The following is a 46,504-nucleotide window of genomic DNA, read 5'->3' as shown; positions in this document are numbered from 1 at the left end:
TTCTAAATTTAAGGTAATATTTAATTGAGCCATAATAATCTTCCTTTCAATGTTTGTCTGTCAACTACATTGTACCAAAGAGATTATTATGGTTTTTTACTTTTACACAATTATATGGGCTTTATCGAATGGGATGGTGGTTTGGCTTGAGTTGAAGCAACTTGAGACAAATGGGATGGTGGTTTGGCTTGAGTTGAAGCAACTTGAGACAAATGGGATGGTGGTTTGGCTTGAGTTGAAGTAACTTGAGACGAATGGGATGGTGGTTTGGCTTGAGTTGAAGCAACTTGAGACAAATGGGATGGTGGTTTGGCTTGAGTTGAAGCAACTTGAGACAAATGGGATGGTGGTTTGGCTTGAGTTGGGGTAACTTGTGACAAATGGGATGGTGGTTTGGCTTGAGTTGAGGTTACTTGAGACGAATTGAATTGGAGTCTGTCTTTAGCCAACAAAAAAGAACCTAATCACATTTCTGATTAGGTTCTTCTATTGCATTTTGCTTACTTACGATTTCTCGGATGATCCGGATGATGTGGGTCGCCACCATAGGTTTGTTCACGAGACTCTTCAAGCTTTTCTTCCTCTTGCTTATCTGAGCTATCTTTATCACGGTTACGTGGATGGTCTGGGTGATGCGGGTCGTTATAAACTTTGCGTTTCACTTCTTTTTCAGAATCTTTTTCAAAAGCCATTTATATTTCACCTCCAGGCGAGTAATTAATTTGTTACCCAATTTTCAACAGTATACTTACCATCAACTTCTTCTACCTCTTCAGTCATAAACAAACTTTCGCCGTCGAAGACATATAAGACAGAGTCATTAATTAACATCGCGTATTGAGCTTCCGAGTCATCGTTAAGTTGAACACTTTCAGGGTCAATCAATTCAACTTCGGTATCCTGTGGAAAACTTGTGTTAGTTCTTAGATGCATGGCTAGGACAAGTTGCATAAATTCATTCTCAGATTGGTAAGCCATCTTGAAATCATTATGCTCTATTAAATCATTATCAAAACTCTCTTGAAGTAATTCATATGTGTGGCTTTCTACTAAGAATTCATCTTCATGCCCTTCTTCAACCGATGAAAACTGCGTCATAATCTGCTCTTCACTATCTAGTCCGATTAAATGATTCACATCTACAGCAACCACATCATCAGCTAAGTATAGGCCAACATTTTGGTATACACGTGCGTTCTGGGGATTCTCTCTCAAATCAAAAGCTAAATTCATGTAGGGATATAAACGGTCTGCTTCTCCGTTCTCATCTAAAAGAACGACCGGTGAGATAGTTTTACCAATTAAGCCTGAACCCAGACCTCCTTCGCCCTCGCGTAAAGCACCAGTAAGAATGATTAAATCTTGATACATTGCTTCAGTGCTTTCAACTTCGCCCTCTTCGTTTGCAAAAAATCTAATACCTCGCTGTTCTGGGGTATTCACAAAATAATAGGATAAGTTAAATAAACCATCTTCACTAATTGATAAAATCAATTCTAAATCAGTATCCAAATCTTCAACTCTAGCTTGGGCAGTATAAAGACCAACGTAATCATCAGTAGCTTCTGGTGCTTTATAGACGCTATCGTCTGGATTTAGTATATTAGTTGGTATGAAATTGGCACAATTCGTTCCATGTTCATGATGATGGTCTGCTGCTAAAGTTCCAGTCGCATCATGGTCATGATCTTCTTCTGCCAAAATCATCACTGGATTCAGTGATAGCAATAAAGTAGTAGTTAAAAGTAGCGTCAAACATTTTTTCAATGGCTTCTTATCCTTTCAATTATTAATTAATTTGGCGTAATTCCAGCAAGATACTTATAAGTGATTCCATCTTGATCTTGCAACTTTCCATCAACTTCTTCAAGTACGAATAATTCTTCACCGAATAGTTGAATGTTCCACGCATCCTCTTCTTCAAACACAGTCGGACTTGCGATTGTATAATAAGCATACCCATCTTTTTCCGTATAGTAAATGCCCGGAATACGGTTATTGATTAAATTTAAAATGTCCAATTGTGACATTTCAGGTGTAATCATAGAGACAATTTCTCTATAATCTGCTTGTAAATCATATGGTAAATTATCTTCACTTAAGTAACGTTCACGGACACTTTCAGAATAATTTGATAATTCTGGATATGGAAAAGAATGAAAGTCAGCTAACCATTGACTCTTTTCTAGCCCAGTTGCTTGGTCGGTTAAATCGTGTTGGTCTTTAATATAAATTAAAAGTTGATTTTCTTCGAATAATAAGCCCTCTATCGCATGATCTTCTGGTGCTATATAATATCCTACAAAAGGTACATCAGACAAAGTTAGTTCCTCAACTTGAGCCAGTACACTACTCTTAGGGCCAATTAAAGTGAAAAACAGTCCAATAAATAATAATAAATTTCTTTTCATAAATGTCTCCTAAAATTCAAAAGCGCAACGTTAAATAAATAACGCTGCGTTAAGAATTTGTTTAATCGAATTCCTCAGAGATTATTCAGCTGATTCTTCTTCAGTTGTTTCTTCTTCAGTTGTTTCTTCTTCAGTTGTTTCTTCTGCTGTCTCTTCTTCAGTTGATTCTTCTGAAGTTTCTTCTGCAGACTGTTCAGTTGTTTCTTCTGTTGACTCTTCTTCAGTTGATTCATCAGCAGATGCTTTACCAGTTACTTCGATTGGTGCAACTGCTGTGTCGCCACCTTCGTACATACCCATTGCTGCTAATAATTTGTAAGCAATGTCGTTATTTTCAAAGTTTCCTTCGAACATTGCAGCTCCTGATCCGATTGCATAAACTGGAACACGCTCTGGAGAGTGGGCAACCGTTGTAAATCCAAAACCAGCTTTACGAGCTACTAAACGAGTTGATGCAATAGAGATTGGTAAGTAAGAGTGGTAGCCTTTGATAACGTCAGCTTGACCAGCGTTACGGTCTTCATACTCTAATTTAGATTGCTCAAATGCATAGCGTAATTCTTCTAAATCTAATGCAGATACTGCCATTAAATCAGTTTCTTCTGCTTCTGCTTCACTTGCTTCTGCTTGTGTTAATACTTCTTCAGTTGCTTCTAAATCAATGATGAAACCAAAGTTTTCTTCTAGTACTGGAACAAAATCTTCGAAAGTCATTTCTGGATTTTCTTCTAATGCTTCAGTAAAGATAACATCGAACTCTTCTTGAGATACAGCTTGGTTATCGATTAAGTGGAAGTAACTGTTGTATCCTGTCTCTGAGTTACCTATTGTAAATCCACCAGTTGGGTGGTCAGCTGTAACAACGATTAACGTTTCTTCTGGATGCTCATAGTAGAAGTTAATTGCTTCTTGGATAGCATTTTGGAAGTCAATAACTTCGTGAACTGTAGCAGCTGCATCATTCGCATGCTCTGCCCAGTCAATCTTACCAGATTCAGTCATCATGAAGAATCCTTCTTCGTTTGAACCTAATACTTCAACCCCTTTAGAAACCATGTCTGCTAATGTTTGCTCACCTTGGTCACGGTCCATTGCGTATTTCATTGAAGAACCATCTGCTTCAGATAATACAGCTGCTGGAGCATATACTTTACCTGAATCTGCAGTAATTGCATCAAATTCTTCTTGTGTATCTGCAACAGTATAGCCATTTTCTTTTATGACCTCGTATAAGTCAGGTTGACCTTCTTCACCCGTACGACCTCCTAGAGATCCTCCAGCGAAATAATCGAAGTCAGATAAAGCCATTTGTTCACCGATTTCATAATAGTTATTACGGTGCTCAACGTTTGAGTAGAATGCTGCTGGTGTTGCGTGGTTTAATGTAACTGTTGAAAGAATACCAATTGATTTACCTTCAGCTTTTGCTTTTTCAGCTACTGATTCTGTTTGTTCAGTGAAGCCAGGAGTTAAACCAATCACGTTTGAATCAATCTTTACACCGTTACCGAATGAAGTTGCTGTTGCTGCTGAGTCTGGCACATAGTGGTCTGCATCCGTTGGGTTTTGTAAACCAATTACTGGAAATTGTGAGAAGTTTAAAGGTTGTGCTTGCGCTACACCATTTCCTTCATTACCATTATCTGGGCCTAAGTAATATTCTGCCGCAGATACAGGGATGTTCCCCATTCCGTCACCGATGAATAAGAATACGTATTTGGCTTGGTTTTCGTTTACTAGTGATAAATCTTCAGTTAAAGCGCGACCTTCTTCTAAAGTAACAACTGGTAGATCAGCAAATTGACCCTCTTCTTGTCTTGCAGAAACAAATGTAGGTGATACGACTGATAATAATACAGAAGCACATAATGATACTAAAAGAGATTTCTTCATTTTTTCAAAATTCCCCTATTCCATAAATTATTTGTATTGTATTACAAGAATTATTATAGCAATGTAATGTAAATTTGATGTAAATTTGGCAGTTTTAATGTAAAGTTTAAGTAAATTTTATGTAAAGTTTTAACCCTCGAAATATTAAGTATTCATGCATTGTTTTTAAATTTCAATAATCCTTGGCCTCGCTAACTTTAATACCATATACTAACTATAATTAGAATAATCGGAGGCTGATTATATGCAAAAATTAGTTTACAGCTCACTTAATGGGCAACACATCGTTGATACACGTTCGCAACATTCATTTCAAGCTGGCCACATTGTTGGGGCACTGAATCTTAATTTAGTTAACTTTAAAAAGTACGCAATCAACTATTATCCGACTAATGAGTCTATGGTCTTTGTCACTGATGATAACAGTTCACAACACTTAGACAACCTTCAATTATTAGCAAAAGAATTAGGCTTTACAGAGTTGTCTGGTTATATTTTGTTTGAGGAAATCCCTAATTCGGAACTTAGACAAAGTGATACAATCTCTGCTAATGCTTTCTTAAACCTTGAAGGCGATTATACTCTTCTTGATGTTAGATATCCGTCCGAAATTACACGTATCGCACCTAAAAATAATCTAAAATCCATTCCATTTTAAGATTTACCTACGTCTCATCAATCCCTTAATCACAGTAAACGCATCTATACTTTATGCGGTTCTGGAAACCGAGGAACAGCAGCTGCTTCATACCTTGAGACACTAGGATTTCAACCTATCATTATCGATGGTGGTATGAAAGCTATCCAAGATGAGAGACAAATATAATGATTCTGGTGAGTTATAAAACAATTATTTAAAGATTCAAGTATAATGAGAGTACCAATATTTTAGGAGTGTGAGAACATGACGGTAGAACGGACCTACATCATGCTGAAGCCTGACGCTATCCAACGCCAATTAATGGGTGAAATTATTAGTCGAATTGAAAGAAAAGGCTACCAGATCGTTCAAGCAAAGCTGATGAATCTTGATTCAAAGACAATTGCGAATCATTATGCTCATTTATTAGAACAGAATTTCTATCCTAAACTGGAAGCTTATATGTTATCTGGATCAGTATTTGCAATGATTGTTGAAGGTGAAGAAGCTATTCAAGGTATGCGGTCATTGATGGGGCCAACTAATGTCTTTGAAGCTATGCCGGGAACAATACGCGGAGACTTTGCGACTGATTTAACTTATAATACGATTCATGGATCAGACTCACCTGAAGCTGCTGAAATTGAAATCAAGCGATTCTTTGGCTAGTTTCTGTGAGTTCAACCTGACTATTTACTAATCAAATAATAGGAGCATTTTATGAATAAATTTTTAAAAGTTAGCTTATTACTTGTGTCTTCATTCTCATTATTTAGCTTTCAATCTAGCTCGGCACAAGGCCTGATGGGACGACAAGAGTTGGTTGATTATTTAAGCTCTTCCCTATCATCTGGCAATGGTTGGGTAGATGGCGGACAATATATGGATGATTTTGATGAGGCATTATTCAACTCTGCTATCAGTGGAACGACTTTAAGTGATGCTCAAATTCGAGATATCATTTATAGTTTGGAAGATGATTATCCAGGGTGGATTGACCATGCAACAGAGATGTCATTAACAGAATATGCCCGTGAATACTTAGCCCACTTTGCTAGTCCTGCTGGAGATAGTACTTCGAATGCCAGCACTGAATCCTTACCTTATCAGGATTTTATTGGGAATTATCAATCTACTGGTGCAGTTCAAAGCATTAGTTTACAAAACGTAACTATGCCTTACGATAATTATCTGGAAAAGTCAGAGGAAAGTTTAGTGTTCTTTCTTTCAAATAAAGTTACAGTTTCTGATTCCTTTAAACCTGATACTTCCCATCAACTAACTTTTAATCGTGATGGAAGTGTTGATCACCAAGGTACTGAAGGTCTTGGATACGCATCGTACCAATATCAAAGCTACATTGGTGAGCAGTCAAATATGTTAAAATTAGGCACCAGTCTATATTTTTATTATAACGACGTCCAAGATTCCCATGATTTAGTGAGCTTTCATGAAACACAAAGTAATTCAATGGATGATATCACTTTTAATGTAAACTTGACGCGTTTTAAAAAGTTGTCAGCTGAATCAACAAGTCAACCATCAAGTTATCAAAATGTCATTGAGATTCATCAAGCGTTTGAAGCATTCAATTGGATTACCTCTCCCGAGGCTTTAGAAGCTTATGGTGATTTTAGATATGTTGTTGAGAATGCTGTCTTTGGTAATGGTAGTGATGGAACAAAGACCTCTGATCTACAAGCAATGATTGATCGCTCTGATTATACGGTTTCTGAGCAGCTTAAACTGGATCATCGTAATAATTATATTATTTCGTATCCTTATTACAGATCGAATGGAACAGAACCATTCATGCAAGTTTCTTACCCTATCTATGATATTTATGCGATGGGAGCAACTTTGATTTTCTATGAAGTTTCGCCTGAGATGTTTAAACCAATTGACTATGATTTTTATCAATATCATTCAGTGAACCAATTTGTTGAATTGAACCCGAATATTATCGCGGTATCTCAATTTTGGGGCACACCAAGTGACCGATATCAACTTGCCATTCCGACAATTCATCCATCAACAGGAGCTCAAGAAGTGAGCTTCGTCTTTTACGATAACGGTAGGCTCTTCTATCACCAATCTGTGCCCTTTAGTGAGTATAAAGACCAACCCGCTAAAGCCAATTATTTGAATTTTGTTGAGTATGACGACTCTAGAAGATAAAAAATGCGCTTAGAAATGGAGTACCCCTCACTTTTCTAAGCGCGTTTTTCTTTTTTTGTAACCGGTTTGACCTCAACCAATGGTTCTTGAAATTGTGGATGGACTAACATTTTCGATATGACATTCGAGCCATATGTATGGAATAGTTTATTAAAGTAGTCATAATAAGTTCCTGGAGCTAAAATTCCTGCGACATTTATCAGATTAATTCCATTGTTTCCAAGTAATTCATCTGCCAGCAACACGCAATTGGTTCCTAAAACAAAATAAGTTTTATAACGTCCGCGCTTAAATTTAAAGGCTTGCCCTTTCGTCGCTTCCAGTACTTTGCCGATATAACTTTTCTTTTGTTTTTCAGTCGTTGCTTCCCAAGGCGTCACATCTTTTAGAATATGATCGAGTTCGTATTTTAACTCTTCTAGCTCTTTTTCTGTCAGACCGATTCCAAAGCGAAACACACTCGTTCCTCTCGTTTTTAGAAAATCTAAGTAAGGTTTTTCATCCGCAACGACGAGAACACCATCCCCTATTGCCCCTGCAGCGAAATGAGCTTCAATATCATGATTTCCGTATGAGTACACTTTTCCTTTATAACTGACGTCCACGTGTCCTATCTTATCAAAGCCGGTCTTTCCTACATGGATTAAAATATGAACAATTGAATCTTCATCGTAATCTTTAGCAGGCAGTTTATTAGAAAATCTTTCCGAAACCGTATCTTCATTACCTACCAGCATTTCATTAAATTTAATCAACACGTTATTCGGAATAATCGCATCAATAAAGACTGGTAAAGGTATCCGTATGCGATTTCTTAATTTCCTGGCTTTTTCATTACGTGTAATTAATTGCCTTCCGTCATTAACATAAGTAAAACCGATAAACACTAAGTAGACACCAAGTCGAAATAACGTGTTCGTAATACGCTCCGAACCAAACATACTCGTGACGCCAAATAGAACATGGATCAATGAAATAAATAATTGACTCTTTATATTTCTCACTTTATCTCGCGCTAATAAAATATAGGAAGTGAAACCAATAATACCGACCGTAAACTGATACAAACCAATAAAGAAGATTAGCCAACCGGTTGTAAAATCAACTCGATTAGCCAAAATTAAACCGAAGATTACATACAACAATGCCTTTCCTAATGCCATTAGCCTAGGTAGAAACTTATCTTCTCCTCGTTTGAGTATTAAGGTACAGAATAATTTCCAAAGACCTATGACAATTAAAATGAATTGAATAATTTCAGCCAATAGGAGAACAAATGAAGCTCTAAAAAAAGACAAGCGCAAGTCCAAAAATAACTAAAAAGCAACCAAATAAAATCGAACTAATATTTTCTCTGCGACTCACCATATCTCATCCCCTATCACTTTTTCTTTATTACATCTTAGCTATGTTTAATATGAAAGTAACATTGTTTTTAAATAAATTGCACTTCAATAAACAGATTACTTCAGAATATATTTTATAAAATATAGGTCCAAATTACCATTCATATGCATGTGCTTTCCGAATAGGAAATTACGACTCAAAAAAACTGTACAACTTTTGTACAGTTTTTATCTTTATTTAATCAGCATAAGTTTCTATTTGGAACTCAATAATTGTGTCAGTCTTCGTCACAGCATCAATCATATCTTCCTTCAACTAATCTGTCAGATGATAATAAGAAATACTAATACTGAACGCATAATGAGTGCGGTCAATTAGATTCACTATTGCTGCACCTACACAAAAGACATCTTCGTCTGATTTGCGGTCATCAATAGCATAACCATTTTTCTCAGAATCTTCCACTTGCCCCTTCAAATCTGCTTGATTAGGTAATGTATAAGGTGTTCGTGGCGTTAATTCATCAAAAGCAAAAGATTCATTTTGGACCGCCTTATCGAACGTAGCCAAAGTCGCTTCCCCCCTTTCATCACACCGCATATCACCAAGTAATATACGTGTGTTTAATATTTTGGAAGACGTTAATAACGTTATATCCGCATGATTTGAGATATCATTCATTGTTAAGGGTTCTCCAGATTGTGACAGTACCCCAACTAGATCAGCTTTTATTAAAACCGTACCATATAGTTTTTTACCAACTTTAGACAACCCAATCCCTCTTTCTCTTTTAGAAACTTAATCTCTTTATCATAGCAGTCTGTGTCTTTTGTTGTCAGTCATTGCTATAAAAATAATTGCATTTTTGTACTTTAATCACTAGTCCATAGCAAATGCAATCGTTTACTTATTTTAAACGCTTAACTGAGTATATTATTAGTAACCCTTTCTTTATTTCGATATGATAGAGTTAGATGGAGGTTTTATATATGAAATTAACTGTTTATTTAGCGGGTCAAATTCATGATAATTGGCGCGAAGAATTAAAAGAGAAAGTAGCTGCAAAAGGCTTAGATATCGACTTCGTAGCTCCCCAAACAGACCATGATACTTCAGATGCTATTGGTGAAAAAATCTTAGGTGAACAACCTAATAATTACTACCATGATGATGCTGCTTCTGATATTAATAATTTCCGCACTCAAATACTGATGAATAAAGCGGATCTTGTTATTGCACTGTTCGGCGACCAATATCGTCAATGGAATACAGCAATGGACGCAACAACTGCCATCAACCACAACAAGCCACTGATTATCGTACGTCCAACTAAATTAATTCATGCTCTTAAAGAGTTATCAAATAAAGCGAATGTGACTGTCGAGACATTGGACCAAGCTGTGGAAGTATTGGATTACGTATTTAAATAATGAAATAAAAAACTCAACAATTTTGGAGATTGTTCCAAGTTGTTGAGCTTTTTCGTGTCCTAGTGATTTTTCAGGGACAGGAAACGCGTATATATTCTTAATATCCTTTAAACCAACCCAATAAAGTTAACTACCGGCGTTTCATATGGATGTTTCTCAAAGATAATCGCCTCGGCAAGTTTTCTATCTGCTGCTTTTATCCTGAACTCAACTTTCAACTCATCCACTTCTTCAATCTCGCCAACCTCACCTATAAATGGATTCGCCCCATCTAGTGGTCTAAAGTGGCCTTTTACAGGCATGGTTGAATAACAATAATCGTAATTACCGTCTTTCAAAAGTTCTGCCTCATTCAAGGCAGCGATTAAATCATCTGTATTTTCTGCTGGTATAAATATTTCAACTTTTACATAGGACATATAAAGTCCCTCCCTTCTTAAAACTCTCTACAATAGTGGTTTGCGTTGTATTTATCTTAGTTAATAAGTGAAATTAGGTAAATAACATTTACAGGAGTGAAACAAATGCATGCATTATATCAATTACTACAAGATTTAAAAGGTTACAAATGGGTGAACCTAACTCATGAAGTGAATGATCAAATTCCAATTTATCATACATTTAATCCACTTCAAGAGAAACAAATTTCAAAAATGGAACAAGACCGCGTGCACTCACTTGAGTATACTATCGGTTCTTCTCATGGAACTCATATTGACGCGCCAAGTCATTTTGCTGAAGGAAAAAGAACACTACAAGACATCCCACAAAATGAACGTGTCTTACCTCTTTATGTCATTCATCTAGAAGACAAAGTTAAAGACGATCCAGGGTACGCAGTGACTGTCGAAGACATTAAAGACTTTGAAGAAACATACGGTCAAATTCCTGAAGGCAGCTTTGTAGCTTTCTCAAGTAGTTGGTATAAACGCTTTGATGACCTTGATGCTTTCGTCAATAAAGACAAAGAAGGTGTAGAGCATACACCAGGATGGTCAATTCCGGCTTTAGAATTCTTAAGTCGCACACGTAAAGTCACTGCCATCGGTCATGAGACACTAAACACGGATAGTGGTGTCGACGCAGCTGAACAAGGCTTCTTAGACGCACAATACTATTGGTTGGCCGAAGATAAATTCCAAGTAGAATTACTAGCTAATCTTGACCAAGTCCCTGCCGTCGGTAGCATTATCTTTGTTGCTGTTCCACATATTAAAGACTCACCTGGTTTCCCAGCTGAAGTTTTTGCGGTAATTCCGAATAATTAAAAAATGAGGCTTATGCCTCTTTTTTTAATTTCATTTGCACAATAATCTTTCCTAAGACTTGCCCGCTTTCTAAAGCTTTCAAGCCATCAACGACTTCCTCAAATGGTATCACACGATCAATAACTGCTTGAATTTTTCGGTTGCAAAAGTTTAGATAATTTTAACCTATGTGTGAGCACCCGCACCGATAACTAGAGCTGACTTTCCTGGTTCGACGTGCTTCAACAACTCAATATTTTGATATGCAACAACGGCGGCACTTGGTAAGCAGCCTTTTCCAGTGTTAGATCCGCGCTTAATTTTCTTAAACTACTTGCTGGAACAACAATATATTCAGCAGAAGTCACGTAGCTCAATGGGTTTGATGTGTCTGCCCAAACTACGTCGCCAACGATAAGATCCGAAACCAACGAGCCAAGCATTTCAACTGTTCCCACTAAATCAGAACCTAAGATAAGATAGCCCGGTTTACTCAAGTCCGTAAATCGCACTATCAGCCTCTTTTTTTTACAGTGGATGTTCCTAACTTATTTGTTTCTAAATTTAGTTACTCTTCGACAACCTTTAATTTGAATTCATATGAATACTTTTGTGACACAAAAACGACCCCCGTAAAGTTAGATTTTTAACTCTAACTTTCGGGGGTCACCTCACAATTACCTTGCTCTTGATTTAAAATGCCTTCTAAATGCTTGTTACAGCAATCTTTATCGACAATAAACTAAGAAAATGGCTTTGCAATACCTGTAAGGATCTGCAAAGCCATTTTTTTGAAAACTTTTTATAATTTATTATTTACCAATTTCTTGAATGGCTTTCATTCCGCCTTCAATAACTTTAGGATTTAATCCTTTTGATTCAAGGAAAGAAGCCGCTGCAGTACTTCGGTTACCAGATCCACAAAGCGTAAAAATTTGTTTGCTCGTATCCAGTGATTGATAATCATTGACTAAATCCTCAAATGGAATATTGACCAAATTTTTTTCAGGTGCTGGCCGTGTAATTTCGTCTGGATGTCTGACGTCAAGTAATATAAAATCATCTGATTTATTCAGGAAATCTTCAGCAGGGATAGTTTCCGTTGTCTGTAAGCCATCTTTGGGTACTTCATCTATCAAAAGATAACCATTCTTTTGATTAAAACCTAATTCATCAGTCACCCCAGTGAGTTCTGCTAGTTGAGCTTCGTCCTCAGAACCAATGATAAAAATAATGGATTGATTTACATCGAGATAATAAATTGCATAAGTTTTAAAGTTACTTGGGTTAAGATTGAGAGAGTTTTTAATATGTCCCTCTTGGTACCCATGTTGAGTTCGAACATCAACCAGTTGTTGGTTATTAATGTCCTCGTAAAATATTTTCTTCATTTGTAATGCTCCTCATGATAGTTTTGTATTCATTTATTATTTACATAAAGTTGAATGAAAGGGGGATAAATAGGTGTCACTCTCAATAAGTATCCCTAATGACCCTTCAACAAAATGAAGTAAATAAAAATGATAAGATTACTTGACAAAGCATAGAGACCCATCTATATTTAATACATTGACAGGTATCTATGTGAATAAAGTATATGAAATTTAGAGAATTATTGCAAGTTTTCTTGCATCATATAGGTTGATTTGTATCGAATACATAGATAGGTACCTATATATTCGATACATATACAATCATCAATATAAGCCATTAGTTGATTGAAGAAACTAAATCAATCATTTCGTCCAAATCGTTTAACAAAGGAGTGGAAAACAGAATGGAAATTTTTAATCCAAAAGAGCATATTGATACAAAGTATTTATTCTATACAGGTAAAGGTGGCGTTGGGAAAACAACAGCCGCTAGCGCAACAGCTATTCAATTAGCGAATGAAGGTTTCAAAGTTGTATTAGTGAGTACAGACCCTGCCAGTAATTTACAAGATGTTTTTGAAAGAGAATTAGATGATAACGGAACAGAAATTGAAGAAAATCCTGGCCTAACCGTCGCTAACTTTGATCCAGTCAGTGCTGCAGAAGAATATAAAGAATCTATTGTGGGTCCTTATCGCGGAATTCTGCCAGACTCTGCGGTACAAAATATGGAAGAACAATTAAGTGGTTCATGTACGACAGAAATTGCTTCTTTTGATCAGTTCGCAAAATTCTTAACAAGCCCTGATATATCTGACCAATACGACTATATCATTTTTGATACAGCACCTACCGGCCATACATTGAGACTCTTACAACTGCCTTCTGCTTGGACAAACTTCTTTGATGAAAATACAACTGGCACAAGCTGTATGGGTCAATTATCTGGTTTAGATGAAGAGAGAGAAAGTTATAGTTTGGCAGTAGAAACACTTGCTAATTCTGAAATGGCAACTTTACTACTCGTAACTCGCCCGCAAGAAGGACCATTAGTCGAAGCCAATCGTGCGTCCAAAGAATTACGAACATTAGGGGTTGAAAACCAGAAACTTATTGTGAATGGCCTTTTAGAAAATCCGACAGATACGATTTCTCAAACATACTATGAAATTCAACAAGATGCATTAAACCAAATGCCTGAAAATCTTAAAAACTTACCTATTTTTGAAATTCCATTAAGACCTTACAATCTTGCAAGTATCGAAAGTATCGGTTTATTACTTAGTGAAGAACAACCTGAAATCAGTCATGAAGAAGTGCAGGATCAGGAATACCCACGCTTACAAACTGTTATCGATGATTTACACAACACAAACAAACGAGTCGTCTTTACAATGGGTAAAGGTGGCGTTGGGAAAACAACCATCGCAGCCAGCATTGCGAAAGGCCTTGTAGAAAAAGGTAAAAAAGTTCATTTAACAACGACCGATCCTGCAGCTCACTTAAATTATATTGTGCATGAATCAGATACTCTTGGGGTTAGCCATATTGATGAGAAAAAAGAGTTAGAGCTTTACCAAAATGAAGTTTTAGCTAAAGCGCGTGAATCAATGTCGGAAGAGGACTTAGCTTATGTAGAAGAAGATCTAAACTCACCTTGTACAGAAGAAATTGCAGTATTCAGAAAATTTGCTGAAATTGTTTCGATGACGGAAGCAGATGTGGTGGTTATTGATACTGCGCCTACGGGACACACACTTTTACTTTTAGAATCTTCTCAAAGTTACGCCCAAGAGGTGGAGCGAACTTCTGGAGAAGTACCAGAATCGATTACCCGACTCCTGCCTATTTTACAAGATCACAACCAAACAGAAGTGGTCATGGTGACATTACCTGAAAATACACCTGTCTATGAATCGATTCGTTTACAAGAAGATTTAGACCGTGCAGGTATTGCACATACTTGGTGGGTGGTTAATAACAGTTTATTATCAACAGGGACTACGAATAAAACATTGTTAGCTCGCGCAAAATCGGAAGAAGAATGGATCCAACGTGTCGATGGATTATCAAATGGGCATTTTGCGGTCATCGACTGGAGTCCTATTGAGTTAAAAGAGGATGTTCTTGCTACAATTGTTTAATCTCAAAGGAGAATATAAATGAATTATGAATTATTTGCTGAAAAAATGAAAGCTTTATCTGATCCAAATCGAGTAAAGATACTCGATTTACTATCCTGCGATACTTTATGTGCCTGTGATTTGCTTGAACACTTTGATTTTACTCAACCAACTCTCTCCCATCATATAAAAGTATTAAGAGATTCGGATTTAATTGTTACAGAAAAAATAGGAACTTGGCATCATTATTCGGTGAATCGAGAATTAGCTACCGAGATAACAGAAATCCTTCAAAGTGTTTTCTCAAGTTCTGAAAGATGTATTTGTCATACAACAATAAATGAAAAGGAAGATCAATATGAAAAAGTTAGCCATTTATGAACCTGCCCTATGCTGTAGTACCGGAGTTTGTGGTCCTTCTGTAGACGAGGATTTATTACGTATTACGGGTGTGATGAAACAAGTGAAAGAAGAAGACGATGTGATGATGATCCGTTACAATCTTGCTTCCAATCCTAATTCGTTTGTACGAAATCAAAACGTCATAGACACTATGCAAAATGAAGGACAAGACTCTCTTCCAATTACTGTATTAGATGGAGAGATTGTTAAAACCGGTGCTTATCCAACGAATGAAGACATTAGTGAATATTTAGGTATTCAACTGGTTAAAGAAGCGATTCAATAAGAAAAATGTTTGAGGTGCGAAATTTATTTTAGAAGAAGATGTAAAATATGAACAAATTAGAGATATTTGAACCCGTTATGTGCTGCAGTAGTGGAGGTTGTGGCTCATCAGTGGATGAAAATCAAATGCTAATTACATCTGTCATCAATGCATTAAATACTATTGATGGATATCAAGCTTATCAATACAATTTGACTGACAATCCTGTGCAATTTGTAAGTAATGAAACCGTTAGTACTATTTTACAGAAAGAGAATTCTGCTGCTTTGCCAATCACAGTATTGAATGGCAAAGTGAAGAAAGCTGGAGCTTATCCAACTCTTGATGAAATTGCTGAATATACTGGTGTACATTTTATGGTAACAGACCAATCTGGTGAGAGCGATTGTGGTTCCACTGGATGTTGTTAAGGGAAAAGAAGTAAGAGTTTATCTTCTTTTGTTTCTCATTAAAAGATTAAATACTATTATTATTGGAGGAAAATAATGAAAGAAACAGCTTTAAAAGAAAAAGTATCGAATAAAGAAAATGGGATTGGGCTTTGGGAACGTTATTTAAGTTTATGGGTTGCTTTATCAATGATTATTGGTGTAGCGCTAGGGCAATTTGTTCCTGCAATACCTAATTTTTTAAGTCAATTTGAGTATTATAACGTATCAATTCCAACAGCTATTTTAATTTGGTTAATGATTTTTCCAATGATGTTAAAAATTGACTTTAGCAGTATTGTAAATGTAACAAGAAAGCCAAAAGGATTAATCTTAACTACAGTAGTAAACTGGCTAATTAAACCATTTACCATGTATGCAATTTCTGCCTTTTTCTTTTTGGTGGTATTTAAACCGTTTTTAAGTCCCGAACTAGCCAATGAGTACATAGCTGGTGCGATTCTTTTAGGGGCAGCACCTTGTACAGCTATGGTATTTGTATGGAGTGAACTAACCAAAGGTGATCCAGCATACACCTTATTGCAAGTATCTATAAATGATATCATTGTTCTCTTTTTATATGCTCCAATTGTGGCACTTTTATTGGGCATTGGTAACGTTTCGGTCCCTATCAATACACTTTTACTCTCTATTTTTGTATTCATTGTAATCCCTTTGGCTCTAGGAATTATTGTTCGAAAATACGTGGTCAAGAAAAAAGGTGATGATTATTTTGAAAAAGATTTTGTGAATAAATTTGATGGGACCACACGGATTGGTTTACTACTAACTTTAGTTATTATCTTTTCATTCCAAGGTGAACGAATTCTAAGTAATCCATTCCATATTTTATTAATTGCTATTCCGTTAATTGTTCAAAATATAGCAATATTTTTCCTTGGTTATGGTGGTGCTAAAGCTTGTAAATTGCCTTTTTCAATAGCAGCACCCGCAGCCATGGTTGGAACAAGTAACTTTTTTGAACTTGCTGTAGCTGTCTCAATAGCATTATTTGGATTGAATTCTGGTGCAACTTTAGCAACCGTTGTAGGAGTATTAGTAGAGGTTCCTGTTATGCTATTATTAGTCAAATTTTCAAATAAAACGAAACATTGGTTCGATGGCTACGAATATTAATTAAAAAGAAAAGAAATTATGTGATATAACCTTTTATCAACTGTTTTATTAACTTAAAATTTGAATGCATAATGCCAGACTTTATCTAATCACAGGGATTGTATTCAACTTCATAGTGAATCGGGCGATGTATAGACGAGGGTATGTAGAAACGTTTAGAAGCGACCTTGTTGCGGAATAAGATTCCAAACCCATGGTTATCTATTACAACGTCTAACAAAAATATACGTTATAATGACGAAATCTTTTTTGAGTTCAAATATTATAAGTAGAGTTGGCAATCTGGAGCAATACTTAACGATCAATTCTGAAGGTTGCAGTGGTGATGAGTAAATTTCTAAAAGAGTAGTTCGATTTGAGATTAAACGTATTTTGATATTTATATGAATACTTTTGTGACACAAAAACGACCCCCGTAAAGTTAGATTTTTAACTCTAACTTTCGGGGGTCACCTCACTGCTCCTTAGATGCGTGCTTTTTATTAAATATTATTTACTAAATAATCAATCAGGACGTATTTTATATCATCATAACTAATCTTTTCAGGCAAAGCTTCTTTAATCGCTTTTAGTGAGTCGGTCCCAACTTTTCGAATCGCTTGCTTGATTTGGTTCTTAATATATGATGACACATCCGCGTCAAACACTTCTAAATCCCCTTGCTCCGCAGCTTGTGTCAGATGCGACAAGATAGTGGCTTCAGTCATATTACGTTCAATCGCAATCTCCAATGGCGTCAGGCCACGTTCTGCATACTGAGCACTAATATAATAACTTGATTGTCCACCACTACTTTGTAGATCAACACTTTCACGGTGTGGTTCTTCTTCGACTGTCGTATCCGGATTCGAAGAAGAATATTCTTGAATCGCAGGTAAGAAATAGCCCGCATACTTCTCTGCTTTAACCGATCCAACCCCTTCAACATCAAGGAATTCTTCATAAGTATTCGGCATACGACTCGCCATATCTTCCAAGGATTTATTAGAGAAGATAATATAAGCCGGCATCCCCTCTTCTTTGGCCAGTTGTGCCCGAACTTGACGCAATTGTTCATACAGATCCGCATTAACATCTTTAGATACTGTGCGTCTACGACTGGTTGATGCTTTAAGGTATTTACGTTCTTTAATTGTTAAAGTCGTCTTACCCATTAAAAGCATCTTAGATGCTTCCGTCGCATATAAACCGCGGTGTTCCGTCACGCCAATATATTGATAGGCTAATAATGCTGAAATGATGTCGCGAATTTGTTGAACAGAATAAGTCTTCATAATGCCGTAAGTCGACAGCTCGTCAAAGCGATTATCTAGAACTCGCTGATTCTGACTTCCACGCAGGACATCAATAATCATCGTCATCCCAAATTGGTGCTTCATTCGAAGCATACACGATAAGATCATCTGTGCTTCTTTTGTCACATCGATTTGACGCATCTCACCCATACAATTTGAACAATTTCCACAAGCTTCATTAGGAAATTCACCAAAATATCTTAGGATAAAATTCCGCAAACAACCCGTGAAGCTTGCGTACTGAATCATCATCTCTAAGCGGCGATGAGCTAATTCATCATTACTTTGCGCAATTAAAAACTTATTCGTCATAATATCTTGAGAGTGATATAAAAGAATCGCTTCCGCATCAAGGGAATCACGGCCCGCACGGCCCGCTTCTTGGTAATAACTTTCTAAATCTTTCGGCAAGTTAAAGTGAATCACTTTCCGAACGTCGGTCTTATCAATTCCCATTCCAAAAGCATTTGTTGCGACAATTATGTTACACTCATCCTTAATGAATTCAGACTGAGATTGTTGTCTTTGATCGTGTTCCATCCCAGCATGATACTTATTCACGGCATAACCTTGTTGCTTCAACTCTAAATGCAACTTGTCGACTTGTTTACGCGTGTTGGCATAAATAATAATTGCTTCATCATGATTAATTAAACTATGCAAAGTCACTAGACGATTGTTAGGTTCGATGACTGAGAATTTGATATTTGGTCGGTCAAAGGAATTAATGAAGACGCCTGGATCTTCTAATTCCAATTGAGCCACAATATCGTCTTGAACACGTTTCGTTGCTGTTGCGGTGAAGGCTGACATTCTCGGTCTTTGAGGCAATTGGTTAATAAATTGTGTAATGTTTCGGTAGCTTGGTCTGAAATCAAAGCCCCATTGAGACACACAATGCGCCTCATCCACAGCAAATAGTGAGATATTTTGTTTACTTAAAAACTCCTGGAAACTTGGATTCTCTAACCGTTCAGGTGCCACATATAACATCTTCAATGTTCTTTGGCGTAGTTGTTGTATTATATCTTGGAACTCTTTACTACTGATAGTCGAGTTCAAATAAGCTGCTTGTACTCCTAGTTGCGTCAACGTATCCACTTGATCTTTCATCAAGGAAATCAATGGCGATATTACTACGGTTAAGCCAGGCAACATTAAAGCCGGGAGCTGGTAACAGACTGACTTACCTCCCCCGGTTGGCAGAATCCCTAATGTATCTTGCCCAGATAATATTGTATTTATTATTTCTTTTTGTCCAGGGCGAAAGGAAGAATACCCAAAATGCTCCTGTAATGATGCTTCTAACTGCACAAAATACGCCCTTTCTTTTTAAATCATTTTTTATCCTTAAATAGTTTAACATACAACTGAATTATTTAGAACATGAGGGTGTTCTCGGAAATAGTGTACTTATTTCAGCGAGAATGATTCGGTCACCGTAGTGGATCTCCTTAAGTCAATCACCTCGGCTTAAACCTTTTGATTAAGCTTTCGTCGCGCTTTGCTAGTTAATCCATATGTCGCTACCACTCCTATGGCTTGAAGTACGCAAAGTCGTCCTAATACGACTGCACCTCACCATTCTCACTTTCATATGCTATTACTAAAACGATCTTATTTATTAAATTTAGTTTTTGAAGAACACTCACCCAGCATATTACCGTGAGTTCAGTGAATTCATTTACTATGAATAAGGACGGACTACCGTATTAAATTCTGCGTGAACGACAGTGATCTACAATATCAATAGGTAGACGAGACGGAAGAGCTTTTATAAAAATACGACCGTATTTTTGTAAAGAACTAGAGACGGTCCCATGGCTACATTGAATTCGCTGAGTGAACATAAATATGCGGTCGCGGAATCATCTCTCTTTCATCAGCATAAATAAACTACTTCTCACAAGCCGATTCTTTGTAAACAAAGGGGGTTGTTGTTAAGATGAGATAGAAAATACAGTTAGATTAAAAGCTTTTGAAAGGAGTTTTTTAATGAAAGTATTAGTAGTAGGAGCAAATGGTAAAGTTGCTAGACACTTTGCTGAAATAGTCAAAGACCATGAAAGCATTCAAGAAAAAGCTATGATACGTAAGGCTGAACAAGAAAGTTTCTTTAGCGAACGAGGGATCGAAACAGTATTACTCGACTTAGCTAAGAACTCAATCGATGAATTAGCCGAAGCAGCTAGAGGCATGGATGCAGTAATATTCAGTGCAGGTGCTGGAGGAAAAGGCTTAGACAAGACAGTGAAAATTGACTTAGACGGCGCAATTAAAGCAATGACAGCTGCTGAACATGCCGGCGTTAAACGATTCGTGATGGTAAGTACATTCCGTACTGGACGCGAAGAAATGGAAAAAGAAAATTCTCTGCAAGTATACACCATCGCTAAGAACTATGCAGATGAATGGTTGAAAAACCGTACAGAATTAGACTGGACTATCGTTCACCCAGGTATTCTTGTAGACGAAAGCGGTACTGGAAACATTAAAGTAGGAACAGACTTTGAAATCAATGAGATTCCACTTGAAGATGTTGCTCACACACTGGTTGCCGTATTAGAAAACGAGAACACAATTAAGAAAGAATTTGAAGTGTTAGCTGGCGACAAAGACGTGAATGACGCTGTTAAATCACTATAATATATAACAAGTAATAACTGAGTCAGATCACATTATAAAGTGACTGACTCGGTTATTTTTATGGATTTATTCATTGTCTTCATCACTATGTATTAGTGTACCCCCTGCATTTGTAAACTCTAAAATTTTTTATATATTGTGTTTCCCATGTATCATTTAATTGCCAAATAATACTAGTTTTTATTGTAAGAATAGACAGTAGTTGAAACTGGAGAATTGAGTGAAATTTTGACTTTGCGGGGCGTCGTGAGTCAGCACGATGAACCGCAAACGAAAATACGGAGTGTCGTGAGTCGGCACGACGTACCGCAAACGAAAATACGGAGTGTCGTGCCAATTCACGACGCACCTTAAGCATCAAAAAAACACTATCCATTCAAGAATAGTGTTAACCATCTTCTATAATACGACTTCAGACCGCTTTCTATAATTAAACACTTCATTCATAACCGTTGAGCCTAGAATAAACAGCGTCCCAACCATTTGTATTGTGCTTAAAGGTTGGTGTAGCAATACTGCCGATAGGATAATAGCTGTAACTGGATCAATGTAGCTCAAGAGTGAGGACGTCTGAGCTGGTAATTTATTCAAAGCTTCAAAGAAGAGTTGATAAACCCAGCCTGTGTGAACAACTCCGACAATCAGTAAAAGGCCAAGCACTGAAGGTGTGAAGCTCAACCCGCTTAAATCCTCGGTCAGGAATACATATGGAACCATCACCACTGCTGAGACCAATAATTGGAAGAAAGTTAACTCCAATCCTGGTAAGCCTTTAGTCTTTTTATTTAGAATCATGATCCACGCATACAGTACAGCTGCACCGATTCCATATCCGACCCCGATTAAGTTAACTTGCACCCCACCAAACACACCTGAAATTAAGACAGCTCCGAACAAGGCAGCAATGGTACTGAAGAGATTATAAATCGTCATTTTTTCATTTAAAACGAAAGGTGCTAGCAATACCACAAAGGCTGGTGCCATATAATAGCACAAAGTTGCAACGGCCACACTTGTATATTGATACGCTTCAAATAGGAAAATCCAATTAAAACCAATCGCAGTTCCAGAAATAATTAAGTATTTCGCATTTTTCTTAACGACAGCCCAATCGATGTTACTTTGCTTAAAAATTATGACACCGAGGAGGAAAAGAGTTCCGACAACGGCTCTAAACATCGCTATCACCGCAGATGGCAACGGAATAAAATGAACAAAAATCCCGATTGACCCTACGATTAACATTGCGACAATTAATTTAACTTTATCCAAAAGACACTCCTCCTCAATCATTAAAGTTTCAATAGTATTCTAACATAATTTTAATTTAATTGGGTGTTTTGTTTCTGGTATTTGCCCCACTCATTCATTCGAAGATTCATCGTCGCTAAAAATTCATCCACCATCCCTTGGCCATTGGTTAAGACAACTAAAGCATAGACCGGTTCGCCGTCCTCCATATAAATACCGGAGTCGTGAAGAGACCCGCCAATACTACCATATTTTGTGAACATGCCTTCTTGGATATGTTTTTTGAAATATTCTGCTTCGGTATTCCCACTAAGCGAAGTTAAAATATAACTGTATTTATCTTCGGTAGCAACCGGGAGTAAAATATTCAATATCATCTGGGCGTCTGCCATATTATTCGTTGTATACTCAGCTTGATCAAACGACAGCCCGCTTAAATTTAAAAGTGACTCTTGCACATTTTCATAAATTTGCTGGTAATAAGAGAAAAGCATATTAAAAGCGGTGTTATCAGACAGAGCTAATGAATTGTAAAACAACTCATATAAAGGATAAGACGCCTTTTTCTCACTATTCGTCACTGGACCGGCACCCTCCTCGAACAAAGCGTCACTATAAGGTAACTCTGTCTCAAAAGTCATCACACCATCGGCAATTAAATCAGCGTAAAGTCTTGCACACCCACTTTCGTCACACTTCCAACAAGCATTGGCGTTCGCTCGTTATAGAAAAAATCTGTGTCAGTCTGGTAATTATGATAGGCAACTAAAACAGCCTCTGGATTCAAACCGAATTCATGTATTGTTGCAGTCACTAATTCTTCCATAGAGGTGAATTGACTATAGTCTTGAGATAATTCTTCAGTCACAGACTCCTCTGTCTCACTCTCAACAGACTCACTTTGAGTCTTCAATAACTGGCACGGGCTCTTCTGATGTGCTACACGCCGCCAATAAAAACAAGGAAACTACTAACATTTTTCTTTAACAACTTGCCCACCTCTTCATTTTTTGTTAAATAAATACCCCACTTTATTCAGTGAGGTAAAACTTAATTGTTTATGCTTTTTTAACGAATTCAGACTTTAACTTCATCGCTCCGAAACCGTCGATCTTACAATCAATGTCATGTCCATCGGCTGGATCAATAATTAACTTTATATTTTTTACTTTCGTTCCTTGCTTAATCGCTGATTTGAAGCCTTTTACTTTCAAATCTTTGACAACGATAACTGTGTCACCGTCCGCAAGCTCATTCCCATTCGAATCTGTAATTGTTTCGCTAGCCTCGATGTTTGCTTGTTCACTTGCAGTCCATTCGTAAGCACATTCCGGACAGACGAATAATGCACCATCTTCATACGTGTATTCCGACTGACATTGTGGGCAATTAGGTACGTTTTCCATTCTGCACCTCCTTATCTTTTATTGAAAATAATCATTCCTCAGCTGTATCTCTTAAATTGATTAAAGCTAAGTACTCTTCAAGAGTCAAACCATGTTCATACATAAATGTCGCGTGGTCTTCTCCTACATAACGAATATGCCAAGGTTCGTATTCGTAACCAGTGATATGTGTTTTGCCTTCTAAGTAGCGTAAGATAAAGCCATAATCATGACCGTTCTCAGCTAACCAAATCGCAGAACCGTATTGGCCGTAAGCTTGGTGTAAATCACGTCCGTATTCTTGCCAATCCGTTCCAAGTAAATCAAAAGCCAATCCAGTCGAATGTTCAGTCGCATCTGCTGGGGCAACAAACATGTCCGTCATATAAAAGGCATCCGCATCACTATAACCATCCGCAATATACATATTATAACGACTATCAAAGTTCATCGCTTGATAGGCAATTGTCCGGTGAGCAGAGACAGTTTCAAAGTAGTATCCAGCTTGTTCTGCTGCAGTAATTAAAGCATTAAACTCTTCGAAAATATTCGCATTGTAGGCGTGCCCCGTCCCTGTCCAAGCAAATTCCATGTCTAAATCTGCTTCCAAACGGTTTTCTCGGTTGATCAGCATGAGTGCTGGATCGTCTAAAGACGCATCCTCTGGCAAGGCTTCAACTAATTCTTCTACTGTTAAATCAGATTTAAATGGTTCAATGAGTTCGGTATCAATCAACTCAATCGCTCCAATGGTTTTAACGGGTAAAGTTAACCAGACAACCATTGTCATTAAAAAATATCGCCATTTTGTTTTAAATTTCATTAATTTAAGCTCCTTAATTAAGATTACTCATCTATTATCTCAAATTTTCTCATTAAGACAACCTTTTTTCAATAGGCTTTTAAAATAAAACACACCAGCCAATATAAAACAAACTGATGTGTCATTATAATACATTTTAAATATCAATTTCCAACAAGGTTGGCGTGTGGTCTTGACGAGTTCCTGAATCAATCATTTCAGATTTTTGAACTTTATCCGCAATTCGGTTACTTACTAACCAGTAGTCAATTCTCCACCCCGAATTGTTGATTTTACTAGTCTTCGCGCGTTGATTCCACCAAGAATAAACGCCTTCCACATCTCCGTGAATATAACGGAATGTATCTGTAAATCCGCGAGCTAATAGATTTGTGAACCCTTCACGCTCTTCGTCAGTAAAGCCAGCTGAACGACGGTTACTCTTAGGATTTTTCAAGTCAATTTCTTTGTGAGCGACGTTATAGTCACCTGTTGCTATGACAGGTTTCTCTTTATCAAGACTCGCTAAGTAATCCGCATACTTAATATCCCATTGTTGACGCTCTTCTAAACGAACTAAGCCCGAACCAGCATTCGGTGTATAAACTTGTGTAATAAAGAAATCATCAAATTCAAGTGTAATAATACGCCCCTCCGCATCCATGGTACTTGGTGCCCCAATTTCTGGATAAGTAACATTAGGTGAAAGGTAGTTTTTGAATAAGAACATTGTCCCAGCATAACTTTTTCGGGCCGGTTCTTTTGAACTATTCCAAGCGATGGTGTAATCTGGCACGTCTTCTTGCAAGATTTCTAAATGCTTTTTAGTTGGCCCTTTACTTGATAATTTAGTTTCTTGAATCGCTATTACATCTGGATCTTCATCTTTAATTGTCTTTAGTACAGCTCTTGATAATTCTGCTCTCGCTGAGTCACTTGTTAAAGCTGCGTTAAGTGAATCGATATTCCATGAAATTAATTTCACTGTCATTCTCCTCGTATACTTTATTTATTCTTATTCATTTTATATTTAACTGATTGGATGGTCAAACATTGTGACAATTTCTTTGTAAAAGGAGTTCAAAATTGATTGATGATAGCGCTTTATGATATATTTAAATTAAGATAACGATGATGGAAATAATGGAAGAGAGGGATGTCTATGGCAAGAGGAGGAGGCCGCGGAGGTGGCGGCGGTGGTCGCAGCGGTGGCTTCGGTGGGTCTCGTGGTGGCGGTGGTCGCAGTAGTTCTGGTGGACGCGGTGGCGGGTCATTCGGTGGTAGTCGTGGCGGAGGCTCTTGGGGTGGTGGCGGTTCTTGGGGCGGCGGAGGTTACAATTCTCGTCCAGTCATTCGAACCGGACCAATCTTTAACTCATGGGGTTCTCGTCGTAGAAGAAGTTCCTTTGGTGGTGGTCCTTCTGGAGGCGGAGGTGGCGGTGGCTGTTCAAGCACACTCATCTCAATGATCATTATTGGTGTGATTATCATGTTCATATTACCAATGATATTTGGTGGTATGGGTGGGAGTTCGAATAATAATTCATCCAGCTCTGAAACTTCTGTAACGCGCTCAACCGTTGAACGTGAGCCACTACCAGCAGGTTCAGTCAATGAAACGGATTATTACACCGATGACGCTAACTGGGTTGAAAACCAAACCGTTATGAATGATGGATTACGTCATTTCTATGAAAAAACAGGTGTTCAGCCTCACGTCTATATTACAACTGAAATTAATGGTTCAAACAATGCTTCAATGTCGGAAGTAGAGGTATATACCAATGAACTTTACGATGAATTATTCACCGATGAAGCTCACTTATTGTTAATGTTTTATGAAGGAACACCAAGCAATTACACGACTTATTATGTCACGGGTTCCCAAGCCGACCAAGTTATTGATAGAGAAGCAGCAGACATATTACTAGATTACATTGATCGAAATTACTATGACATGAGCCTTAACACTTCCGAGTTCTTTAGTAAGTCATTCCGAGATGCAGCTGACCGAATTATGGACGTAACAACCTCACCTTGGATACCTGTCCTACTAGTAATAGGTGGCGTGATTCTCGTTGGAATCCTCTTCTTATGGTGGCGTAAACGTAAGCAACAAGAAGCGATTGAAGCCAAACGTACCGAAGATATGTTGAGTAAACCGATTGACACTTTCGGAACAAGTTCTGAAGCAGACGATTTAGCAAAAAAATACGAAGACAAATAATATACAATTTGGAGGAATTACATTATGGCTATACTAAATAGATTTAAAGACATTATCAGTGCAAATATCAACTCAATTATTGACCGCATGGAAGATCCTGAGAAAATGATCGACCAATACTTACGTGACATGTTAGAAGACTTAGCTGAAGTAAAAGAAAGTACCGCAAGTGTGATGGCTGAAGAAACTCGCAGCAAACGTAAAGTCGATGAGAACGAAGCAGAAGTGAAGAAATTCGAAGAATTAGCTAAGAAAGCTTTAGAAGCTAACAACGAAGCTGACGCACGTATCTTCTTATCTAAGAAACAAGAAGTTGAAAATGTCGGTGCCGGTTACGCAACAGCTTACGCTGCAGCTCATGAAAATGCCGTTAAAATGCGTCAAATGCATGATAAGCTTGCTAAAGATATCGACACATTAAAACAACGTCGTGCGATGATTAAAGGTAAAATGTCAGTGGCAAATACTCAAAAAACAATTAATGATGCCACAGGTAACATCACTCAATCTGAGAATGCAATTGGAAACTTCGAAAGAATGGAAGATAAAGCGAACCGTATGCTAGACGAAGCAAATGCTATGTCAGAATTAAATACGGAACCGATTGACGAAGCTAAAGCTTTAGAAGAAAAATACGCTTCAAATACTTCAGCTGCTGTTGAAGATGAATTATCTCGTCTTAAACAACAAATGGGTCTAGATTCAACAGATACAGATGCTTAAAATTAAAATTAAACGCCCTTCTTTCAGTGACAAGCACTGAAAGAAGGGCGTTTCTTTTACATACTTATATAGACTGTAATACTTCCGAAACGAGCCAAGCCCACACTCCTACAGTGAACACTGCAGTAATTGGAACCCAAAACTGAAATTTACGGTGCTTAGTTTTATGTCTAAATAAGCGCATGCCTAGAAAGGCACCCAGTCCTCCTAAAAGAAAACTCGCTTGTAGTAATTTTCTTTCTGAAATTCGGTATTGCCCAGTTCGTGAATATTGTTTATCACGGTAGTAAAGATGACACGTGTACACATTCATTAAACCAATAAATAAGATGACGATCATCTCTATCATTCTAATATACTCTTGCATTTATTCACTCTTTCTATTGTAACTTAGCCTTGACTCAACATATCTTGAGCTGCTTTTTTATAATCTTCACTTCCAGACGATTCCGCAAACTCCGCAATCGTAATGGCTTGCGTTGATAGAACTTCAATAATATGCTCTTTCATCTTTGGCCAAGTATATCCGCCCGCTGCCTTATATTCCTGAATTAAATTTTCCAACTCAGCCTCTCCAAACAATAAGTAATGCGCTGTAAAGTCATTGGAAACATCCATATGCTTCGCCTCAGTCCAGTCAATAATTCCGATGACTTTTGAATTGGAATCAATCAACATATGACCTGGATACAAATCACCATGAATAAAGCCGGTCTCTTTTGGCCACAAGTCGTCTTGACTTAACCAAGCTTCCCACCGCTCTAAAAGCGATTCATGAACCGAATAGTTTTCCTTCACACGATTTATTCGCTGGCGCATCATCTCTTGTAACTGATCTTTTGAGTCTACTCGCAAGCCCGCTTCTGCCACTTTTTCTTTGGAAATGCTGTGAATTTCTACCATTGCTTTAGCTAGGCTCTTTGTAAATTCAGCTGGCGCTTGATTCACATCAAAAACCCAACTTGTCTCTTGAGTTACCGAATCAGTCGTGACAGCCGGCTGCCCTTCCAGTGACTTATAGGCAATTAACTCTTCTGTAAAAACTTCCCAATTTGGGACTTGGATCGACTTTGTATTTTCATTGACGAGTTCTAATATTTTCTTTTCGGCTTGCGCTTTTAGAAAAACGTCTCTTCGTCTTGGCACGCGTAATATCCACTCTTGCCCATTGATATCTTCGGCGATCACAACTTTAAAATCTAAGCCAATATTTACGTCTTGTAAGGTCTCCTCTTTTAATTGGATGCCATTTTTCTTAGCTAATTCAATCATGTCATCACCCTTTCGTTGACCCTCTATAATAACTGCTTCAAATCTTGTCCTCAAATTATAACTTAGTCAGTAGCGAATACCAAATGCCCTCTATGCTATATTATAATATAAAATGTAAGATCGGAGGACTTTTCATGGTCGCAAAATTATCAAAAGACTTAATCTATGAAATACTTTCCGTCGTTGACGAGATTCCTAAAGGAAAAGTCGCTTCGTACGGACAAATTGCTAACCTCATTGACCGCCCAAAAAACGCTCGCCTCGTCGGAAAAGTACTCAGCCAGGCTAGTTACTACGGCGCTTACCCTTGCCATCGTGTGGTGAATCATGCGGGGAGACTCGCCCCAACTTTCCCTAACCAAAAGGACTTGTTACTTGATGAAGGCGTTGAATTTAAAAAACCATCACATGTGGATATGAAAAATTTCCAGTGGGATATGTGATTTCGCCTTAACTTTAGACAAACGGCGATTCTATTTGGCTTGAGTTCGATCAACTAAGGACGAACCGCAGTTCCATTTGTCCTGAGTTCGGGCAACTAAAGACAAATGGCGATTTCATTTGGCTTGAGTTTGCTAAACTAAAGACAAACGGCAATTCCATTTGGCTTGAGTTTGGGCAACTAAAGACAAACGGCGATGTCATTTGGCTTGAGTTTGGGCAGCTAAAGACAAACAGCGATGTCATTTGGCTTGAATTCACTCAAATGATTATATTTTCTATTTATTAGAAGCGCGGTTACTTTTAACTTGATCAATAAGAGCTTGAATTGACTCAATCCCGAATTCATCCATTCTTGCTGGTAAGTCACGAATAATTTCTGGACAAACCATCGGATTATTGTAGTTCTCTGTTCCTATTTGAACGGCTGTGGCACCCGCCATATACATTTCTAACACGTCATCAACCGTCTTGATGCCGCCAATACCAATAATCGGTATAGTCACGGCATTCGCAACTTGATAGACCATTCTTAAGGCAACGTGTTTGAGTGCGGTACCTGATAACCCCCCTGTGATCCCACCTAAGATAGGCTGGCCAGTCGTTAAGTCAAAGGCCATACTTGTTATCGTATTAATCATTGAGATGGCGTCGGCTCCCGCTGCCTCTACCGCTTGGGCAATTTCTACAATATCTGTTACGTTGGGCGTTAGCTTCACATAGATAGGTAGACTGGTCACAGCTTTACAAGCTTTAGTTAAGCGAGCGGCCACTTCTGGATTCGTACCAAAAGCTACACCACCTTCTTTAACATTCGGGCAGGAGATATTTAATTCAATTGCTTTGACATTGGGTGCTGTAGAAATCTGACGGCACATTTCGATGTAATCTTCTTCGGTAGACCCTGCGACACTCGCAATGATTGGTACATCAAAGCCTTCAAGGTAAGGCAATTTCTCAGATAGAACGGCTTCGACGCCTGGATTCTTTAATCCTACAGAGTTCAGTACATCCTTGTCTCTATGCACATATTGTGGTGCAGGATTACCCACACGTTCTTCAAGCGTTGTACTTTTAGTAATTAAGGCACCTAATAAACCTAAGTCATAGTGTTTTGCAAAACTCTCCCCGAAACCAAAGCAACCTGAAGCTGGCATAATAGGGTTCTTCAATTCAATACCTGGAAGATTTACTTTTAGTCTGTTCATTATATTCTCTCCTTAAATTTCAAGTGCGTTATACACTATCTCACCATCAACTAGAGTTAAAGCACACATACCTTTGACTTTATAGCCATTAAAAGGCGTATTAGCAGCTTTAGATAAATAATCATCCGAGTTAATCACATACTCTTTTTCTAAATCAAAAACAGCAATATCTGCAACACCACCCACTTTCAATTCACCCATAGGTAAGTTAAAGAGTCGGGCTGGCAGGTGACTCATGCGATCAATTAGAAATTCTAAAGTCATCAAATTCTTTTCAACAAAGTGAGTATACATTAAAGCAAAGGACGTCTCGATACCCACTATTCCAAATGGAGCATCAATAAATCCACCAGACTTTTCTTCCATAGTATGGGGCGCATGGTCAGTCGCAATAAAGTCGATCGTTCCATCAGCTAGTCCTTCAATTAATGCGCGTTGATCTTCTTTGCCACGTAATGGTGGATTCATCTTGAAGATAGCGTCATCACTTGGTATATCCATCTCATTAAGTATTAGATGATGTGGTGTCACCTCGGCAGTAACATTCACTCCTTGTCGCTTACCTTCTCGAATGGCCTCGACAGATTCTTTCGAAGAGACGTGACAAACATGATAATGGACGCCAGTTTCTTTAGCAATGAGAATGTCACGAGCAATCTGGCTGCTTTCTACAATTCCCATAATCCCTGGCAAACCCAATTCTTTATTGCGAATACCTTCATGCATGACCCCACCGTAAAGTAGACTCTCGTCTTCAGTGTGGGCGACGATGGGTTTGTCAAGACTCGCAGCTAACTTCATCGCTTCATACATAATTCCAGCTGTTTGAACGCCCACCCCATCATTAGTGAATGCGAAAGCATCAATGGCTGCCATATCAACTAATTTATCTGTCCGTAATTCCTCAGTAATGGGTGCATATTGAAAAGTCTTAACAACTGAATCACGCTCGATCATATCCTGAATAGCTTGGTATTTCTCAGGTGTATCTGGAACAGGATTGGTGTTAGGCATCGCGCAAACAGTTGTAACACCGCCACGAGCTGAGGCTTTGGATCCACTCAAGATAGTCTCTTTATCAGTGAAACCTGGTTCTCTAAAGTGAACGTGAATATCAACTAAACCATTTGTGATGAGTTTTCCTTTTAAATCAATCACTTGCTCACCCTCCAAGTCATGCCCTAATTCAACAATCACTCCTTCTTCAATTGCGATATCAATAGACTCTAATTCATTATCTTTTACCACTCTTTGACCATTCTTTAATATTAGTTTCATTCTACTCTCCCTTTTAAGACCCACTCTAGAATTGCCATACGTGCATAGACCCCGTTGGACATTTGAGTAACAATTCGACTTTGTGCACATTCCACTAATTCATCCGCCAACTCAACATCACGGTTCACTGGTGCTGGATGCATAATAATGGCTGTATCCTTCATTGTTCGGTGACGTTGACGAGTTAATCCATACATAGCATGATAGTCTTCTTTTGCGTAATGCATATCCTCTGATCCGTGGCGCTCCAATTGAACACGAAGCATCATCACCACATCTGCCTCCGCTACTGCTTCATCCACTGTTTTAAACGTTCCGTACTGCTCAAAGCTTATGTCAAAGTAATCATTCGGCCCAGCAAAGATAACGTCAGCCCCTAACTGATTAAGCAATGTCATATTACTCATGGCAACGCGTGAATGAACTATATCTCCAATTATCGCAACTTTTAACCCTTTAAAATCACCAAACTCTTCATAAATAGTCATAATATCTAATAAAGATTGCGACGGATGCTGTCCGTTACCACTACCCGCATTAATAATTTGAATCTTTAAGTTCATAAGTTGGTCCATATAATTTCGATCTGGGTGGCGAATGACAGCTACATCTACCCCTATCGCTTGCATAGTTAGAACAGAATCATATAAACTCTCACCTTTATTGACTGACGAACTTCCGACATCAAAATTAATTTGAAGCATGCCTAACTTATGCTCAGCCACCTCAAAACTATGCTTAGTCCGGGTACTATTCTCAAAAAACATATTCACCACTGTTGCATCACTCTGATATGTTCTACGACCTTCCTTAAAGTCGATAGCAGTCTTCAATAAATTTAATAACCCTTCATTATCAAATTGCTCTACAGATAAAAAATTTCTCACAATCATCTTCCTCCTAACAAAAAAGCGCCTTTAATCTTCGAGACTAAACGCACCTAAATAAGGATAGTTTCGCTTATGATCTCTCGGATCTATTTAAAGTCAAAAACTGATTAATAATTTATGATATTGTGACAGCATCCTTGCCATCTATTTCTTTGATTTGAACTCGCACACGTTCTTGTTTAGATGTAGGAATATTTTTCCCAACATAGTCTGGGCGAATTGGTAATTCACGGTGTCCTCGGTCTACTAATATAGCCAAAGATATTTCGGCAGGGCGTCCTCGATCCATACAGGCATCCATTGCCGCACGAATCGATCTGCCTGTATAGAGCACATCATCAACTAAGATGACTTTTTTACCTGATAGATCACTAGAATTTTCTGGTCTCTGGTCGGTATACTTCATATCATCGCGGTAGGCTTCGATATTCATTGACTCAACTAGCACGGGGCCTTCGATCTCAGCAATTTTTTTACCTAGGCGTTCAGCCAGAGGTGCCCCGCGCGTCGCAATCCCCATAAGGACAATATCTTCAATACCTTTGTGATGTTCAATAATTTCATAAGCTAGTCGGGTCAGAGCACGTTTCATTTCCATCTCATTCATTACAACTTTTTCCATTGTTTACCTCCTTGATAAAGAAAAGACCTCTCCTTAACCGCGGGCATGCGAAAGAAGAGGTCTCTAAAGAAAGAGTTTCCGACTGTACTTACCTTCTTCGTCTCACAGGACGCCAATTAAAGGATACTTATTAAGCTAAATTATATACGATATTTTTTATTAAGCAACTGTAAAAATTAGACTTATTCAATTAAATTTATATATAAGTTTGTATTTTGTTACTAAGAACTTTTTAATAATCAAGATATAAAGCCATTTTTGTCAGTTTATTTGAAATAAAATGATAAATAAACAGTTTGATAAAATTACTTTAATTTTATGATTAATTTTTAAATCTTAATTCTCTAGGATTTTTGATAATATAAAAGTCAATGAACAAAGAGTAGTACACATATTTTATTATTTTTTACTATTCTCTAATAAATTTCTGATCCGATTCAGGCACACCGTCTTCATCACTCACATAGCGTTCAACTTTCATAGTGAGGTCGTATTTTTCGCGCAAGTCTGTAATTTCTTGCACCATTGAAGAGGCGTGATGTCGGTCAATGGCTGCTTGATCGGTCCAACTATCAATTAATAGAATGGTCGTTTTGTCCTCTAATGGCGCAAAGTATTCATACTTTAAATTCCCTTCAGCGCTTCGGATTCTTTCAACAACACCTTTTGACATCATCTCTTTCGCAAATTTTAGAGCATTGCCTTCCTTGCCTGTGTAATAAATATTAATTGTAATTGTCATGCAACTTTATCCTTCTTGTGCAATATCTTGTATTAGTGGTTTCAGCCAGTCTTCGAGATTGTTTAATTCAAAACCTTCAGCTTCAATCTTATCTGAACGCAAGTATTGGTCGTAAACGGTGCTAAATGGTGATTCATGTGTCCGGTCATTCGTATATTCAACCTTCACTTCTTTACCAGTCATCTCTTCTAACCAAGCTATAAAAGTTTCGACAGTGATTGCGTTGCGTGAACTAATATTATAGATGCCTTCTTTTTGGTTCTCAATCGCCCACACAATCGACTCTGCTGCTTTCGTTCCTTTGACGTAGTTTACTTTATTCTTTGGATCCATAAAGTAAACAACTTCGTCATTCATTACTTTCTCAACATAAAAGTGCAGTCGCTCAGTATAATCATCTAAATCTAGGACAATTGGGAAGCGGAATGCTGTGAGCTTAAACGGTGCCTCAGTAAATAATACTTGTTCAACTTGCCTTTTCCCTTCGCCATAATTTACTTCGATATTTGGGTCAATATGATAAGTTAAAGGATCAAAGTCTGCTTCAGAGTAGCCATCAATATCCCCATTGTAAACCGCCATAGACGAAGTAAAGTAAAGATGATCAATAGAATCCTTGAATTTATCCATAATAATTCGCGCATCATCTGCCGTATAACAAATATTGTCAAAGACTGCATCCCAATTCTGTTCAGTCACTTCAGCCCATCCTTCGTGGCTCGCATCGCGCGCATCTAAAGTAATGTGCATAGCTTTACCTTCAAAGGGATTTGGTTTATTTCCACGTGTTGCAATCGTCACGTCATGACCGTTATCTAATAATTGTTGTACTGCCTTCATTCCAAAGTAATTAGTTCCACCTAATACTAATAATTTCATTTTGTACCTGCCTTCTTTAATTTTCCATTAGTTTTTGATAAATCTTTTCGTATGTTTTTCCATTTCGAACAGTCATTTGCTTATAACATGGAAACTTCACTAAGTATCTTGCATACGCCGTCTTTTTGTAATTGGCTTCGTCGTATTTCCCCCAATAAACTGCTAACTCACCAAAATGAATTTCTTCATTCCCTAAACTCATACTTGCTACTTCTTCTTTAAAAGCGTCTCGGTCTACAGCTTCTGTATAAAATAAAACATCTCGACGAGCAAATTCCTTATTCCACCACGCCGGTAAATTTAAGTAATCTGCTTTGTAAGCTTCAGCGCTAATAATAATTGAAAGTAAATCAAAATCCTATGCCTCTTTTAAATGAATTTGAACTTTTTCTCTAATCGAATTGATATCTTCATCGCTATTAAAGAAAAGATTCCCGCTAATGATATAGGAAATCACTTGGGTAAATCCAAGCGCTTCTAGGTTTTCTCTTAGTTACGCCATCACCACTCGATTCTTACCACCAACATTGATTCCTCTGAGTAATAGTACATGGTGCATAGTTTGGACTCCTGTTTACATAATTTTTTGAATTAATTTTAGGGCCCAATCTTTATAGGGCGGGTAGCGTAATTTAATATCAAACAAGTCAGTCTTCTCAATCACGCTTTTTGGATGTGAGAAGGTTTCGAGACTATATCTGCCGTGATATTGCCCCATCCCACTCGCGCCAACTCCCCCAAATGGGAGGTTGTAATTACTTTGATGAATCAGCGTGTCATTTATCGTTGCGCCACCAAAAGATAGATTTTTTATTATATACTCTTTCAAAGCTTTATCCTGCGTAAATAAATATAAAGCAAGCGGTTTGTCTTTCGAACGAATAAATTCTACTGCTTGACTCACTTCTCTATAAGTTAATATCGGTAATATCGGACCAAAGATCTCTTCTTGCATTAATTCTGTATCGAGTTCCGGTTCCAAGACTAACGTGGGTTCAATAGTTAGCATCTCTTTATTACTGCCTCCGCCATAAATAACACTTTGATTTTTCATTAATTTCTTCACACGCTTGAAGTGTCTTTTATTAATCATCTTAGAATAATCTGAATTCTCTAAAGGTTTCTTCGTGTAATATTCTTCAATGACTTCAATGAGGGCGCTGATCAAGTCATCACGAATCACTTCATCAACGAGAAGGTAATCGGGCGCGATGCAAGTCTGACCAGCATTGGTAAATTTCCCCCAAACAATCCGTTGGGCTGCATGCTTGATATTGGTCTCTTTTGCAACAATAACTGGACTTTTCCCACCTAGTTCTAGAGTTACTGGCGTTAAAGTCTGACTCGCTGTCTCCATAATTGCTTTTCCAACTTGAGTACTTCCAGTAAAGAAACAATAATCGACGCCTTCTTTTAGCAATTGCTGAGATACTTTTCCATCACCTTGCTCAACTGCAACATATTCACGTGCGAACACTGATTCAATAATTTGTTGAATTACCCTAGCTGTATATGGTGCCAATTCGGAAGGCTTTAATACGACACAATTCCCTGCCGCAATCGCCCCAACAAGTGGTACGAAACTTAGCTGAATAGGAAAATTCCATGGTGCAATAATTAAGACACGCCCATATGGTTCTTGATATATGTGGCTTTTAGAATAAAAATGCGCCAGAGACGTTGGAACGCGTTTGGGTTTAGCCCAATCTTTTACATGTTTAATCATATAATCAATTTCACCATAGACCGAGCCTAACTCTGTCACATAACTTTCAAATACGGGTTTATTTAAATCCTTTTTCAGCGCATCATAAATCAAAACATCATGCGCCTTAATTGCCTCTTTTAATCGTTTTAATTGTCTAATTCTAAATTTCACATCCAAGGTTATGCCACTTCTTAAAAATATTTCTTGTTCTGCTTTAACTTGCATCATGAAACGCCCCCTTCAGGTAAAAGTATATCATTGACCGAAATTAACCTCCAAACATGTGAGTGGATTGTTTGAAAATAAATAAAAACCCTTCTAGAGATCTTGCCTGTAAAAAGATTTATCAAAATAATTTCGTTAATGGCAGCTTATTCATCATGGTAATAGAGTATATTGACTACTTTAATCGCATAATCTGAAGAGACTATCGCGTCTCCTTGTATATGTCCTGTTGCCACGACTTGAGCAAAGACTCTGACTGAAAACTTGCTGATGTCATTAATGGACTGTTGGTCTAGCTTGTTAGCGAGAAAGCCTGTCTGACACAGTTGATGCGCACTTTACTTGCTTCTGTGATGATACTGTCTTTTAAACTCTCATCTTCGATATAAATGTATTCGAGAAAGTTCTGGGCATTTTGGCTGGCCCATGTTGCTAAAGATTTTTGAGGTATTTCTCAAGTAATTCCTCTAACTCAAGTCTTAAGTCAGCTGAGTCTTGATACAGAATATTATCTTCTAGTGATCTCAATAATTTTTTCATTCTAAATGATTGTTCAGTTGATGATAACTTTAAAATATCCCGAGTTGATCGAACTTTACCAGTAACTTCGATGACATTTTTTTCGATAAAAGTTTTATTGTATTTTGAATAATATGATTTTCCATCGATAAATTTTTAAAGCTTCAATTTGATTGGAGGTTTACTTCGTTGTACGTTTATCCGTTTCAATACGAATGAATTCAGGTAAGTAATTTGGTGTACATCCTTTTGAAACAAAATCACCTTTGTATAATTCTGTCTCCTCACCTAGAGAAACACAACGGTCGCGCAAGGTTTCATCATAAACTCCAATCCAACCTGCAGTAAAATTCATCGCCCACTGAACTTCTGGCTCTTCGTCCATAATTCTTTCTTCGATATCTTCTAGCAACGCTTCAGTATCATCCGTCATATTCTTTCCTGTCCAGCGTAGACGCCCTTGATAACTCCAGAAAGCGCGGCGTTGCAGAACAATCGAACTGTCTTTCCAAGATTCTAAGATGGCTTTTTCTCGCTTAGTTTTTGTTAAGTGATTTGTCATTAACCAGTCCATTAAATTATTACGCTCATCATAAGTATGTATTGCCATATCTAGACATAGAGCATCCAAGACTTCTTCTGAAAGTTCTTTTTTATCCATAATGAGGATGGCTAAAAGTCTTGGCTTAAACTCTTCACTCTCCCATAATTCTAGTGCTAAATCATGATCTTTTTTTATTTCTTTGGCTATTTTTCTTAAGTCGCCTAGTTTCGTATCCGGCTTTATTTCAGCTAGTAATTCTTTAGCTTTAGTTGTCATAATTCGACTCCTTTGTATTTGAATTCTTTACTCTCGCGAATTAATTATATCATATTCAAAACCAACTCATTTAAAATGTGAACTTGAGACAAATGTGTGTGTCATTTGGCTTGAGTTGGGTAAACGAAAGACAAACGGAGATTCCATTTAGCGCAAGATGAGCAATCTTAAGACAAACAGCAACTCCATTTGGCGCGAGTTTAGCAATCTTAAGCCATATGAAATTTGGTTTGGCATCAGATTCAGCATTTTGAATTTAACAAAAAATTTTCCATCAAAAAACGCCTTCCAAAAGCGAGTCGGACTCTACTTTTGGAAAGCGATAAATGTTTAATTATTTAATGTATTTAGATTCTAAGCCTTCAGCTTCAAGATATTCTCTTAAAGGTACTAATTCTTCAGCTTCATATCTTTCTTTGTATGCTTTGATTTCTTCAGCACTGTATAATTTAGAGTCCAGTTTTAAAGTTTCTACTGGGATTGGACGGTCTTGAGTAATTTTACAATCAATGACAACTGTACGGCCTTGTTTGTATTGTTCTACTGCTTCTTTCATAACGCTGTCCATATCTTCGATACGTGAAACTGTTAGACCAACAGCTCCTTGAGCTTCAGCAATCATAGCGTAGTCAACATCAGTAAAGTCAACACCGAAGATGTTTTTGTTAGTATCTTCATATTTGTTTTTAATGAAGGCATATTCAGTGTTAGCGAATACTACGTTAATAACTGGCATGTTATAACGAACGTTTGTTACTACATCTGGATATGTCATTGAGAACGCACCGTCACCGATGATGTTCCAAACTTGACGATCTGGATAAGTATTTTTCGCACCGATACCACCTGGAATTGCAATCCCCATTGTTGCGAATAATGGAGACGTACGCCACATATTCTTAGGAGTTAAGTTTAGGTGACGGATAGATGTTTGAGTTGAGTTACCAACATCAATTGAGTAAATAGCATCTTCGTCAGCGTGTTTATTAATAGCGTTATATACTTGATAGAATTGAAGAGGTCCTTCTTCTTTAGTTTCTAATTTGTTGATATATTGACGCCAGTTTTCGATATTTTTAAGGTTAGCATTCCACCATGCAGATCCTTCAACAGCATCTACTTTATCTAAGATCGCGTTCACAGCTTCACCAGCATCACCAAGGATAGCTACATCAGCTTTATGACGTTTACCTATCATAGTTGGATCGATATCGATTTGGATGAAGTTTTCAATGTTTCTGAAAGTTCCTTCAACTTCTGCGAATGGGAAGTTTGATCCAGCAAATAATACTGTATCTGCTTCTAAGATTGTTTCGTTCGCAGGTTTCCAACCAACACGGTAAGTTGATCCAGCTAAAGCTTCGAAGTCATATTCGAATGTTTCAAAGTTTTTACCAGTTGTAATTACTGGTGCTTTGATTTTACGAGCTAATTCTTGAACAGCTGGTCCGTGTCCCATAGTACCAATACCTGCATAGATTACAGGACGTTTAGATTTGTTTAATAATGCAACTGCTTCATCAATATCTTTATCGTTGATTGCTGATGGAACGTGGTGACGGTAGCTTGATCCTGAAGAATAGAATGCGTCTTCAGCGATTTCTTCAAAACCAAAGTTAGCTGGAACTTCTAATACAGCTACTCCACGTTTAGAAATTGCAGTTCTTGCAGCTTCGTCAATTAATTTAGGTAATTGCTCTGCATAAGCCACACGTTTGTTAAATACAGCAATATGATCATACATTGGATTTTGATTTAATTCTTGGAAGGCATCCAAATTTAATTCTCTTTGAGGACGAGATCCTAAAATCGCTACAACTGGAATATTATCCATAGCCGCATCGTAAAGACCGTTAATTAAATGCGATGCACCTGGTCCACCAGATCCAACAGTTACACCTAATTTTCCACCGAATTTCCGCTGCATCACTGCAGCCATAGCTCCAACTTCTTCGTGTTTAACTTGTAAGAACTTAATGTTGTTCTCTTCGTCTCCCATCGCGTCCATTAATGAGCTTAATGTTCCTGATGGAATACCATAGATGGTATCAACGCCCCATCCTTCTAATACTTTCAATACGGCCAAGCCGATTTTAATTTTTCTTCCTGACATTCAAAAAATCCTCCCAAAATATAATTATTTCTAACGTTATGATAATACCACTTCTCTAGAATAATTTAAACTATATTATGGATTAAATATTCATATTAAGTGATAAACTTTACCTATAATCACGTATAATATAGCCATAATCGCTATTATAACGCGCTTCGTTGGGGTTTTACCTTATATATATATACCCCATTCAGTTAAATAAAAACAGAAAAAAACACTTTGTCGAAAAGGTTTTATTTAAAATCAGCAAAAAATATGTGCTTGAACACTCATTTATTTGACTGTGTCTACATCTTAATGGTTATATTTATGGATTATACTGTCTGAACTTTCGTCAGTAATCTCCATAAAGGCGGATCATGTTTCAATCGATATGGTAAGTGGTTTGCCTTTGCTCTGCCACTCGTTGGACTATTTGATGTATTAGAGAATATCGTTTCATTCTTTCTGACTGCTAATCCAGTCTCTTTTTCCGACTGGTTAGTATTCACCGATTCAACATTAGCTGTGATTAAATTTGTTTTTTTGGAGATCGCAGTCATCTGGCTTGTACTCTCAATCATCGCGTTAGTAGGTAGTTATTTATACAGAAAATTATTTAATCCTGCCAAAACATCAGCGTAGCTGGAAGCTGGCTGCATTGGATAATTTACCTATTTCTTGTAAATTATTTATCTTAGTAACTAAAATTGCAGACCACTCATTACAAGTGTTTGAGAAGCAATTTGACAGTTTTCTACGAGAATTAGCTCATCGAGTGAATATGAGTGACGCAGCCATCAGTAAGCAAATGACTAAACTAAGCGAACATGGCTTGCTAGATATATACGTGAATCCAGCGAATAACCGCCATAATCAAATTCGCTTGACCGATGGGTGCACTCGGATATTAAATGACTGCACCCAAGTTCTAGATAAATTAGTAAAAGACCATTAGGATAAAGTTGACATTGACACCACTCAATTTGAAGGACAGATAATGGATCTCATTTCAACGTTTTATGAATAATATAATGACTCAGTAATCTTGGTAGTATTAACCAAGTTACCCCAAATACGATTCCGATTAATAAACCCATCAAAATTCCATTGTTCCGTCTACGATTATTATCATTTTCTTTCATCTTAACTACTCTGGTAATTCCATATTTTCTGTTACATCAATGGGAGTTAGTAATAGTCTAATAATACTGATTATTTTACATTGGCTTTGTCAATAAAATCATTCCTTCAACAGCCGTGTTCAATAAATCAACCTGTATATTTTTGCTTGAGTTCCCTTTGAAATCTGTGCATAGGCAGGAAATGTTGAGCATGTATGCATTGTAAAACTATTTTTTCTCCTTTATTTTTATACAATATCAGTTATTAACTAGTTTTAATCATATCCTACACAAGTTTTATGCTTCTGAAGACCTTGCATTAAATAATAATTTGCAAAGACTACCATTTTATTTATTGCAATTAGCTTTTTCAAGCTAGTGATACATCCTACGCTTCTTGTTTATCCGTATGTTTTATGTTAGAATCTAATATACAATTTGAAATCACAACTTATCCAGAGTAAGCAGAGGGTATTGGCCCGATGAAGCTTCAGCAACCTACCATTGGCAAGGTGCTAAATCCAACTCGAAAGAGGAAGATGAGTCTAACCCAGTTATTTGGCGCGACGAATCTCGTTGTGCTTTTTTAAATTGAATAAATAACTAGGAGTGGTTGTCTTGTTACCAGAAAAGAATATTAGTTTTGAGGAGTTCATAGAGGGATTGAATGAGTTACAAATTATGCCTCAATTTAGATTTCGACGGAGCCAATCTGGAGATTTAGATGAACATGATTTGATTTTTCTAGTTTGTACGAAAGGCTCAAAAAAAGGTGCACACATAGGTCGAACATGTCTTTGCTGCATCGGGTCTGCTAGTATTAATGACTATGAAAGCTTTAAAGACAGTATGAGTTCGAATGATTATGATACTCTCTTGACCCTTTTGTTTAACTTCACATATACTGACTTGAGATACAAAGCAATTAACTAGTAATTTTATAAAGCACAAAATGAAGAGAGTCACAGACCATGCCTTATTTGCATAGTGTTGTGACTCTCTTTATTGTATTATTTCAGTTTTATCGCCTGTTTTTTTCAATCTACACTAATATAGCTAAACAATAAATGATTCAAATAGGCTTCAAAATCCCTGTTAGCTCATCTAATGTTTTCGGTGGGTTAACAAGAATTTCACGGGCCTTATCCATATCACCTTTCACATTATATGTTAAAATTCCTGTTGGTTTACCTTTAAAAAGATAATAAACAATATAACCACCGGCAACTTCTTCAATAATCGCATCATCACGGTTTCGACTCATTTCACCAACACCTTCAATAGAAATATCTAAGACATCCGTATAAGAAAGTGGCGCACCATGATTATAAACTTCTTCAGCGCCCGTCATGTTTCGTCCCGCTACTTTCCCAGAAAACTCCGCTTGCTCTTCATGTTCAAAACGATTACGTCCTATGATTACATCTGGATAATTCAACACATCTCCTGCTGCATAGATATGTTTGTTGGAAGTTTGCAAATACTTGTCAGCAATAACACCATTACCCACTTCTAAGCCAGCTGCTTCTGCTAACTCAACATTTGGCTTTAATCCAATTCCTAAAACAAGAATATCCGCTTTCAATACAGCGCCATTCTCTAATGTAAGACTCACTTGATCGTCTGCTACACTGTAACTATTAGCATAAGTATTGTTTATCAAAGAAACGCCAATATCTACAAAGCGCTGATGAAACTTTTCAGCTAGCATTCGTGGTAGTCGTTTTTCATTTAATATTTCATTAGGAAAAACAAGCGTCACATCCATATCATTCAGCTTTAGACCTGCTGCAAGTTCTGCTCCAACCCAGCCTCCTCCAACGATAATGACTTTGCTCCTAGGTTTGGCTAATTGTCGGAGGTTTCGGTAATCTTCTAAGTTTCTTAAAGCTAGGACACGCTCACTTTCCAGCCCATCAATCCACTTTGGAGCACCACCCAGTGCATAAAGCAATTTTTCGTATTGATAGATTTCTCCACTCTCAATCTCAATCGTTTGTTGATCGGCATTAATTTGCTTAACAGTTGTCCCAGTTAAGAAATCAATCGATTCATCATCCGAAATGTTATAATATATCGTTTCTTTTGGATAGTCTGGCTCTGTCCAAAATTCTTTACTTAATGGAGGACGATAGTAGGGTTTGTCATTTTCTTGTGTGACTATCAACAATGTCCCTTCACGGTCATACTTACGAATTTCCATTGCGGCATTGGCACCAGCCATCCCGCCACCTAATATTATATATTTATATGAATGTTGCATAAATCATGCCTCCCTTTTTCTCTTCCTACATATATTACCAAAATTCTTCTTAAATGTTGTTGTATATGCTATATTTCATATTATCTCTCGAATTATATCTATGATTGTCTCAGTCATTCAAGTATAACCTATTAATAAAATATCAGCTTACTTATTGCCCATTTAGAGAAAAAGAAAGCTGCGATCCATAATCGTTAAAAATATACATAAAAGTGAGACACAAAACGATGCTAATGATATTGCATCGTTCTGTGCCTCTTTAATATTTCGGTTGTGTTATATGTATCTAAGTTCAACCTTAAATACTTTAATGGTATATTCTACTATCCGTGAAGCTGCTTAAAATTCTATGCAATCAGTGACCAAAGATGTTGAATCGTACCATTCTCTAACAGAATAAAAATACCCAAGCCGATGAAAACGACTGGTACGATGACTTTTTCGTAACGCTCAACTACTTCACCAATCATAGGAACCGAAGCCAATCGTTTAGATAAATAACATAAGCTAAAAATCCCAATGATAAAAACAAGGATCACAACCATGACTTCCTGGAAGGACATTCCAGTAAAGTAAGGAATATAAATTCCCAAATTATCTCCGCCAAGGGCAATGGTCAGAGCAACCACACTCGCAACTTCTGACTGTCTATGCGACATCTTTTCTTCCAAGTCCTTTTCATCTACATCTTCATCGATGAAGATAGCCCGAATCCCTAGAATCAAAGGAAGTAAACCAAGTAACCCGATCACCCAATCTTGTGGAATAAAGTTCAGGAAGTACGCTGCAATGAGACTAAAGCCAACGAGCAACCCCGTTCCAATATATTGGCCAATATAAATTGATCGTTGTTTACCAGTATTCATGGTAGAGAAAAGAATCGTTAAAACAACCAAATAATCGATGGACGTAGAGATAAAAACTAACATTGAAGATATAATTATTTCCATAAGCCTCCCCTTTCAATATGTTTATTAGAATTGGTGGTTTTCACACAAACACATCAACTTGGCCAAAGCCAAGGGGGAATGTTTAATAAATTGCTTCATATAAAACATCCAACTTTCATATTTTTTTCACATGACTCATATGCTTTCTAAACCAACGTTTATGAAGTCACTTTGTTCCCTCATGAATTATACCATTAAACATACAATGTTTCAGCCACTCAGCTTGCTCATTCTGCTTGTCTTCTTGGGAAATCCGTGCATGGGCGGAACATCTACTTCTTCTGTCGCTAACGCTCTTTCACAAGTAGTGTTACCGCTTCAACATGGGACGAGTTGATAGAATTGATGTATTTGCGATTTTTGGTGAAATGGTCGTATGCGGTAACATGTCGACTATTTCGTACGTTCGTGGGAACAGGTCAAAAGTAAATATTATCGAATTCTAACTCTTAATTGAATAGTATTTCTTATTTTATTGTAAAGTTTAATTCCCTCTATATGTTCAATCACCATAGACACGCAATAATCCTGAGTATAATTTAGATCATTAATCCATTTATTTGAATTAATTATAACAAGTGTAAAGGACGAAGTAGGTATATTTTGAGGTTCCCTCTTATACTCTTTTATACCTTTTTGATGGCATCCTTTTTTACGAGTATCGATTCCCGGATTTATAACTATTTCATATTTTTTATCAATCACATTTGCAAGTTGTTCCTCATCACTTAAATCTACTTCAGCAAATTGATTTACAAGAATATCAGAGTCTAACGCATGGAATAATTTAAATTCCAATTGATTTCCTAAATAACTATCTCCGCGAGTCATTTTTATTAGTGGATTGAATGTTAGCGCCACTGGCACCCTTTTATGACCTTTGGCTTCGAAAAAAAGCTTTGGAACATCAACAGAATAGACTTGAATCTTGTTTAATCCAATTGTAGCTTCATCCAATAAAACTACTCTATTATCAAAGGACGCTATAGCATACTCATAGTTTGGTAAACCGTAACCTAATGAGTTAAAATGAAACTTCTTCTTATCGGTATTAGTCCCTTTAACATTTTTAATTTCAGGTAATCTAGTTGATTGTAACAATAGGTTTTTCAACAAATTAGCAGATCCATTTGGATATTTATTTGCAATTTTCCCAAGTATATTTGTCACCATAGGTGCTGAAAAACTAGAACCCACATAATGTGTAAATAATCTTTCCATTAGTAAGTTTGACAATAAAGATAGCTTACCACTCATAGTTTCTTTAATGTTTCCACCGCTTTCTCGTAATATCATGTTACCACCATCGTGAACATCTTCTGGTTTTAATATATTATTAATACCCGGATCAACTCGTGTAAAAGAAGATGGCTCATTTTCATCAGCTATCGGTGTCCATAATTCTTTTTTATGAAAGTCTAGTGATTGCTCCATAATATTAATTTCATGAGCTACTGAACCTACTGTAATAGAAAGAGCAGAAAGATAACGCAGAGATCGACTACTACAAACACTACAAAAAAATAAAAAATGTTGCAGTAGACATAAAGTCACTTTACCTAAAAAGGAACCGAAGTATATTAAAGAAAAAGTTGCTCAAGGATGGCCACTAGTCGTCATCAGTGGATGGGCAAGTTTTAGCTTTTACAGTGGATGGCGAAGACTCCGCTGGGCGCCCACTCTATACTCTGACCTCCGACAGTGACGTAATCAGCGACAATAACCTCAGCGTTTTAATTCGCAATGGGGCTAGTTTGATTGAGGCGCGCAACAACGCCTACTGGTCTCACACTTGGCTAGCCATTGCTTACTTCATCGGCTTGTTTACAATCGGTGTGCTAATCCTGTTCAACCTTGACTCTCTTTCCACATGGACTGTTGGACTGTACATTAAAGGTGCCGAGCCTGGGCCAATGATTAAGATTGGCTTCGCCGTCTCAGCATTGACACTGATTATTGTTGGCTTTATGTTTATGTTTATTACCTTTACCGAAATAGGCTAGTTAGTGTGTGCTCCCCCCCAGGCCGAAGCATGTGGGGAGTTTCTTTGTATTGACCGTCACAAACTCATTGAGAGTCACTTAGCAAGTTTCCTGATTAATATTTATGAAATTAACGGTTCTTGAATTTTTGGTGTTGGTGAGAGAAATCTCACTGACACCTTTTTTTGTATGTACACAAAAGCCAGTGAATTCCTATATAATAAAGTTACCATACATTACTAAAAGGAGAATTCACTTGGCT

General features: G+C 37.3%; 51 protein-coding genes, 2 pseudogenes and 1 riboswitch. Of the genes and pseudogenes, 18 read left to right on the top strand and 35 right to left on the bottom strand.

Annotated features, from left to right (window positions below; translation table 11 throughout):
* Positions 1–88: 88 nt before the first annotated feature.
* Entirely contained in the window at positions 89–244 is a 156-nt protein-coding gene (locus ACEN4N_RS05140) for a hypothetical protein (protein WP_407093814.1), read from the top strand.
* Between the two features lie 256 nt (positions 245–500).
* On the opposite strand, the gene ACEN4N_RS05135 is transcribed toward ACEN4N_RS05140, so the two are convergent.
* From ACEN4N_RS05135 to ACEN4N_RS05120, 4 genes are all read right to left on the bottom strand, one after another.
* Complete coding sequence (locus ACEN4N_RS05135) at positions 501–692, bottom strand: hypothetical protein (protein ID WP_407089550.1); 192 nt, start codon at positions 690–692, stop codon at positions 501–503.
* 25 nt (positions 693–717) lie between these two features.
* Positions 718–1,755 carry a hypothetical protein gene (locus tag ACEN4N_RS05130; protein WP_407093813.1) on the bottom strand — a complete coding sequence of 346 codons (1,038 nt, stop codon included), beginning with the start codon at positions 1,753–1,755 and terminating at the stop codon, positions 718–720.
* A 38-nt stretch (positions 1,756–1,793) separates the two neighbouring features.
* Positions 1,794–2,411, bottom strand: coding sequence for a hypothetical protein (locus ACEN4N_RS05125; RefSeq protein ID WP_138404200.1), 618 nt, complete (start codon positions 2,409–2,411; stop codon positions 1,794–1,796).
* Between the two features lie 81 nt (positions 2,412–2,492).
* Positions 2,493–4,304, bottom strand: a complete 1,812-nt coding sequence (locus ACEN4N_RS05120; protein WP_407093812.1) for an alkaline phosphatase — start codon at positions 4,302–4,304, stop codon at positions 2,493–2,495.
* Between the two features lie 244 nt (positions 4,305–4,548).
* On the opposite strand from ACEN4N_RS05120, the gene ACEN4N_RS05115 reads away from it, so the two are divergent.
* The 4 genes and pseudogenes from ACEN4N_RS05115 (at position 4,549) to ACEN4N_RS05100 (ending at position 7,122) form a co-directional block, all read left to right on the top strand.
* Positions 4,549–4,962, top strand: coding sequence for a rhodanese-like domain-containing protein (locus ACEN4N_RS05115; protein WP_407089547.1), 414 nt, complete (start codon positions 4,549–4,551; stop codon positions 4,960–4,962).
* A 15-nt stretch (positions 4,963–4,977) separates the two neighbouring features.
* Positions 4,978–5,130, top strand: a pseudogene (locus tag ACEN4N_RS05110) (rhodanese-like domain-containing protein); the annotation flags it as partial.
* 78 nt (positions 5,131–5,208) lie between these two features.
* A complete protein-coding gene (ndk, locus tag ACEN4N_RS05105; protein ID WP_407093811.1) occupies positions 5,209–5,613 on the top strand; it encodes a nucleoside-diphosphate kinase in 405 nt (134 codons plus the stop codon).
* A 51-nt stretch (positions 5,614–5,664) separates the two neighbouring features.
* Positions 5,665–7,122 (top strand): hypothetical protein, encoded by a 1,458-nt coding sequence (locus ACEN4N_RS05100; RefSeq protein WP_407093810.1) that lies wholly within the window; start codon positions 5,665–5,667, stop codon positions 7,120–7,122.
* A gap of 35 nt (positions 7,123–7,157) precedes the next feature.
* On the opposite strand, the gene ACEN4N_RS05095 is transcribed toward ACEN4N_RS05100, so the two are convergent.
* Both ACEN4N_RS05095 and ACEN4N_RS05090 read right to left on the bottom strand, forming a co-directional pair.
* A complete protein-coding gene (locus ACEN4N_RS05095) occupies positions 7,158–8,285 on the bottom strand; it encodes a hypothetical protein (RefSeq protein WP_407093809.1) in 1,128 nt (375 codons plus the stop codon).
* Positions 8,286–8,784: 499 nt separating this feature from the next.
* Positions 8,785–9,240 carry an IclR family transcriptional regulator C-terminal domain-containing protein gene (locus ACEN4N_RS05090; protein WP_407089543.1) on the bottom strand — a complete coding sequence of 152 codons (456 nt, stop codon included), beginning with the start codon at positions 9,238–9,240 and terminating at the stop codon, positions 8,785–8,787.
* Positions 9,241–9,458: 218 nt separating this feature from the next.
* Between ACEN4N_RS05090 and ACEN4N_RS05085 the strand changes: the two genes are divergently transcribed.
* Positions 9,459–9,899, top strand: a complete 441-nt coding sequence (locus tag ACEN4N_RS05085) for a YtoQ family protein (protein WP_407089542.1) — start codon at positions 9,459–9,461, stop codon at positions 9,897–9,899.
* A 107-nt stretch (positions 9,900–10,006) separates the two neighbouring features.
* Here ACEN4N_RS05085 and ACEN4N_RS05080 read toward each other — a convergent pair whose 3' ends face one another.
* On the bottom strand, positions 10,007–10,318 hold the full coding sequence (locus tag ACEN4N_RS05080) for a hypothetical protein (RefSeq protein WP_407089541.1): 312 nt from the start codon (positions 10,316–10,318) through the stop codon (positions 10,007–10,009).
* Positions 10,319–10,423: 105 nt separating this feature from the next.
* On the opposite strand from ACEN4N_RS05080, the gene ACEN4N_RS05075 reads away from it, so the two are divergent.
* Positions 10,424–11,167, top strand: a complete 744-nt coding sequence (locus tag ACEN4N_RS05075) for a cyclase family protein (protein ID WP_407089540.1) — start codon at positions 10,424–10,426, stop codon at positions 11,165–11,167.
* Between the two features lie 10 nt (positions 11,168–11,177).
* On the opposite strand, the gene ACEN4N_RS05070 is transcribed toward ACEN4N_RS05075, so the two are convergent.
* The 3 genes from ACEN4N_RS05070 to ACEN4N_RS05060 all read right to left on the bottom strand — a co-directional run bounded on the left by ACEN4N_RS05070 (position 11,178) and on the right by ACEN4N_RS05060 (position 12,537).
* Positions 11,178–11,300 (bottom strand): hypothetical protein, encoded by a 123-nt coding sequence (locus ACEN4N_RS05070; protein ID WP_407089555.1) that lies wholly within the window; start codon positions 11,298–11,300, stop codon positions 11,178–11,180.
* A gap of 88 nt (positions 11,301–11,388) precedes the next feature.
* Positions 11,389–11,643: a hypothetical protein gene (locus ACEN4N_RS05065; RefSeq protein ID WP_407089539.1), complete on the bottom strand. Its 255-nt coding sequence runs from the start codon at positions 11,641–11,643 to the stop codon at positions 11,389–11,391.
* 315 nt (positions 11,644–11,958) lie between these two features.
* Positions 11,959–12,537: a rhodanese-like domain-containing protein gene (locus tag ACEN4N_RS05060; protein WP_407089538.1), complete on the bottom strand. Its 579-nt coding sequence runs from the start codon at positions 12,535–12,537 to the stop codon at positions 11,959–11,961.
* Between the two features lie 386 nt (positions 12,538–12,923).
* On the opposite strand from ACEN4N_RS05060, the gene arsA reads away from it, so the two are divergent.
* The 5 genes from arsA to arsB all read left to right on the top strand — a co-directional run bounded on the left by arsA (position 12,924) and on the right by arsB (position 16,895).
* Positions 12,924–14,663 carry an arsenical pump-driving ATPase gene (gene arsA, locus ACEN4N_RS05055; protein ID WP_407093808.1) on the top strand — a complete coding sequence of 580 codons (1,740 nt, stop codon included), beginning with the start codon at positions 12,924–12,926 and terminating at the stop codon, positions 14,661–14,663.
* 18 nt (positions 14,664–14,681) lie between these two features.
* Complete coding sequence (locus ACEN4N_RS05050; RefSeq protein ID WP_407089535.1) at positions 14,682–15,023, top strand: ArsR/SmtB family transcription factor; 342 nt, start codon at positions 14,682–14,684, stop codon at positions 15,021–15,023.
* Positions 15,001–15,330, top strand: a complete 330-nt coding sequence (gene arsD, locus ACEN4N_RS05045; protein WP_407089534.1) for an arsenite efflux transporter metallochaperone ArsD — start codon at positions 15,001–15,003, stop codon at positions 15,328–15,330. Before ACEN4N_RS05050 ends, arsD (ACEN4N_RS05045) begins: the two co-directional genes overlap by 23 nt.
* Positions 15,331–15,377: 47 nt before the next feature.
* Positions 15,378–15,740: an arsenite efflux transporter metallochaperone ArsD gene (gene arsD / locus ACEN4N_RS05040; protein ID WP_407093807.1), complete on the top strand. Its 363-nt coding sequence runs from the start codon at positions 15,378–15,380 to the stop codon at positions 15,738–15,740.
* A gap of 75 nt (positions 15,741–15,815) precedes the next feature.
* A complete protein-coding gene (gene arsB / locus ACEN4N_RS05035; protein WP_407089532.1) occupies positions 15,816–16,895 on the top strand; it encodes an ACR3 family arsenite efflux transporter in 1,080 nt (359 codons plus the stop codon).
* A 482-nt stretch (positions 16,896–17,377) separates the two neighbouring features.
* On the opposite strand, the gene recQ is transcribed toward arsB, so the two are convergent.
* Positions 17,378–19,504, bottom strand: a complete 2,127-nt coding sequence (gene recQ, locus ACEN4N_RS05030; RefSeq protein WP_407089531.1) for a DNA helicase RecQ — start codon at positions 19,502–19,504, stop codon at positions 17,378–17,380.
* A gap of 681 nt (positions 19,505–20,185) precedes the next feature.
* Between recQ and ACEN4N_RS05025 the strand changes: the two genes are divergently transcribed.
* Positions 20,186–20,836, top strand: coding sequence for an SDR family oxidoreductase (locus ACEN4N_RS05025; RefSeq protein ID WP_407089530.1), 651 nt, complete (start codon positions 20,186–20,188; stop codon positions 20,834–20,836).
* Between the two features lie 399 nt (positions 20,837–21,235).
* Here the strand turns inward: ACEN4N_RS05025 and ACEN4N_RS05020 are convergent, their stop codons facing one another.
* From ACEN4N_RS05020 to ACEN4N_RS04995, 6 genes are all read right to left on the bottom strand, one after another.
* Positions 21,236–22,108: a DMT family transporter gene (locus tag ACEN4N_RS05020; RefSeq protein ID WP_407089529.1), complete on the bottom strand. Its 873-nt coding sequence runs from the start codon at positions 22,106–22,108 to the stop codon at positions 21,236–21,238.
* A 50-nt stretch (positions 22,109–22,158) separates the two neighbouring features.
* A complete protein-coding gene (locus tag ACEN4N_RS05015; RefSeq protein ID WP_407089528.1) occupies positions 22,159–22,728 on the bottom strand; it encodes a serine hydrolase in 570 nt (189 codons plus the stop codon).
* A 14-nt stretch (positions 22,729–22,742) separates the two neighbouring features.
* Positions 22,743–23,000, bottom strand: coding sequence for a hypothetical protein (locus tag ACEN4N_RS05010; protein ID WP_407089527.1), 258 nt, complete (start codon positions 22,998–23,000; stop codon positions 22,743–22,745).
* A 145-nt stretch (positions 23,001–23,145) separates the two neighbouring features.
* Positions 23,146–23,493: a zinc ribbon domain-containing protein YjdM gene (locus tag ACEN4N_RS05005; RefSeq protein WP_407093806.1), complete on the bottom strand. Its 348-nt coding sequence runs from the start codon at positions 23,491–23,493 to the stop codon at positions 23,146–23,148.
* 31 nt (positions 23,494–23,524) lie between these two features.
* Positions 23,525–24,295: a M15 family metallopeptidase gene (locus tag ACEN4N_RS05000; RefSeq protein ID WP_407089525.1), complete on the bottom strand. Its 771-nt coding sequence runs from the start codon at positions 24,293–24,295 to the stop codon at positions 23,525–23,527.
* Between the two features lie 136 nt (positions 24,296–24,431).
* Positions 24,432–25,259 (bottom strand): exodeoxyribonuclease III, encoded by an 828-nt coding sequence (locus ACEN4N_RS04995; protein ID WP_138404176.1) that lies wholly within the window; start codon positions 25,257–25,259, stop codon positions 24,432–24,434.
* Positions 25,260–25,436: 177 nt separating this feature from the next.
* Here ACEN4N_RS04995 and ACEN4N_RS04990 point away from each other — a divergent pair, with 177 nt between their 5' ends.
* Entirely contained in the window at positions 25,437–26,501 is a 1,065-nt protein-coding gene (locus ACEN4N_RS04990; RefSeq protein ID WP_407089524.1) for a hypothetical protein, read from the top strand.
* Positions 26,502–26,525: 24 nt separating this feature from the next.
* Entirely contained in the window at positions 26,526–27,224 is a 699-nt protein-coding gene (locus ACEN4N_RS04985) for a PspA/IM30 family protein (protein ID WP_407093805.1), read from the top strand.
* 64 nt (positions 27,225–27,288) lie between these two features.
* Here the strand turns inward: ACEN4N_RS04985 and ACEN4N_RS04980 are convergent, their stop codons facing one another.
* Positions 27,289–27,591, bottom strand: coding sequence for a DUF1294 domain-containing protein (locus ACEN4N_RS04980; protein ID WP_407093804.1), 303 nt, complete (start codon positions 27,589–27,591; stop codon positions 27,289–27,291).
* A gap of 23 nt (positions 27,592–27,614) precedes the next feature.
* A complete protein-coding gene (locus ACEN4N_RS04975; RefSeq protein WP_407093803.1) occupies positions 27,615–28,496 on the bottom strand; it encodes a macrolide 2'-phosphotransferase in 882 nt (293 codons plus the stop codon).
* A gap of 134 nt (positions 28,497–28,630) precedes the next feature.
* Here ACEN4N_RS04975 and ACEN4N_RS04970 point away from each other — a divergent pair, with 134 nt between their 5' ends.
* Entirely contained in the window at positions 28,631–28,939 is a 309-nt protein-coding gene (locus ACEN4N_RS04970) for an MGMT family protein (protein WP_407093802.1), read from the top strand.
* A gap of 276 nt (positions 28,940–29,215) precedes the next feature.
* Here the strand turns inward: ACEN4N_RS04970 and ACEN4N_RS04965 are convergent, their stop codons facing one another.
* From ACEN4N_RS04965 to ACEN4N_RS04905, 13 genes and pseudogenes are all read right to left on the bottom strand, one after another.
* A complete protein-coding gene (locus ACEN4N_RS04965; RefSeq protein WP_407093801.1) occupies positions 29,216–30,145 on the bottom strand; it encodes a dihydroorotate dehydrogenase in 930 nt (309 codons plus the stop codon).
* Positions 30,146–30,157: 12 nt separating this feature from the next.
* Entirely contained in the window at positions 30,158–31,423 is a 1,266-nt protein-coding gene (locus ACEN4N_RS04960) for a dihydroorotase (protein WP_407093800.1), read from the bottom strand.
* Positions 31,420–32,316: an aspartate carbamoyltransferase catalytic subunit gene (locus tag ACEN4N_RS04955; protein WP_407093799.1), complete on the bottom strand. Its 897-nt coding sequence runs from the start codon at positions 32,314–32,316 to the stop codon at positions 31,420–31,422. The genes ACEN4N_RS04960 and ACEN4N_RS04955 overlap by 4 nt, the downstream gene beginning before the upstream one ends.
* A 112-nt stretch (positions 32,317–32,428) precedes the next feature.
* A complete protein-coding gene (gene pyrR, locus ACEN4N_RS04950) occupies positions 32,429–32,935 on the bottom strand; it encodes a bifunctional pyr operon transcriptional regulator/uracil phosphoribosyltransferase PyrR (RefSeq protein WP_407093798.1) in 507 nt (168 codons plus the stop codon).
* A 409-nt stretch (positions 32,936–33,344) separates the two neighbouring features.
* Positions 33,345–33,677, bottom strand: coding sequence for a putative quinol monooxygenase (locus ACEN4N_RS04945; RefSeq protein WP_407093797.1), 333 nt, complete (start codon positions 33,675–33,677; stop codon positions 33,345–33,347).
* Positions 33,678–33,683: 6 nt separating this feature from the next.
* A complete protein-coding gene (locus ACEN4N_RS04940; RefSeq protein WP_407093796.1) occupies positions 33,684–34,556 on the bottom strand; it encodes a hypothetical protein in 873 nt (290 codons plus the stop codon).
* 16 nt (positions 34,557–34,572) lie between these two features.
* Complete coding sequence (locus ACEN4N_RS04935; RefSeq protein WP_407093795.1) at positions 34,573–34,758, bottom strand: hypothetical protein; 186 nt, start codon at positions 34,756–34,758, stop codon at positions 34,573–34,575.
* A 156-nt stretch (positions 34,759–34,914) separates the two neighbouring features.
* Positions 34,915–35,115 (bottom strand): annotated as a pseudogene (locus tag ACEN4N_RS04930) (DUF1697 domain-containing protein).
* Between the two features lie 15 nt (positions 35,116–35,130).
* Positions 35,131–36,492 carry an aldehyde dehydrogenase gene (locus ACEN4N_RS04925; RefSeq protein WP_407093794.1) on the bottom strand — a complete coding sequence of 454 codons (1,362 nt, stop codon included), beginning with the start codon at positions 36,490–36,492 and terminating at the stop codon, positions 35,131–35,133.
* Positions 36,493–36,635: 143 nt separating this feature from the next.
* Entirely contained in the window at positions 36,636–36,815 is a 180-nt protein-coding gene (locus tag ACEN4N_RS04920) for a putative immunity protein (RefSeq protein ID WP_407093815.1), read from the bottom strand.
* A gap of 374 nt (positions 36,816–37,189) precedes the next feature.
* Positions 37,190–37,828: a DNA alkylation repair protein gene (locus tag ACEN4N_RS04915; protein ID WP_407093793.1), complete on the bottom strand. Its 639-nt coding sequence runs from the start codon at positions 37,826–37,828 to the stop codon at positions 37,190–37,192.
* Positions 37,829–38,162: 334 nt separating this feature from the next.
* On the bottom strand, positions 38,163–39,941 hold the full coding sequence (spxB, locus tag ACEN4N_RS04910; protein ID WP_407093792.1) for a pyruvate oxidase: 1,779 nt from the start codon (positions 39,939–39,941) through the stop codon (positions 38,163–38,165).
* A gap of 317 nt (positions 39,942–40,258) precedes the next feature.
* Positions 40,259–40,507, bottom strand: a complete 249-nt coding sequence (locus tag ACEN4N_RS04905; RefSeq protein WP_407089493.1) for a hypothetical protein — start codon at positions 40,505–40,507, stop codon at positions 40,259–40,261.
* A 77-nt stretch (positions 40,508–40,584) separates the two neighbouring features.
* On the opposite strand from ACEN4N_RS04905, the gene ACEN4N_RS04900 reads away from it, so the two are divergent.
* The gene (locus ACEN4N_RS04900; protein ID WP_407093791.1) at positions 40,585–40,881 is read left to right on the top strand and encodes a hypothetical protein; all 297 of its coding nucleotides are present in this window, start codon (positions 40,585–40,587) and stop codon (positions 40,879–40,881) included.
* A 614-nt stretch (positions 40,882–41,495) separates the two neighbouring features.
* Positions 41,496–41,593, top strand: a riboswitch (SAM riboswitch).
* A 526-nt stretch (positions 41,594–42,119) separates the two neighbouring features.
* On the opposite strand, the gene ACEN4N_RS04895 is transcribed toward ACEN4N_RS04900, so the two are convergent.
* The 3 genes from ACEN4N_RS04895 to ACEN4N_RS04885 form a co-directional block, all read right to left on the bottom strand.
* Positions 42,120–43,310, bottom strand: coding sequence for an NAD(P)/FAD-dependent oxidoreductase (locus tag ACEN4N_RS04895; RefSeq protein WP_407093790.1), 1,191 nt, complete (start codon positions 43,308–43,310; stop codon positions 42,120–42,122).
* 347 nt (positions 43,311–43,657) lie between these two features.
* Positions 43,658–44,260: a CadD family cadmium resistance transporter gene (locus ACEN4N_RS04890; protein ID WP_407089491.1), complete on the bottom strand. Its 603-nt coding sequence runs from the start codon at positions 44,258–44,260 to the stop codon at positions 43,658–43,660.
* A gap of 432 nt (positions 44,261–44,692) precedes the next feature.
* Positions 44,693–45,814, bottom strand: a complete 1,122-nt coding sequence (locus tag ACEN4N_RS04885; protein ID WP_407093789.1) for a S8 family serine peptidase — start codon at positions 45,812–45,814, stop codon at positions 44,693–44,695.
* A gap of 68 nt (positions 45,815–45,882) precedes the next feature.
* Between ACEN4N_RS04885 and ACEN4N_RS04880 the strand changes: the two genes are divergently transcribed.
* Positions 45,883–46,263, top strand: coding sequence for a hypothetical protein (locus ACEN4N_RS04880; RefSeq protein ID WP_407093788.1), 381 nt, complete (start codon positions 45,883–45,885; stop codon positions 46,261–46,263).
* Positions 46,264–46,504: the final 241 nt, after the last annotated feature.

It is taken from the genome of Ruoffia sp. FAM 20857 (assembly GCF_045528645.1).
Classification (GTDB): domain Bacteria; phylum Bacillota; class Bacilli; order Lactobacillales; family Aerococcaceae; genus Ruoffia; species Ruoffia halotolerans.
This window is presented reverse-complemented; position numbering and strand designations above follow the sequence as displayed.

Coding starts and splice junctions, on each gene's coding strand:
- ACEN4N_RS05140 (WP_407093814.1), top strand. CDS start 89: ATGGTTTTTTACTTTTACACAATTATATGGGCTTTATCGAATGGGATG.
- ACEN4N_RS05135 (WP_407089550.1), bottom strand. CDS start 692: ATGGCTTTTGAAAAAGATTCTGAAAAAGAAGTGAAACGCAAAGTTTAT.
- ACEN4N_RS05125 (WP_138404200.1), bottom strand. CDS start 2,411: ATGAAAAGAAATTTATTATTATTTATTGGACTGTTTTTCACTTTAATT.
- ACEN4N_RS05120 (WP_407093812.1), bottom strand. CDS start 4,304: ATGAAGAAATCTCTTTTAGTATCATTATGTGCTTCTGTATTATTATCA.
- ACEN4N_RS05115 (WP_407089547.1), top strand. CDS start 4,549: ATGCAAAAATTAGTTTACAGCTCACTTAATGGGCAACACATCGTTGAT.
- ndk (WP_407093811.1), top strand. CDS start 5,209: ATGACGGTAGAACGGACCTACATCATGCTGAAGCCTGACGCTATCCAA.
- ACEN4N_RS05100 (WP_407093810.1), top strand. CDS start 5,665: ATGAATAAATTTTTAAAAGTTAGCTTATTACTTGTGTCTTCATTCTCA.
- ACEN4N_RS05095 (WP_407093809.1), bottom strand. CDS start 8,285: ATGGCATTAGGAAAGGCATTGTTGTATGTAATCTTCGGTTTAATTTTG.
- ACEN4N_RS05085 (WP_407089542.1), top strand. CDS start 9,459: ATGAAATTAACTGTTTATTTAGCGGGTCAAATTCATGATAATTGGCGC.
- ACEN4N_RS05080 (WP_407089541.1), bottom strand. CDS start 10,318: ATGTCCTATGTAAAAGTTGAAATATTTATACCAGCAGAAAATACAGAT.
- ACEN4N_RS05075 (WP_407089540.1), top strand. CDS start 10,424: ATGCATGCATTATATCAATTACTACAAGATTTAAAAGGTTACAAATGG.
- ACEN4N_RS05060 (WP_407089538.1), bottom strand. CDS start 12,537: ATGAAGAAAATATTTTACGAGGACATTAATAACCAACAACTGGTTGAT.
- arsA (WP_407093808.1), top strand. CDS start 12,924: ATGGAAATTTTTAATCCAAAAGAGCATATTGATACAAAGTATTTATTC.
- ACEN4N_RS05050 (WP_407089535.1), top strand. CDS start 14,682: ATGAATTATGAATTATTTGCTGAAAAAATGAAAGCTTTATCTGATCCA.
- arsD (WP_407089534.1), top strand. CDS start 15,001: ATGAAAAAGTTAGCCATTTATGAACCTGCCCTATGCTGTAGTACCGGA.
- arsD (WP_407093807.1), top strand. CDS start 15,378: ATGAACAAATTAGAGATATTTGAACCCGTTATGTGCTGCAGTAGTGGA.
- arsB (WP_407089532.1), top strand. CDS start 15,816: ATGAAAGAAACAGCTTTAAAAGAAAAAGTATCGAATAAAGAAAATGGG.
- ACEN4N_RS05025 (WP_407089530.1), top strand. CDS start 20,186: ATGAAAGTATTAGTAGTAGGAGCAAATGGTAAAGTTGCTAGACACTTT.
- ACEN4N_RS05015 (WP_407089528.1), bottom strand. CDS start 22,728: ATGACTTTTGAGACAGAGTTACCTTATAGTGACGCTTTGTTCGAGGAG.
- ACEN4N_RS05005 (WP_407093806.1), bottom strand. CDS start 23,493: ATGGAAAACGTACCTAATTGCCCACAATGTCAGTCGGAATACACGTAT.
- ACEN4N_RS05000 (WP_407089525.1), bottom strand. CDS start 24,295: ATGAAATTTAAAACAAAATGGCGATATTTTTTAATGACAATGGTTGTC.
- ACEN4N_RS04990 (WP_407089524.1), top strand. CDS start 25,437: ATGGCAAGAGGAGGAGGCCGCGGAGGTGGCGGCGGTGGTCGCAGCGGT.
- ACEN4N_RS04985 (WP_407093805.1), top strand. CDS start 26,526: ATGGCTATACTAAATAGATTTAAAGACATTATCAGTGCAAATATCAAC.
- ACEN4N_RS04980 (WP_407093804.1), bottom strand. CDS start 27,591: ATGCAAGAGTATATTAGAATGATAGAGATGATCGTCATCTTATTTATT.
- ACEN4N_RS04975 (WP_407093803.1), bottom strand. CDS start 28,496: ATGATTGAATTAGCTAAGAAAAATGGCATCCAATTAAAAGAGGAGACC.
- ACEN4N_RS04970 (WP_407093802.1), top strand. CDS start 28,631: ATGGTCGCAAAATTATCAAAAGACTTAATCTATGAAATACTTTCCGTC.
- ACEN4N_RS04965 (WP_407093801.1), bottom strand. CDS start 30,145: ATGAACAGACTAAAAGTAAATCTTCCAGGTATTGAATTGAAGAACCCT.
- ACEN4N_RS04960 (WP_407093800.1), bottom strand. CDS start 31,423: ATGAAACTAATATTAAAGAATGGTCAAAGAGTGGTAAAAGATAATGAA.
- ACEN4N_RS04955 (WP_407093799.1), bottom strand. CDS start 32,316: ATGATTGTGAGAAATTTTTTATCTGTAGAGCAATTTGATAATGAAGGG.
- pyrR (WP_407093798.1), bottom strand. CDS start 32,935: ATGGAAAAAGTTGTAATGAATGAGATGGAAATGAAACGTGCTCTGACC.
- ACEN4N_RS04945 (WP_407093797.1), bottom strand. CDS start 33,677: ATGACAATTACAATTAATATTTATTACACAGGCAAGGAAGGCAATGCT.
- ACEN4N_RS04940 (WP_407093796.1), bottom strand. CDS start 34,556: ATGAAATTATTAGTATTAGGTGGAACTAATTACTTTGGAATGAAGGCA.
- ACEN4N_RS04935 (WP_407093795.1), bottom strand. CDS start 34,758: ATGAGTTTAGGGAATGAAGAAATTCATTTTGGTGAGTTAGCAGTTTAT.
- ACEN4N_RS04925 (WP_407093794.1), bottom strand. CDS start 36,492: ATGATGCAAGTTAAAGCAGAACAAGAAATATTTTTAAGAAGTGGCATA.
- ACEN4N_RS04915 (WP_407093793.1), bottom strand. CDS start 37,828: ATGACAACTAAAGCTAAAGAATTACTAGCTGAAATAAAGCCGGATACG.
- spxB (WP_407093792.1), bottom strand. CDS start 39,941: ATGTCAGGAAGAAAAATTAAAATCGGCTTGGCCGTATTGAAAGTATTA.
- ACEN4N_RS04905 (WP_407089493.1), bottom strand. CDS start 40,507: ATGATTGAGAGTACAAGCCAGATGACTGCGATCTCCAAAAAAACAAAT.
- ACEN4N_RS04895 (WP_407093790.1), bottom strand. CDS start 43,310: ATGCAACATTCATATAAATATATAATATTAGGTGGCGGGATGGCTGGT.
- ACEN4N_RS04890 (WP_407089491.1), bottom strand. CDS start 44,260: ATGGAAATAATTATATCTTCAATGTTAGTTTTTATCTCTACGTCCATC.